45 protein-coding genes (1 of these 45 cut by a window edge) are annotated in these 57,671 nt (G+C 74.5%); 21 read left to right on the forward strand and 24 right to left on the reverse strand.

All coding sequences use genetic code 11. The annotated features are described in order from the left end of the window. A partial coding sequence (locus tag ACIQTO_RS25435; protein WP_402392215.1) for a hypothetical protein occupies positions 1-264 on the reverse strand: 264 nt, incomplete at its 3' end. Between the two features lie 57 nt (positions 265-321). On the opposite strand from ACIQTO_RS25435, the gene ACIQTO_RS25440 reads away from it, so the two are divergent. The 5 genes from ACIQTO_RS25440 (at position 322) to ACIQTO_RS25460 (ending at position 13,194) form a co-directional block, all read left to right on the forward strand. Continuing rightward, a complete protein-coding gene (locus ACIQTO_RS25440) occupies positions 322-5,970 on the forward strand; it encodes a hypothetical protein (RefSeq protein ID WP_402392217.1) in 5,649 nt (1,882 codons plus the stop codon). 105 nt (positions 5,971-6,075) lie between these two features. Then, complete coding sequence (locus ACIQTO_RS25445; protein ID WP_402392220.1) at positions 6,076-7,614, forward strand: hypothetical protein; 1,539 nt, start codon at positions 6,076-6,078, stop codon at positions 7,612-7,614. Positions 7,615-7,744: 130 nt separating this feature from the next. Continuing rightward, positions 7,745-11,119 carry a right-handed parallel beta-helix repeat-containing protein gene (locus ACIQTO_RS25450; RefSeq protein ID WP_402392222.1) on the forward strand — a complete coding sequence of 1,125 codons (3,375 nt, stop codon included), beginning with the start codon at positions 7,745-7,747 and terminating at the stop codon, positions 11,117-11,119. Between the two features lie 68 nt (positions 11,120-11,187). Next, positions 11,188-12,423 carry a S8 family serine peptidase gene (locus tag ACIQTO_RS25455; RefSeq protein ID WP_402392224.1) on the forward strand — a complete coding sequence of 412 codons (1,236 nt, stop codon included), beginning with the start codon at positions 11,188-11,190 and terminating at the stop codon, positions 12,421-12,423. A 156-nt stretch (positions 12,424-12,579) separates the two neighbouring features. Next, a complete protein-coding gene (locus ACIQTO_RS25460) occupies positions 12,580-13,194 on the forward strand; it encodes a sigma-70 family RNA polymerase sigma factor (protein WP_402392226.1) in 615 nt (204 codons plus the stop codon). Between the two features lie 66 nt (positions 13,195-13,260). On the opposite strand, the gene ACIQTO_RS25465 is transcribed toward ACIQTO_RS25460, so the two are convergent. From ACIQTO_RS25465 to ACIQTO_RS25475, 3 genes are all read right to left on the reverse strand, one after another. Further along, entirely contained in the window at positions 13,261-13,530 is a 270-nt protein-coding gene (locus ACIQTO_RS25465; protein ID WP_402392228.1) for a hypothetical protein, read from the reverse strand. 97 nt (positions 13,531-13,627) lie between these two features. Continuing rightward, on the reverse strand, positions 13,628-14,089 hold the full coding sequence (locus ACIQTO_RS25470; protein ID WP_402392230.1) for a ribonuclease domain-containing protein: 462 nt from the start codon (positions 14,087-14,089) through the stop codon (positions 13,628-13,630). Positions 14,090-14,142: 53 nt separating this feature from the next. After that, positions 14,143-14,529, reverse strand: coding sequence for a barstar family protein (locus tag ACIQTO_RS25475; protein WP_402392233.1), 387 nt, complete (start codon positions 14,527-14,529; stop codon positions 14,143-14,145). A gap of 566 nt (positions 14,530-15,095) precedes the next feature. Here ACIQTO_RS25475 and ACIQTO_RS25480 point away from each other — a divergent pair. Then, complete coding sequence (locus ACIQTO_RS25480; RefSeq protein ID WP_402392235.1) at positions 15,096-16,673, forward strand: chitinase; 1,578 nt, start codon at positions 15,096-15,098, stop codon at positions 16,671-16,673. Positions 16,674-16,757: 84 nt separating this feature from the next. On the opposite strand, the gene ACIQTO_RS25485 is transcribed toward ACIQTO_RS25480, so the two are convergent. Then, the gene (locus ACIQTO_RS25485) at positions 16,758-17,252 is read right to left on the reverse strand and encodes an ATP-binding protein (RefSeq protein ID WP_402392237.1); all 495 of its coding nucleotides are present in this window, start codon (positions 17,250-17,252) and stop codon (positions 16,758-16,760) included. A gap of 284 nt (positions 17,253-17,536) precedes the next feature. Then, positions 17,537-19,225 carry a CehA/McbA family metallohydrolase gene (locus tag ACIQTO_RS25490; RefSeq protein WP_402392240.1) on the reverse strand — a complete coding sequence of 563 codons (1,689 nt, stop codon included), beginning with the start codon at positions 19,223-19,225 and terminating at the stop codon, positions 17,537-17,539. Between the two features lie 250 nt (positions 19,226-19,475). Between ACIQTO_RS25490 and hemC the strand changes: the two genes are divergently transcribed. Beyond that, on the forward strand, positions 19,476-20,411 hold the full coding sequence (gene hemC, locus ACIQTO_RS25495; protein WP_402392241.1) for a hydroxymethylbilane synthase: 936 nt from the start codon (positions 19,476-19,478) through the stop codon (positions 20,409-20,411). A 54-nt stretch (positions 20,412-20,465) separates the two neighbouring features. Here hemC and ACIQTO_RS25500 read toward each other — a convergent pair whose 3' ends face one another. Beyond that, positions 20,466-21,323, reverse strand: a complete 858-nt coding sequence (locus ACIQTO_RS25500; protein WP_402392244.1) for an SMP-30/gluconolactonase/LRE family protein — start codon at positions 21,321-21,323, stop codon at positions 20,466-20,468. A 269-nt stretch (positions 21,324-21,592) separates the two neighbouring features. Here ACIQTO_RS25500 and ACIQTO_RS25505 point away from each other — a divergent pair, with 269 nt between their 5' ends. Further along, positions 21,593-22,558, forward strand: coding sequence for a polysaccharide deacetylase family protein (locus tag ACIQTO_RS25505; RefSeq protein ID WP_402392247.1), 966 nt, complete (start codon positions 21,593-21,595; stop codon positions 22,556-22,558). A gap of 348 nt (positions 22,559-22,906) precedes the next feature. Further along, positions 22,907-23,134, forward strand: a complete 228-nt coding sequence (locus ACIQTO_RS25510) for a hypothetical protein (RefSeq protein WP_380574679.1) — start codon at positions 22,907-22,909, stop codon at positions 23,132-23,134. Between the two features lie 148 nt (positions 23,135-23,282). Here ACIQTO_RS25510 and ACIQTO_RS25515 read toward each other — a convergent pair whose 3' ends face one another. From ACIQTO_RS25515 to ACIQTO_RS25550, 8 genes are all read right to left on the reverse strand, one after another. Beyond that, a complete protein-coding gene (locus ACIQTO_RS25515; protein ID WP_402392475.1) occupies positions 23,283-23,948 on the reverse strand; it encodes a 4'-phosphopantetheinyl transferase in 666 nt (221 codons plus the stop codon). A 156-nt stretch (positions 23,949-24,104) separates the two neighbouring features. Continuing rightward, positions 24,105-26,498 carry an arylsulfatase gene (locus tag ACIQTO_RS25520; protein ID WP_402392250.1) on the reverse strand — a complete coding sequence of 798 codons (2,394 nt, stop codon included), beginning with the start codon at positions 26,496-26,498 and terminating at the stop codon, positions 24,105-24,107. Then, entirely contained in the window at positions 26,495-28,096 is a 1,602-nt protein-coding gene (locus ACIQTO_RS25525; protein ID WP_402392253.1) for an ABC transporter ATP-binding protein, read from the reverse strand. The genes ACIQTO_RS25520 and ACIQTO_RS25525 overlap by 4 nt, the downstream gene beginning before the upstream one ends. After that, positions 28,093-28,959: an ABC transporter permease gene (locus tag ACIQTO_RS25530; protein ID WP_402392255.1), complete on the reverse strand. Its 867-nt coding sequence runs from the start codon at positions 28,957-28,959 to the stop codon at positions 28,093-28,095. The genes ACIQTO_RS25525 and ACIQTO_RS25530 overlap by 4 nt, the downstream gene beginning before the upstream one ends. A 3-nt stretch (positions 28,960-28,962) precedes the next feature. Beyond that, positions 28,963-29,907 carry an ABC transporter permease gene (locus ACIQTO_RS25535; protein ID WP_402392257.1) on the reverse strand — a complete coding sequence of 315 codons (945 nt, stop codon included), beginning with the start codon at positions 29,905-29,907 and terminating at the stop codon, positions 28,963-28,965. A 3-nt stretch (positions 29,908-29,910) separates the two neighbouring features. Further along, positions 29,911-31,497: an ABC transporter substrate-binding protein gene (locus ACIQTO_RS25540; RefSeq protein ID WP_402392259.1), complete on the reverse strand. Its 1,587-nt coding sequence runs from the start codon at positions 31,495-31,497 to the stop codon at positions 29,911-29,913. Positions 31,498-31,575: 78 nt separating this feature from the next. Continuing rightward, on the reverse strand, positions 31,576-32,817 hold the full coding sequence (locus ACIQTO_RS25545; protein WP_402392261.1) for an ROK family protein: 1,242 nt from the start codon (positions 32,815-32,817) through the stop codon (positions 31,576-31,578). Between the two features lie 61 nt (positions 32,818-32,878). Beyond that, a complete protein-coding gene (locus ACIQTO_RS25550) occupies positions 32,879-33,835 on the reverse strand; it encodes a TauD/TfdA dioxygenase family protein (protein ID WP_402392264.1) in 957 nt (318 codons plus the stop codon). A 730-nt stretch (positions 33,836-34,565) separates the two neighbouring features. Between ACIQTO_RS25550 and bla the strand changes: the two genes are divergently transcribed. The 6 genes from bla to ACIQTO_RS25580 all read left to right on the forward strand — a co-directional run bounded on the left by bla (position 34,566) and on the right by ACIQTO_RS25580 (position 40,601). After that, positions 34,566-35,522: a class A beta-lactamase gene (gene bla, locus ACIQTO_RS25555; protein ID WP_402392266.1), complete on the forward strand. Its 957-nt coding sequence runs from the start codon at positions 34,566-34,568 to the stop codon at positions 35,520-35,522. Between the two features lie 301 nt (positions 35,523-35,823). Then, the gene (locus ACIQTO_RS25560) at positions 35,824-36,837 is read left to right on the forward strand and encodes a metallophosphoesterase family protein (protein WP_402392269.1); all 1,014 of its coding nucleotides are present in this window, start codon (positions 35,824-35,826) and stop codon (positions 36,835-36,837) included. 264 nt (positions 36,838-37,101) lie between these two features. Continuing rightward, a complete protein-coding gene (locus ACIQTO_RS25565) occupies positions 37,102-37,413 on the forward strand; it encodes a hypothetical protein (protein ID WP_402392271.1) in 312 nt (103 codons plus the stop codon). After that, positions 37,410-39,062 (forward strand): alpha/beta hydrolase, encoded by a 1,653-nt coding sequence (locus tag ACIQTO_RS25570; RefSeq protein ID WP_402392273.1) that lies wholly within the window; start codon positions 37,410-37,412, stop codon positions 39,060-39,062. The genes ACIQTO_RS25565 and ACIQTO_RS25570 overlap by 4 nt, the downstream gene beginning before the upstream one ends. Before the next feature lie 22 nt (positions 39,063-39,084). After that, entirely contained in the window at positions 39,085-39,639 is a 555-nt protein-coding gene (locus ACIQTO_RS25575; protein WP_402392276.1) for a hypothetical protein, read from the forward strand. Between the two features lie 131 nt (positions 39,640-39,770). Further along, positions 39,771-40,601: an SMP-30/gluconolactonase/LRE family protein gene (locus tag ACIQTO_RS25580; protein WP_402392279.1), complete on the forward strand. Its 831-nt coding sequence runs from the start codon at positions 39,771-39,773 to the stop codon at positions 40,599-40,601. Positions 40,602-40,679: 78 nt separating this feature from the next. Here the strand turns inward: ACIQTO_RS25580 and ACIQTO_RS25585 are convergent, their stop codons facing one another. Continuing rightward, positions 40,680-40,931, reverse strand: coding sequence for a hypothetical protein (locus ACIQTO_RS25585; RefSeq protein ID WP_402392282.1), 252 nt, complete (start codon positions 40,929-40,931; stop codon positions 40,680-40,682). Between the two features lie 292 nt (positions 40,932-41,223). Between ACIQTO_RS25585 and ACIQTO_RS25590 the strand changes: the two genes are divergently transcribed. Next, complete coding sequence (locus ACIQTO_RS25590; protein WP_402392285.1) at positions 41,224-41,721, forward strand: cysteine/serine endopeptidase inhibitor; 498 nt, start codon at positions 41,224-41,226, stop codon at positions 41,719-41,721. A gap of 81 nt (positions 41,722-41,802) precedes the next feature. On the opposite strand, the gene ACIQTO_RS25595 is transcribed toward ACIQTO_RS25590, so the two are convergent. Next, on the reverse strand, positions 41,803-42,330 hold the full coding sequence (locus ACIQTO_RS25595) for a hypothetical protein (protein ID WP_402392287.1): 528 nt from the start codon (positions 42,328-42,330) through the stop codon (positions 41,803-41,805). A gap of 210 nt (positions 42,331-42,540) precedes the next feature. Here ACIQTO_RS25595 and ACIQTO_RS25600 point away from each other — a divergent pair, with 210 nt between their 5' ends. From ACIQTO_RS25600 to ACIQTO_RS25615, 4 genes are all read left to right on the forward strand, one after another. Continuing rightward, the gene (locus tag ACIQTO_RS25600) at positions 42,541-43,953 is read left to right on the forward strand and encodes an NAD(P)/FAD-dependent oxidoreductase (RefSeq protein ID WP_402392289.1); all 1,413 of its coding nucleotides are present in this window, start codon (positions 42,541-42,543) and stop codon (positions 43,951-43,953) included. A gap of 136 nt (positions 43,954-44,089) precedes the next feature. Beyond that, positions 44,090-45,046, forward strand: a complete 957-nt coding sequence (locus ACIQTO_RS25605) for a DUF6528 family protein (protein WP_402392291.1) — start codon at positions 44,090-44,092, stop codon at positions 45,044-45,046. Positions 45,047-45,276: 230 nt separating this feature from the next. After that, positions 45,277-45,600 carry a hypothetical protein gene (locus ACIQTO_RS25610; protein ID WP_402392294.1) on the forward strand — a complete coding sequence of 108 codons (324 nt, stop codon included), beginning with the start codon at positions 45,277-45,279 and terminating at the stop codon, positions 45,598-45,600. After that, positions 45,597-46,139: an acyl-CoA thioesterase gene (locus ACIQTO_RS25615; protein ID WP_402392297.1), complete on the forward strand. Its 543-nt coding sequence runs from the start codon at positions 45,597-45,599 to the stop codon at positions 46,137-46,139. The genes ACIQTO_RS25610 and ACIQTO_RS25615 overlap by 4 nt, the downstream gene beginning before the upstream one ends. A 569-nt stretch (positions 46,140-46,708) precedes the next feature. On the opposite strand, the gene manA is transcribed toward ACIQTO_RS25615, so the two are convergent. From manA to ACIQTO_RS25650, 7 genes are all read right to left on the reverse strand, one after another. Beyond that, complete coding sequence (manA, locus tag ACIQTO_RS25620) at positions 46,709-47,995, reverse strand: mannose-6-phosphate isomerase, class I (RefSeq protein WP_402392299.1); 1,287 nt, start codon at positions 47,993-47,995, stop codon at positions 46,709-46,711. A 41-nt stretch (positions 47,996-48,036) separates the two neighbouring features. After that, positions 48,037-48,987 (reverse strand): ROK family protein, encoded by a 951-nt coding sequence (locus tag ACIQTO_RS25625; RefSeq protein ID WP_402392302.1) that lies wholly within the window; start codon positions 48,985-48,987, stop codon positions 48,037-48,039. A 70-nt stretch (positions 48,988-49,057) separates the two neighbouring features. After that, complete coding sequence (locus ACIQTO_RS25630) at positions 49,058-52,108, reverse strand: alpha-mannosidase (RefSeq protein ID WP_402392305.1); 3,051 nt, start codon at positions 52,106-52,108, stop codon at positions 49,058-49,060. A gap of 75 nt (positions 52,109-52,183) precedes the next feature. Then, positions 52,184-53,497 (reverse strand): glycosyl hydrolase, encoded by a 1,314-nt coding sequence (locus ACIQTO_RS25635; RefSeq protein ID WP_402392308.1) that lies wholly within the window; start codon positions 53,495-53,497, stop codon positions 52,184-52,186. A gap of 67 nt (positions 53,498-53,564) precedes the next feature. Then, positions 53,565-54,473, reverse strand: a complete 909-nt coding sequence (locus ACIQTO_RS25640; RefSeq protein WP_402392311.1) for a carbohydrate ABC transporter permease — start codon at positions 54,471-54,473, stop codon at positions 53,565-53,567. A gap of 4 nt (positions 54,474-54,477) precedes the next feature. Beyond that, positions 54,478-55,350 carry a carbohydrate ABC transporter permease gene (locus tag ACIQTO_RS25645; protein ID WP_402392314.1) on the reverse strand — a complete coding sequence of 291 codons (873 nt, stop codon included), beginning with the start codon at positions 55,348-55,350 and terminating at the stop codon, positions 54,478-54,480. A 238-nt stretch (positions 55,351-55,588) separates the two neighbouring features. Further along, the gene (locus ACIQTO_RS25650) at positions 55,589-56,875 is read right to left on the reverse strand and encodes an ABC transporter substrate-binding protein (RefSeq protein WP_402392316.1); all 1,287 of its coding nucleotides are present in this window, start codon (positions 56,873-56,875) and stop codon (positions 55,589-55,591) included. A 132-nt stretch (positions 56,876-57,007) separates the two neighbouring features. On the opposite strand from ACIQTO_RS25650, the gene ACIQTO_RS25655 reads away from it, so the two are divergent. Further along, on the forward strand, positions 57,008-57,671 hold the 5' portion of the coding sequence (locus ACIQTO_RS25655) for a LacI family DNA-binding transcriptional regulator (protein ID WP_402392318.1). Its footprint extends 413 nt past the window's final position; the window shows 664 of its 1,077 coding nt (coding positions 1-664); it begins with the start codon at positions 57,008-57,010; its stop codon lies beyond the right edge, outside the window.

The following is a 57,671-nucleotide window of genomic DNA, read 5'->3' on the forward strand; positions in this document are numbered from 1 at the left end:
GCGGAGGAGGAGGCTCGGCGTCAGCAGGAGCAGCGGGATCGTGAGGCTGAGGAGGAGGCTCGGCGTCAGCAGGAGCAGCGGGATCGTGAGGCCGAGGAGGAGGCTCGGCGTCAGCAGGAGCAGCGGGATCGTGAGGCTGAGGAGGAGGCTCGGCGTCAGCAGGAGCAGCGGGATCGTGAGGCCGAGGAAGAGGCTCGGCGCCAGCAGGAACAGGAGGCGGAAGCGGCCCGACAGCAGGCCCAGCTGACCGAGCAGGTCCAGCAACAGTCCGGCCCTGACCCGCAGACGCCCCGGCCACCGGTCCAGGTCAGCCGGGACGGGGTGCTGTCCGCCGCCCACATGGTCACCGGCCTGGGCCTGCGGGACGCCAATCTGGTCGAGGAGATCAGGACCAGGATCGCCGCGGTCGCCCCCGGCGATCCGGAGCAGGTCGCACGGCTCGCGCAGACGCTCGCCGAGACGGTCTTCAGCGCGGCCGGTCTCCGGGCGGAGCTGACCGCGCTCTCCCGGGGCCACGTCATCCACGTGCCGGTGGGAACGGACGCCCGGGACGGCACGATCGCCATCCACGCGCGGGTCGACGGGCTCACCTACGCGCGCCGGGACGAGAAGTTCGAGTACGAGAACGGTGCCGACCGCCAGTCGAACCTGATCACGGAGTCGGGTCGCCGCTGGCGGGCCGGTCTCGGGGTGCAGGCCCAGCAGGGACTGTCCAAGTTCTTCCGGCTCTTCGGGGCGGCCGGCCACCAGTGGGACTGGGTCAGCGGGGACAGCTTGTCGTTGGGCGGGCGGACCTTCTCCCGCGCGAAGACCGCTGAGCCCAGTGCCGTCTTCAACGGGACGCTGCACCTGACGGTGGAGTACCGCCGGCCCTACGGCCCGGCGGCCAGGACGTCGCCGCTGCGGGGCGCGCGTCCGCTGGAGATCCCGCTGGAGGTCGCCATCCCGCTGCGGGAGACGCTGGACGCGAGCGGTGCGCCGTTCGCGCCCTCGGCGGCGGGGACCCACCAGCCGCCCGAGGCGGTGCGCAGGAGCCTGCGACTCGGGGGCTCCCACGTCCTGCTGGACGTCCATGCCCTCGCCCAGCAGCCCGTGTCCGCGCTCCCGCCGGGGCGGGAGACCGCCCCGCCCCGGGCCACGGCGCCGTCGCACGGCGAGGAGGGCATCGAGATGGCGGTCCTCCAGCCCGCCGAGGACAGCGGCGCGGGTGTGGGCGGCAGCGGCTCGACCGCGGTCCGGCCGGCTCCGGCCGGACCGGAGACGACCTCGACCACCGTGGCGCCGTCGAACGACGCCGGCCCGGCCACGCGCCGCGGCCGGCTGCTGGAGGGCGTCCTCGACAAGCTGTCGACGGAGGACCGGGCGAAGCTGGGTGACGAGCACTTCAGGGCATTGTCCGACCGGCTGGTGGCCGAGGTGGACTTCACCCGGCTCCACCAGGAACTGAAGAGCATGATGTCCGGGGATCCGCTCGTCGTCCGGGTGCCCGGTACCGACCTCTGGGCCGAAGTGACGGCCACCGTGCGGGAGATGCGTCATGTCTCCACCACGAAGGCCGACTCCACCGAGTTCAACGTCGGCACCGGTGCCCAGCTGACCACCGTGCAGCAGAAGGTCAGGAGCGGGCTCTGGCACGCCCAGGGCGGAGCGGGCGGTGGTGGCGAGTACGCCGGCATGTCGCTCGCCGGGGGCGGTCGGCGCGGCACCGACGTGGTGCGGATCTCCGGGCACACCCTGGAGACCGGACTGACCACCAAGACCAAGGAGACCGGGGTCGTCTTCGAGGGGATCAGCGACCTCCAGGTCGTCGTCAAGCGGGGCGGCAAGCCCTTCCTGGGGCAGGTCGAGCAGTCGGTGGGGTTCCGGACCGTCATCCCGCAGAGCGAGATCGGCACCGCGCCGCCGGCGGGCGCGGCGAACGCCGGCGGGCACGGCCCGGGGTTCTTCCGGGCGGAGGCGCCGGCGGATCTGACCCTGCCAGACCGGGACCTCGCGGTGGGTGAGACGGTCCGCCGCCCCCTGACGACCGCCTGGTCGGCCGAGAACGGGGGGCTGGACTCGACCGTCGTCGTCCGTGACGTCGTGTCGGTCGCGGAACTGCGGGCGAACCTGGAGGAACAGGGCGCGGGATTCTTCAAGGACCTGTGGCCGGAGATCCGCGAAGAGGTGATGCAGCTGGTCAGCCAGCCGATGGTGGCCTCGCGGCTCACCGCGATGACGCGCGGGGAGGAGTTCGGGCTGGCCTCCTTCGACCGGTCGAAGATGTCGGCCGCGCTGGCGGCCCTGGCGAAGCGGGGGATCGGCATCGCCGTCACGGCCGAGGTGCGGACGATGACGCATCTGCGCGGGAGCGACGGCGCCGAACTCACCCGGCAGAACGAGAGCAGCAGGTTCAGCTCGGAGCGCCGGGTGGCGTCCCGGCACGGCGTCGGCCAGGGGCAGGCGAACGTCGGCCCCGCGGGCCAGGGGGCGGGTCTCGTCACCCCGGGCGGCCAGGAGCGGCTGCGGACCGGGGTCCGGGCCGGCAGCTCGGACAAGGTCTACGGCAACGGGAAGTTCGCGGCCCCGCAGGAGATCTTCGACTCCACCGTGCAGCTCAGCGTGACGCTGACCAGGGGGACGTCGACGGTGTCGGCCACGGCGCCGGTCCGCGCCGAGCTGAGCGTGGACCGCAGGCTGACCGGTGAGCACCAGGTCGAGGCGGAGCGGAGCGCCTCCTTCACGGCGCCCCTGGAGACGCCCGCCCCGGTCGCGCCGACCGCCCCGCGGGTGCCGTACGCCGAGATGAGTGCCTCGGACGTGGTCCACCGGCTGGAAGGGGCGGGCGCCGTCAACACCGCGGTGGCGGCGCACCTGGAGAGGTTCGGCAAGCTGCCCGCCGACGTCGCGCGGATCGTCGCGGAGCGGCTCGGGCCCGCTGCCCTGCAGGCCGAGCTCTCACAGCTCAGCCGGGGCGGCCACGTCACGGTGAAGGTCGCCGGCAAGGCGTGGGAGGCCGAGATCACCGTCTCGGGCCGCCTGCGGGGCGAGGCGACGCCCGTCGAGACGATCGGCAAGTTCGAGTCCGAGGCCGGCAGCCAGAACAAGATCGGTCACGGCGTCTCCCACGACCAGCGGGACCGCTCCCTGTTCGGGGTGGGCGGGACGGGCAAGGCGTCGCCGGTGGACATCACCGCCGGATACGTGCGCCGGGACGACGCGTCGACCGGCTTCTCCCTCGACAGCTCGGGCGGCACGACCAGCCGGGGCAAGGCGACCGAGACGGCCGACGTGCTCGCCACCGACGTCATCTTCGACGTGCGGGTCACCAGTCGGCGGCTCAGCGTCCCGGGCATGCCGAGCCACACCGAACAGCTGCGTGCGGTCGAGGCGCACGCCACCGTGGTCCGGCCCGTGCACGAGCAGCTGTCGGACACCGGTGAGAACCATGCGCGGCCGGTCAGGGTGCCGCAGCGCATCGAGGAGTCCCATGTGCTGGGCTCCGCCGACTACATCACCAATGTCTTCGACCCGGCCCGCAGGGCGCCCGGCGGGGACACCACCAGGGGCTTCGGCGAATCCCTGCTCGGCCGGGCCGCGACCGGCGAGCGGCTCTTCGACGGGAAGACGGCCGCCGAGTGGCTGAACGGGCGCGGCCGGTCCGGCCTCCGCGACAAGCTGCTGGACGTGCTCACGCCGAACACCCTGCACGAGCAGCTGAAGGTGATGATGTCGGGCCGCAAGCTGGTGATCGGCGACGGCGGGGTCACCATCCGGATCGGGGCGTCCCTGGACAGTCTGCGGAACACCGGTGCCAGCAAGACGACCGAGTTCAACACCGGCGCGCAGGTCGAGCACGGCTACACCGCCGCGGACGGGGTGACCGGTGGCGGTGGCGGCACCGGCCACACCGTCACGGCCACGGTCGCGGGCAGTCCCGGTACGTACTTCCTCGGTGGCTCGCTCAGCGGTGGGACCGGTGCCGAGCACCAGGAGCAGCGCAGCAGCCGGACGGGCGCGGGGAACGCGACCAAGGCCAAGATCCCCGGGAGCGTCTTCGGCGGTGAGGCGACCCTGCACTTCATCGTCGAGCGCCGGTCCGCGCTCGGCGGGACGACCTACGGCTACTTCACGCGGAAGGTCGGCATCGAGGCGTTCGTCGACCGGGCGGAGACCCGGCCGGCCCTCCCCGTGACGCAGAACAACGAGGGCAGTGCGGCCGGCCAGGAGCCGGGCGGCCCGCCGCGCCGGCCCGCGCCCGATCCGAACACCTTCTCGGTCGAGGAGATCCGGCGGGAGCGGGACCGGCTGGACCGGGAGCAGCCGGACCGGCCCCGGCGCACCCGCGGGGCCCTCGACACGGCGGACACGGCCGTGCGCCGGCCGCCGGCCGCGCTCTGGGACAGCGGTCTGGCCGATTCGCACGTGGTCCGCGCACTGGGCGGCGCCGAGGGACTGCGGGGCATGGTCGCCGCCGGGAAGTCCTACTTCGGCAAGGGTGACTGGAGCCGGATCAAGGCCGCGGTGGAGCGGATCGTCGATCCGGTCAGTCTCGCCGGGCACCTCAACACCCAGGTCCACCCGGAGGCCGAGCGGCCCGCCCGGCCCGCCGACGGGTCGCCGGAATCCGCCGAGGGGGGCGGGCCGGCCGTGCCGAAGTCGAAGGTGGGGCTCGCCACCTACGCGATCGGCCCGGTCGCGCTGACCGGCGGCGCCGGAGTGGAGGTGCGGCTGACCATCCGGGACCTGGAGTACCAGCGCACCGACACCAACGCCGAGATGAGCCCCTCGGGCGGGGCCGCGGCCGGGGCCGGTGACGTCGGGCAGCGCTCGTTCCAGGCGGGCGGCCGCTTCACGGCCGGTCCCAGCTGGGGCAAGGGCGGCGACTTCGCCGGCCGGCTGACGGGCAACGTCGACCTCGCCTACCAGAGCCGGGGCGAGACCTCGACGGCCTCCGCCGGCCAGGTGCTCGCCAACGCCAAGGTGCCCACCACGATGGCCCGGTACGAGGGTCACGTCGAGGTGGAGGTGACCTTCGTCGACGGGACGAAGGAGCCCCGCACGCAGAAGGCCGTCGTGCCGATCATGGTCGACATCCCCGAGCGGGAGACCACCCCCGTCACCATCCCCGGTGACGGCTACCTGGTCTTCCACGGCGACGCGCCCGACGGCGAGGTCCGGCCGAGGGAGGCGGATCCGCGCCGGCTGGAGCGCATCGCCGAGGCGGCCGGGTGGGACACCACGCGGCCGGCGGACCACGAGGACCTGCTCCGCACGGCGCGGGTCGGCCGGCTGCTCTACGGCGACCGCTTCCTGCGGACCGGCACGGAGCAGGAGATCCAGGACGGCGACGGGCTCTCCGAAGGCCGGATCACGGCCCGGGCCGCGGCCGTGGCCCGGCTGGTCCGGATGGCCGGGGAGGGGAGCGGGGAGCACGCCGTGCTCGACACCGTCCGGACGCTCATGCGCGGTGAGCAGGTGGACGACGCCGGGCGCACGGGCGCGGTCCGGACGGCGGTCGACGCCCTCACCACCCCGGGGGGCGAGCGGGTGCTGACCGCCGAGCAGCTGGACACCCTGCTGTCCCGGCCGGCCGCGGAGAACACCCCGGCGCCGGAGCCGGCCGCGGTCCCGGACCGGAACCGGATCGGTCTCACCGAGGCCGCGCTGAGGGCCGACGGCCGGAGCGGGCTGCCCCGGCAGATCCGGAACCTGCTCGCCACCCTCGGGGAGGAGGACCCCCGGATCGTGCTGGAGGTGACCGGGGACCCGGCCTCGCCCCCGACCGCCGAGTGGGTGCGCCGGACCAGGGCCGATCTGGAGCGGATGCTCCGGGACGAGCTGCGGTCCGTGCCCAGGGCCGTGGACGTGGTCGTCCGCCTCTCCGGCAACACCACCACCGGCGCCGTGTGGGGCTTCCGGGTCGCACCGCCCGAGCCCAGGAACGAGACGGAGGACAGCATCTTCTCGGCACTGATGGGCCGCGGGTGAACCGCCGGGCCCGGCCGGGCCGTAGGTACGGAGTGGAAGCGTCCGTGGCCCTGTCGGCCGGGCGGTTCCGCCGACAGGGACTGCATGCGGAGCCGAGGAGCTGCGGTGGGCACGAGCACAAGTGGAAACGGGGCTCAGGGCGGGGCGGCGAGCATTCAGCTGCCCTCGGTGGCCTGGGAGATGGAGGAGGAGGCCGGCGCGGCCGCCCCCGCCGCGGTCGCGCCACCGGCGGCGGTCGTGCCACCGGCCGCCGTGCTGCCCGCCACCCCGCCGCCGGTCGTGCCGCAGTACGGGCAGGTCGCCGCCGTGCCGACCGGGCCGGTGGCGGCCGCGGCCCCGGTGCCTCCGGCGGCGCCGCCCGCCGCGCCCCCCGCGCCCGGTCCGGTGCTCGCGCCGCTGCCCGACCCCGACCCGGAGCCGGGGTCGGACCCGACCGGCCCCGCGCCGGCCGGGCGCCCGGACCGCTTCAGCCGGGCCCGGCTGAAGCGGCCGGTGCTGGTCGCCGCCGCCACCGCCGGTGTGGTGCTGATGGGCCTGCCGTTCCTGATCACCGACGGCAACCGGGCGGCGAAGGACGGGGCGGGTGACGGCATCGGCCTGAGCCAGGCGGACCTGCCGCTGGCCGAGGGTCCGGAGCTCGGCGACCCCGAGCCCTCCTCGGCGCCCACCGATCCCAACGCTTCCGGCGCGCCGACCACCGATCCGACCCTGGTCCCGGACCAGACCGCGGGCGCCCCGACCGCCCCCGGCGCCGAGGGCACGCCCGAGGGCACCACCGGCACCGGCCCGAACACCGGTGGGGCCCCGAACACCGGCACCACCCCGAACAGCGGCGGGGCTCCGGCCCCCAACACCAACCTGCTCTCCCGGCCCGGCACCGCACCCGCCCCGGGCACCAAGCCGCCGGCCACCGGCGGGACCGGCGGTACCAGCGGCACCGGGGGGACCAGCGGCACCGGCGGCACCGGAGGTACCAGCGGCACCAGCGGCACCGGCGGCACCAGCGGGACCGGCGGTACCGGCGGCGGAACCGGTGGCACCGGCGGCGGCGCGCAGCAGCCGAACCCGCAGCAGCCGAACCCCCAGCAGCCCGCGCCCCCGCCGCCCGTCCCGCCGAAGGCCGCCGCGCCCACCTTCAACGCCGTCGCCGGCACCGGCTGCAGCAACTCCGGCGCGAGCTACGCCCAGTACGGCCAGTGGACCAACGGCACCACCGGCTGGACGACCAACTCGGCCGGGGGCTACTCCGGTTCGGGCTGCAACGGCAAGTACGACTCGGTGCCGATGAGCGGCGACGGCAAGGACAAGGGCAACTCGGTGGTGTGGACCTTCGCCACGGGTCCGGTCACCAGTGGCAGCTGCAAGATCTCCGTCTACGTGCCCAACAGCAGCGACCGCAAGATGGTGGGCGGCAAGCCCACCTACTACACCGTGCAGAACAGCTCCTCGCCCGGCAGCGGCACCATCGGCGAGTTCAAGGTCGACCAGACCGCGACCCGGGGCAGCTGGGTCAGCGGCGGCACCTTCGCGCTGAGCGGCGGCCGGATCGCGGTCATGCTGCACGACCGCGGCATCGACTGGGGCGGCGACGCCGACAAGGCCCACCACGCGGCCGCCGCCGTCCGCGCCGACTGCACCGGCTGACGGGCATCCGGGGCGGCACCGGACCGGTCGGGCCCACCGTCCGACCGGTCCGCGGCATCACCGGACCGGTGCGGCTCGTCGCCGGACCGGTCCACGTCATCGACGGATCAAGCGAAAGGAAGGCCACGCCATGTCGCGCCATGTGCTGACGGTGTGCCCGGAGCAGCGGGACGGCCGGTACCGCACCATCGGTGACGCGCTGGCGGCGGCCCGCAGCGGGGCGGTGATCTCGGTACGCCCCGGCCGGTACGAGGAGAACCTGGTGATCAGCAAGCTGGTCACCATCACCGCCGCGGAGGCCCGGGGCAGCGTCCGGATCACCGCCCGGCGGGGCTGCGTGGTCCAGGTGACCGCCGAGGCGGTGCAGCTGACCGGTCTGATCCTGCAGGGGCAGGACGAGGAGATGCCCGCCATCGACGTGCCGCGCGGGCAGGCCGCCGTCCAGGACTGCGAAGTGGTCGGCAGCTCCTGGACGGCCCTGCTGACCCGCGGGGACGGCACCCTGGCGATGCGCGGGTGCCGCGTCACCAACCCGGCGGGCGCCGGCATCGTCGAGACCTCCAGCGGCACCAGCGTCATCGAGGACTGCGTGATCGAGCACCTCGGCAGCTCCGCGGTGGTGATCGGCGAGCGCGCCAACCCGCTGCTGCGCAACTGCGTGCTGCGTGACGCGCGCGGCAACGGCATCTGCGCCAACGGCGACGCCCGGGGCACCTTCGAGGGCTGCGAGATCTCGGTCACCGACAAGCCCGGGATCGCCCTGGAGGAGCGCAGCACCACCCGGCTGGTGCGCACCACCGTCCGCGACACCACGATCGGCGTCTACATCAGCTCCTCCGCCCAGGTGGTGCTGGAGGACTGCACCGTCACCGCGACCTCCGGCCACGGCATCGCGCTCGCCGCCGGCACCGACCCGCAGCTGCGCCGCTGCCGGTCCTCCCGCACGGCGGGCCACGGCATCCACGTCACGGCCCGCTCGCGCGGCACCTTCGAGGACTGCGAGGTGGACAGCGCGCAGGGCGTCGGCATCTGGGTGGGCGAGTCCTCCGGCCCGACACTGGCCCGCACCGTCGTCCGGGACTGCGGCGCCGACGGGGTGGAACTGACCGGCGACAGCTCCGCCGACTTCGACCGGCTGGAGGTCCGGGACGTGGCCGGCACCGGCGTGCTGATCACCGACGGCGCCAACCCGCGACTGCGCCGGGTCGCCGTCCACCGCGCCAAGGGCGACGGCATGGCCGCGATCCGGGACGGACGCGGCCAGTTGGAGAACTGCGAGGTGCTGGACGCGGGCCGGGTCGGCCTCCGGTTCGCCGACGGCGCGGACACCCGGGTCGGCTCCACCGTGGTGCGCGGCTCCGGGGGCTCCGGGGTGCTGCTCGGCCGGGTCGGCACCGCGACGCTGCGCGACTGCGAGGTGTCCGGATCGGCCGAGGACGGCATCACGGCCGAGGACGGCGCCGAACTGACCTGCACCAGGGTCCGGGTGACCGGCAACCGCCGCCACGGCGTCCGGATCGGGGCCGGCGCGCGGGCCGTGCTGGTCCAGCTGTCGGCGACCGAGAACACCGGCGACGGCGTCCGGGCCGACTCCACCGAGGCGGTCCGGCTGACCGGCTGCACGCTCTCCCGCAACCGGGGCTCCGGCCTGCGCCAGAGCGAGCCGAGCGAGCGGCTCGCCCTGGAGGAGCTGGTCAGCGAGGAGAACGGCCTGCCGGACGCGCACGGCACCGCCACCACCGGATCGGCGCCCGCCCCCCGGGCGGCGCAGCCGGCCGGAGCGGCCGCCGACCCCGGCCACGGACCCGCCGGGGAGCCCGCCGCCGAGAGCGCGCCCGCGCAGCCGGCCGGCGAGGCCGGCCCGCTGGAGGTGCTGGAGTCTCTGGTCGGCCTGGCCGGCGTCAAGGAACAGGTCGCCACCCTGGTCAACCTCAACAAGCTGGCCCGGCGCCGGGAACTCGCCGGCATGCCCGCCCTGCCGATGAGCCGCCACCTGGTCTTCGCCGGGCCGCCCGGTACCGGCAAGACCACCGTCGCCCGGCTCTACGGCAGCATCCTCGCCGAGCTGGGTGTGCTGCGCAGCGGCCACCTGACCGAGGTGGCCCGCGCCGACCTGGTCGCCTCGATCATCGGCGGCACCGCGCTCAAGACCACCGAGGTGTTCCAGTCGGCGCTCGGCGGGGTGCTCTTCCTCGACGAGGCGTACACGCTCTCGGCGGGCTCCGGCGGCAGCGGGCCGGACTTCGGGCGCGAGGCGATCGACACCCTGGTCAAGCTGATGGAGGACCACCGCGAGGACATCGTCGTCATCGTGGCCGGCTACTCCGCCGAGATGACCGACTTCCTGGCCTCCAACCCGGGCCTCGCCTCCCGCTTCAGCCGCACCGTGGAGTTCGCCAACTACGCGGTCGACGAGCTGGTCACCATCGTCGAGCGGGCCGCCGCCGGGCACGGCTACGAGCTGGCCGACGGCGCCCGCGAGGCCCTCACCCTGCTCTTCGAACGGATGCCCAAGGGCGAGGACTTCGGCAACGGCCGGGCGGCCCGCAAGGTGTTCGAGGAGATGGTGGACCGTCAGGCGACCAGGCTCTCGACCCAGCCCGAGATCTCCGACGCGGACCTGGCGCTGCTCGTCCCCGAGGACGTCGCGCCGGTGGAGCCCGCGCAGGCGGCCAGGAAGGACGGCACCGAGCTGCTCGCCGAGCTGCGCGCGATGGTCGGCCTGCCCGCCGCCAAGGAACAGGTCGAGGACCTCGTCAACCTGATCCGCCAGGTCCGCCGGCGCGAGGAGGCCGGGCTGCCCACCGCGACCATCAGTCACCACCTGGTCTTCGCCGGCCCGCCCGGTACCGGCAAGACCACCGTCGCCCGGCTGTACGGGCAGCTCCTCGCCGAGCTGGGCGTGCTGCCGGGCGGCCAGCTGATCGAGACCGCCCGCTCCGACCTGGTCGGCCGCTACGTCGGCCACACGGCGCAGCTCACCAAGGAGGCCTTCGACCGGGCCCGCGGCGGGGTGCTGTTCATCGACGAGGCGTACACGCTGACGCCGCGCCACGGCAACGGCGGCGACTTCGGGCAGGAGGCGGTGGACACCCTGATGAAGCTGATGGAGGACCACCGGGACGAGGTGGTGGTGATCGTCGCCGGCTACGAGGACGAGATGCAGCACTTCCTGTCCTCCAACCCCGGTCTGGCGTCCCGCTTCTCCCGCCAGGTCGACTTCGGCCACTACACCGACGCCGAACTCGTCACCATCGTGGGCCGGCACGCCGACAAGGCCGGCTACACCTGCGCGCCGGAGACCCTGGCGGCCCTGGAGCGGCTGTTCGCGGCCGTCCCCCGGGACCGCACCTTCGGCAACGGGCGCTTCGCCCGGCAGGCCCTGGAGGGCATGATCACCCGCCAGGCGGGCCGGCTCGGCCGGCTCGACTTCGCCGACCTCTCCGAGCTCAGTCTGCTCCTGCCGCAGGACATCGCGGTGGAGCGGATGGGCAGCGCGGTTTGAGGCGGTACCGGGGAACGGCCGGCCCGGCGGGGCCGGCCGTTCCCCGGCGACACCGCCGGGCCGCGCTGGTGGCCGCGCTGGGCGCGGTCGCCCTGCTGACCCCCGCCGTGCCGGCCGCGGCGGACACCCCGGCGCCCTCGTCCTCCGCCACGCCGTCCGCGTCGGCCGAGCTGCCGCCGATGAGCCAGACCCTCTCCGACGTCCGGGAGAGCGGGTGCCGCAAGCCGGTCACCCGGACCACCGACCGGGCCCCCTGGGCCCAGACGTACCTGCGGCCCGAGGCCGCCTGGCCGCGCGGCCGGGGCACCGGGGTGACCGTCGCCGTGCTCGGCTCCGGGGTCGACGCGTCCACGGGCACCGGTTCCGGGGCGCTGGCCGGGCGGCTCCGGCTCGGCCCCCGGGTGCAGGGCCAGGGCGACTCCGGCCAGGACTGCGTGGGCCACGGCACCTTCCTCGCCACCCTGCTGGCCGGCCGGCGTCCGCCCGCCGGCGGACCGGCCGGGATCGCCCCGGAGGCGACGGTGCTGGCCGTCCGGGTGACCGACGACGCCGGGACGACCACGGCGGACCTGCTCGCCCAGGGCATCCGGGCGGCGGCCGACGCCGGTGCCCGGGTGGCCGTGGTCGGATCCGTGGCGCCGGCGCCCAGCCAGGCGCTCGCCGAAGCCGTCGAGTACGCCGGGACGAAGGGCCTGCTGCTGGTCGCCCCGGCCGGACCGGACGGACAGACGGCGAAGGGCACGGTGTACCCGGCCGGCTACCCCGGCGTGCTCGCGGTGGCCTCGATCGGCCCGGGCGGCGCGCCCTCCGGTGACGCGGGGTCGGGCATCTCGGGCGCCGGAGTCACGGCCGCCGCGGGGGGCCGGGTGGACCTCGCCGCGCCCGGCGAGGGCCTCCAGGCGGCCGGGCCCGGCGGCGGTCACTACACCTTCTCGGGGCCGAGCGGAGCCGCCGCCCTGGTCGCCGGAGCGGCGGCGCTGCTGCTCTCCCGGGAGCCCGGGTGGACGCCGGCGCAGGTCGTCGAGCGGCTGAAATCGACCGCCTACCGGCCGGGTTCGGCGCTGCCCGACCCGGCCGTCGGCTGGGGCGCGGTGGACGTGGTGGCCGCCGTGACCGCCCAGCCGCCGGTCACCGGCGCACCCCGGGCCGCCGTCGACCCGGTGACCGTCCCGCCGCGGCCCGACCGGACCGCCGCCACCCGGGCGTCGGCACTGGCCGGGGCGACCGCCGCGCTGGTCGTGGTGGTCGCGCTCGCCGCGGCCGCGCTCCGGGCGGGCCGCCGGCGCTCCCGGACCGCGCCGTAGCGACGGCCGGCCCGCCCGCCAACGCCCCGTCAGGAGCCTCGTTGGAGGAGCGTTGGTCCGGTGTTGGCGGTGGCTGGAAACGTGTGCGGCCAAGGGGGGAGGGGCAGCCGCAGCGGCTTGCCCGACGTACCGACGTTGCGAGGGGCTCAAACCGCCGTGGTGATCGACGCTACCGCTCACGCCGAGGACACCCACCGGGACACCGGGGAAGCCGGGGGATCCCCGGACACCCCCGTCAGTCGCGCGGACCGGCCCACCCTCGACCAGCACACCCTGGCCGAGCTGTACCGCCTGCACGGCGGCTACCTGCTGCGCGCGATGCTCCGCGTCACCAGCGGCGACCGGGGCAAGGCCGAGGACATCGTCCAGGAGACCCTGCTGCGCGCCTGGCAGAACCCGGCGGCCATCCGCCGGGGCCCCGAGTACAGCCGCCCGTGGCTGTTCACCGTGGCCCGCCGGATCGCCATCGACCACTTCCGGATGCAGGCCGCCCGCGCCCAGGAGGTCGCCGACGACGCCCCCGAGGAGCACGCCGGCACCCACGACCCCTACGACGAGGTGCTCGCCGCCCAGGACATGGCGATCGCGCTCGCCGAACTGCAGCCGCACCACCGCGACGTCCTGGTCGAGCTCCACATGCACGGCCGCTCGATGGCCGAGGCCGCCGCCGTCCTCGGCGTCCCGGTCGGCACCGTCAAGTCCCGCAGCTTCTACGCCGTCCGCGCCCTGCGCCCGATCCTCGAAGCCCGCGGCATGGTCTCCGCGACGTAGCCGCCCGCGCCGCGGTCCGACGCCCGTAGGGCCCGCAGGCGCACGCCGCCGCCGGGCCCGTCCGGCTCAGGTGCGGGCCACCCGGTCGCAGTGCGGGCACACCCTGTCGCTCCACTTCGGCGGGTACCACGGTGCGCCGGGCCCGGGTGCCCGGTACGGGTCCCGCCGCATCCGGCTGGTTCCCATGCCGCAGAAGGTCACGTCGCCGGGAGTCCCGGTCGCCTCCGGGGCGTCCGGCGCCGCGTGTACCGCGCGCACGCTCTCGACGTAGTCGGTGGTGTCACCGGTCGCCGAGGTGCGGACGAGTTCTGGTTCGATCAGGACGAGGATGCTCACCGTCCCACTCTGGTCGGCGGGGTTGCCGAGCGCACCTCGGCGGCGCGGGCGGTGTGCGGTGCGCCGCCGCCCGGGGGCCGGGCGGCGGCGCCGTCCGTCAGGAGCAGCCCGAGCCGATCTCGCGGAAGTTGGCGTAGTGGTCCCCGCTGTACCAGACGGTCCGGGTGCCGGGGTCGCGGACGAGGCGCTCGGCGTCGCGGTGGGTGCCGGGGGTGCGCGGGTTGACGTCGTACTCGCGGTAGCGGCCGTCCTTGGGGAGGTCGCCGCTGCGGTTGCCGTAGACGTTGCTGCCACGGATCACCAGGCCGGGGCCGGCCGGGTAGTCCAGCGGGCGATTGGCCTGCGGCCAGTCGAGCCCCCGCCAGATGGCGCACGCCTCCTCGACCTGGGCCGGGAACTCCTCGACGGGCAGCGGGGGTTCGATGACAGCGCGGACCGCCGCGTGGTGCACGGCGGACGGGGCGGGCGCGGCCGCGGCGGGTGAGGCGGCGGGGACGACGACGGAGGCCAGGAGCAGGGTGGTGGCGGCGACGCGCCGCAGACTGCCGAGTGTGGTCATGCCCGGAAGAACGAGGGCGGGACGCCGCCGTCACGCTGCGCCACCCGGATGACTCAGCGCAGTCGCAGGGCCCCGGGGGCGCGTTCCTCGAAGATCTCGACGAGCCAGTCGAACACCGTCGGGCCCTGCCCGGCGCGCGCGGCCCGGAGCTGCTCGGCGACGGCCGGGCGGTTCGAGGGGTGGCAGCGGGCGAGGCGCAGTTCGAGCTGACGCGCCGTCTCCGGGTGGCCGAGGGCGCGCCGGGACGTCCCGTGGTCGCGCCACTCGACGTGGAAGTCCCCGTCGTCGGGGGTGCCGAAGCCGCCGGAGAGGCAGTCGGCGAACGCGTCGAGGTTCCGTCCGAAGTAGCCCCCGGGGCCGTTGACGGCCTGGCCGATCTCGCGCCAGAAGTCTTCGAGGGTGGCGATCCGGGTGCCGTCCAGTACGTAGGTCGTGGTCACGGGGCAGAGCTTAGGTCCGCCCTCGAACTCCCGCCCGCGGGCCCTCCGGGCGGACGACGGGAGCTTGACGACGGACCCTCGGGGTCCGGGGGCGGCACGGTCCGCCGCGGACCGCGCCCCCGCCGCTGCGCTGACCTCGGGAAATCCTCCGCACCGCTGAACCGCGGCGCGGGCCGCGTCCGTTCTCCAGGGTGGCGGTACCGCCACCGGCGCTCGTCCCCCCGTGCGGGCGCCGGTTCAACCGCTTCTGGTCTGTGGTCAACTCCGGTCCTGTCCGGTGGTCCTGACGACCAGTCCGACGGGGAGCACGTGAACCGGGGGGCGCGGCCCGTCCGTAGCTACAGCTGAGAGCCGCGCCCGGCGTACGGCGCGCGGTGTGTCCCGGGCCCACCGGCCCAGGTCTCGCGTCCGGCTCCGGCCATGGAACTCCCGGCTCCCGCGCCCCGGCGGGAGCCGGGCCCCCTGGCGCCCCGGCGGTGCCCTTGTGGGAGGGCGGCCGCCGGGGCGCTCCGCGTGTCGGACGCCGGGCCGGTCCGCCCGTCCGCTCCCAGCCCAGGAGAGTCCCGATGCCCAAACACCGGCTCACTCGCCGCCGACGCATGGCGGCGGCCTCCACCGCCCTCGTCGCCGGTGCCGCGCTCATCCTCATGCAGTACGAGGCCCCCGCCGCCGTCACCGCCGACACCGCGGACCCGATCGGCCTCAACGCCGTCTCCGAGTACCTCGGCTGGGGCGACGCCCCCGACCCGGTCGCCGTCATGAAGGCCACCGGGCTGCGGCAGTTCGCCCTCTCCTTCGTCCTGTCCGGGGGCGGCTGCGACCCGAAGTGGGACGGCAGCCGTGCCCTCACCGGGGGCGGCGACGAGAAGGCGATCAAGAAGATCCGCGCCGCCGGCGGCGAGGTCCTCGCCTCCTTCGGCGGCTGGGACGGCGCCAAGCTCGGCGAGCGCTGCGCCACCGCCGCCGAACTGGCCGCCGCCTACCAGAAGGTGGTCGACGCCTACGGTCTGAAGGCGGTGGACATCGACATCGAGTCGACCGAGCTGAGCACCCCCGAGGTGCGCAAGCGGGTCGTCGACGCGTTGAAGGCGCTGAAGGCCAAGAACCCCGGCCTGCTCGTCTACGTCACCTTCCCGGTCGACCCGACGGGCCCCGACGCCGACGGCGCCGACCTGATCACGCTGGCCGCCAAGGCCGGCCTGGTGGTGGACGGCTGGACGGCCATGCCGTTCGACTTCACCACCCACGACGGCACCATGGCGGCCGCGACCGTCACCGCCGTCACCGGCCTCCAGCGCGCCGTCGCCGCCGCCTACGACTGGGACGACGACAAGGCCTGGCGCCACACCGGCGTCTCGTCCATGAACGGCCGCACCGACCAGCAGGGCGAGCAGCTCACGCCGGCCGACTTCCGCGCCGTCCGCGACTTCGCCGCCACCCGCCACCTGGCCCGGTTCGGCTTCTGGGCGGTCAACCGGGACCGCCCGTGCGCGGGCGGCACCTTCACCACCGCGACGTGCAGCGGCGTCCAGCAGGCCGCGTACGACTTCACCCGGATCGTGGCCGGCTACCACGCGGACTCGGTGCCCGGCGGGGGCGCGCCCTGCCCGAGCCCGTCCGTCGTCACCACCCTGCCCACCGGCCCCGGCCGGACCACCTGGCCGCTGCCGACCCCGACCACCGCCCGGCCGGCCGACGCGGCGCCGTCGGCCGGTGAGCCCAAGCCCTCGCTGCCCGGCATCGCGTCCGGTACCCCGACGCCCGCCCGGACGGCCTGCGTCCCGCCGAGCTCACCGCCGGCCACGGTGCCGCCCACCGCACCGACCACGGCGCCGCCCACCTCGACGACGCCGAGCGCCCCCGCGAGCGCGGGCGCGACCACGGTGTCGAAGCCGCCCACGACGCCGGCCGGCGCGGGCACCACGACGACCGCTCCGCCCACCCCGGGCGCGGTGGACTCGCCCCCCACCCAGGCCGCCGGCGGAGCCCCCGCGCCCGCCGCGCCGGGCGGCGGTTCGCTCGCCTCCACCGGTGCGGGCGGTACGGACATCCTGCTCACCACGACCGGCGCCCTGCTCTTCCTGGGCGGCGCGCTCGGTCTGGTCGGCACCCGCCGCCGCGACCCGGAGCAGCTCGCCGGCTGACCCGGCCGGGCCCGCCGGAGGCGGACGGCACGCGGCCCTCGGCACCCCGGTCCACCGGGGTGCCGAGGGCCGCGCCCGTCGGGGTCACCAGCCGAGCAGGAAGGCCCCCCGGGCCAGGCCGGCGAGCACGGCCCCGGCCGTCGCCGCGGGCTCCGCCCCGGCGTCCACCGTGTGCCGGTCCGGCTCGCCCGGTTCGTCGGCCGGCCGCAGCACCACGTAGTGCAGGGGCGCCCCGGTGGTGCGGCTCTCACGGCGCAGGACGTCCAGCGTCTCCGGCGCGACCGTGGCGTCCAGCACCACCTGGTACCCGCCGGTGGCGAAGGCGAAGGCGGCCTGGATGGCGGCCGCCAGGGCCGTCTCGTTCTGCCGGTGCGCCTGCGGCAGGTGCGCCGCGACGAACCCCTGCCGGACGGCCCGCCGGAAGTCGTCGGCCCGCAGGTGGACGCTCGGGTTCAGCGCGTTCGCCAGCAGGGGGGTGACCCGGCCGCTGCCGGCCCCGGCCGGGTCGGCGACGACGACGACGCCGCCGGCGCCCCGACCGCCCCCGAGCTGCGGCCCACCTACGGTCGTACGGTTCACAGCTGCTGATCCCTTCGCGGGCCGGGGACGGAGGAGGTTCCGGGGGGAGGGGCGGCGGCCGGAACGCACGGGCCGGCCGGAGACGAACGGGCAGCCGGACCCGGGTACGGACAGCCGATCGCCTCGTCCCCACGACTGACTGCTGTCGGAGATCAACCTAGTCCACGCCGGTGCCCCGAGTCCTCCCCCCGTCGATCCCCGGACGGCCGCCCCCGCGGCTCCTCCCGCCGAGCGGCCTGCCGGGCCTCCTGCCGGCCGGCCTGCGGGTCGTTCTGCCGGTCCTCCTACCGGTCCTCGGCCCGCTCCGGCGACCGGAGCACGATCGGGTTGGTCAGGGCCGCCATCGGACCCCACGGGAGGTCCGGCCCCATCGCGTTGCCCCGGCCGGGCGTCCCGTCCGCCCGGGGGTGGCGGACCTCCGCCCGGACGTACCCGGCGAGCGAGGCGGTGGTCCGCCACACCACCGTGCCGGTGCCGTCGGCGGGCAGCGACTCCTGGTGCAGCTGGCCCTCGTCGGTCAGGAACCGGACGGTGCCGCCCGGCACCCCGGACACCGCGATCCGCACGTCGACCGGGGCGTCCGCCGGGACGGTCAGCTGCTCGCCGATGCCCGCCTGCCGGCCCTGCCCGGTGGCGGTGAAGTCCAGCTGGACGGACGCCGATTCGGCCAGCCAGCTGCGGCCGGCCCGGAGGCCGTCGAGGACCGCGTCCCGGGTGAGGTCCTCGGCCCGGACGACGGTGTGCGGGGAGCCGATGACCTGCGGGGCGCTGTGCGCGTCGCTGTTGCCGACGGCCGGCAGCCAGGGCCGCCCCTCGCGCAGCGCGACGGCGAGCTGGGCGTCCCAGGTGTCCAGCGCGGACTCGTCGTCGTACGTCCACGGCCCGTTCCAGACCTCCACCGCGTCCGCGTCCGCGTAGCCGAACTTCCACTGGCAGGCGACGTACGGGCAGTACGGGTGCGCGGGGACCACCAGGCCGCCCTGGCGGCGGACCTGCCGGGCGAAGCGCGGGAACGCCTCGTCCCGGGCGCGGTAGCGCCAGTCGACGAACTGGCCCGGCCGCAGGCCCAGCGCCAGCCAGTGACCGTTGCGGGTGGTGACCTCCTCGCCGAGCACGATCAGCAGGTCGGGACCGGCCAGCGGCCCCCAGACGCCGTGCGAGGAGGTGGTGTTGTGGTCGGTCGAGACGATGAAGTCCAGCCCGGCCGCCCGCGCGCCGGCCGCCACCTCGGCCGGGAGCCGGCGCCCGTCGGAGTGCACGGTGTGCAGGTGGGAGTCGCCCCGGTACCAGGCGCGTCCCCGGCCGCGGGCCCGCTCCGGCGGGTAGGACGGGGTGAACTCCGGTCCGGGCGCGCCGAACCGGAGCGTCACCTCGACGCGGTAGTCGAGCCCCTGCGGTGCCACCTGGTAGGGGCCGAGCACGACGTGCCACCGGCCGGGGCGGATCGGTCCGGGCAGGTAGCCGGGCGTCGCCCGGTCGCGGGCGACGCTGAACTCGGTCCGGAACCCGCCCGACCAGCCCCGGAAGCCGCGCCCGCCGAGTTCGGTGCCGCGCTCGTCGAAGAGCCCGATGTCGCAGGAGTTGCCGGGCGTCCCGGCGGGGACGGTCGGCCTGTCGTAGCCGTAGGAGACGGCGATCTCCCGGACGCCGTCCGGGACGTCGAACGGGAGGAGGACGAAGTCCGGTGCTCCGGTGGGGAGATGGCCGGTGAGGGGGACCGTCCGGTCGGGCGTCGCCTCGGCGGCCCCGGCGGGTGCGGCGGCGGCCAGGCCGAGGGCGGTGACGGCGCCGGTGGCCAGGCCGGACCGGAGCAGGCCGCGCCGGTCGAGCACGGGCCGGCCGGGCCGCGGTGCCTCGCCGGCCGGGTCGGCAATGAGGTCGGCGACGAGGTCGGGAGCGAGGCCGGGAGCGAGGTCGTCGCTGAGGTCGGGGGACGGAGTGTCGGCGGGGGTGTCGGTGTCGCGGTCGGTCATCGGAGCCTCCGGTCTCGGGCGGACACCGGCGGCGGGCGGACACCCGGCCGGTACGCCCGCCTCCCTACCCCCGCCGGTGAACCGCCGGTGAGCCGGACCCCACCGGGGTGGGGCGGGTCGGTGAAGGTGCCCCGGTGCGGGCGGGGAGGCGGGCCGGAGCGCGTGGTTCCCGACTCACTGTCTGTAAAGACACGGGGTCACCCCGCCTACGATGGAACTGACCGGTAGTCAACTGGAGGAGTTGGTCCCCGTGCCCACGTTCCTGGTCGGCTCACGCGCGAGTGCCCTGGCGAGGACCCAGGTGCGCGACTACCTGGCCCCGCTGCGCGGCCGGCACCCGGAGATCACCTTCACCCAGCGGGTGATCCTCGAAGGCGGCGACAAGGACCGGACGTCGCTGCTGTCGAACGTCTCGGCCGTCAGCGGCGGATCGGCCTTCAGCACCGAACAGGAGGCCGCACTGGTCCGGGGTGAGGTGGACGTGGTGGTCCACTCCCTGAAGGACCTGCCGACCGCGAACCCCGAGGGGTTGGTCCTGCTGCCACCGCCGGGGCGGGAGGACGTCCGGGACGCGCTGTGCGGATCGACGCTGGACGGGCTCCCGAAGGGGGCCCGGGTGGGCACCGGCGCGGCGCGCCGCATCGCCCAGCTCCTGGCCGTGCGCCCCGACATCGTCCCGGTGCCGATCCGGGGCAACGTCCCGACCCGCCTGGAGAAGCTCCGGTCCCTGAAGCTGGACGCCGTGGTGCTGGCCGTCGCCGGTCTGAACCGCCTCGGCCGGCAGGACGAGATCGCGGAGGCGCTGCCCCTCGACCTGTTCCCCCCGAGCCCGGGGCAGGGGGCACTGGGCATCCAGGTCCGGGAGGACAACCGGGCGGTCCGGGCGGTGCTGTCGACCGTGGGGGACCTCGCCGTGGACCGCGAGGTCCGCGCCGAGCGGGCCCTGCTGGCTCAGCTGCACGGCGGGTGCAGTGTGCCGGTGGGCGCCAGTGCGACGACGCGGGCCGACGGGACGCTCCGGCTGTACGCCCAGGTCACCTCCCTCGACGGCCGGCGCCAGGTCACGGGATCCGTCACCGGGCCCGCGAGCGAACCGGAGCGGCTGGGAGCGGCGCTGGCCGACGACCTGGTCGACCGGGGCGCGCGGTCCATCCTCGACGCCATCAGGCCCGCCGTCCCGGCCTGACCGGCCGGTGTGGGCTGGGCCCCGCCGGTGCGGGACGGGCCGCGCCGGTGCGGCTCAGCGGAGGTTCCCGGGCACGTCCACGTCGACGGCCAGCAGGCGGCCGGTGCGGGTGTCCTGCGGGGGTGGCCACCGGGCGGCGGTGACGAAGAGGGTCCGGCCGTCCGGGCCGCCGAGGGCGCAGGAGAAGCAGCCGCGGTCGAGTTCGATCCGCCGGAGCACCTCGCCGCCTTCGCGGACCCGGACGCAGCAGCGGCCGGGGACGTCGGCGAACCAGACCGCGCCCTCCGCGTCCAGGCTGATGCCGTCCGGTGCCGACCCGGCCACCTCGGCCCAGACCCGGCGGTCGGTCAGCTCGCCGCCGGGGCCGATGGTGAAGGCGGTGAGCCGGCCGGCGTGCGACTCGGCCACGATGAGCGTCGAACCGTCCGGGGTGACGGCCATGCCGTTGGGGAAGGCGAGGTCGTCGGCCACCCGGCGGACCGCGCCGTCCGGGGTGACCAGGGCGAGCAGGCCCGGTGCGGGGGCCTCGCCGCCCATCAGGTCATAGCCGATCCCGTTGACGTAGGCGTTGCCGCGCCCGTCCACGGCCACCTCGTTCCACGGCCGGTCGGAGAGCGGCCGCAGGTCCGCGTACGGGGTCAGGGCGCCGTCCGCCTCGCGGCGCAGCAGCTGCCGGTCGCCGCCGGCGACGATCAGCAGGCGGCCGTCCGGGGCGGGCAGCCAGTCGATGCAGAACGGGAACGAGGGGACGGCGGCGACGACGGTGGCCCGGTCGTCGCTCCCGACCGTGATCAGCTCCTGCGCACCCCAGTCGCAGAGCCAGAGCCGGCCGTCGTGCCAGCGCGGCGACTCGCCGAGGGCGAGCCCGCTCAGGACGGTGCGGACGGGGTCGGTGGGGTGCGGGTCGGGCATCGGGGCTCCTCGGTCGGCGGGCGCGGCGGGCTCTGTGGCGGGGCGCTACTGGGCTGTCCGGAGTAGGAAGTCGGACCGGCCGACTTCCTGGTCCACCCGTGGTCGGGGGCCCGCGTCCGCCGGGGGGAGTGCCGGGACGGCCGGGGGAGCGGTGGGGCCGTGGGGGCGGGCGGTCGCGGGGGTGTGGAGTTGCGGGTGTCGGCCGATCGGTATTCATAGAAGCAGACGGGCGAGTTGTCTGACGTTATGACGATTGCGGAGGAATGGGCATGGGACTGAGTCGTCGGGCGGTCCTGGTGCTGGCGGCGGGCGGCGCGCTGGCGGGTTGTCAGCCCGTCACCAGGGCCGGGAGCGGTAGCCGGCCGCCCGTGGCCCCGGGGGTCACCGCCACGCCCGCCGCCACCTCCGCCGCGACGTCCTCCGCCACGGAGCCGGCCTCTGCGGCGCCCACCTCCGCGGCGCCCTCCGCGGCGCCTTCGGCCGTCGCCGAGCCGCCCGCCGCGGCGGAGCCCCCGATGCCCGCTCCCGCCGGCGGCCGGGCCGAGGTGGTGGCCCGGTACGGTGACGCGGTGCCCGAGCAGTGGGGCCTCGAAGTCCCCGGGGTGATCACCGGGTTGCCGGACGGGGACGGGGCCACGGCGCTCACCTTCGACGCCTGTGGCGGCCCCGGCGGTTCGGGCTACGACGCGGACCTGATCGACCTCCTCCGGGCGAACGGCGTCCCCGCGACCCTCTTCCTCAACGCCCGCTGGATCGACGCCAACCCCGCCGAGTTCGAGAGCCTCGCCGGTGATCCGTTGTTCGAGATCGCCAACCACGGGACGGCGCACCGCCCGCTCTCGGTCACCGGCCGGTCCGCGTACGGGATCAGGGGGACCCGGGACGTGGGCGAGGTGTACGACGAGATCGCGGGCAACGCGGCCAAGCTGGCCGCCCTGCTCGGGCGGCCGCCGCGCTTCTTCCGCTCCGGCACCGCCCACTACGACGACGTCGCGACCCGGATCGTCACCGGGCTGGGTGAACGCGTGGCCGGCTTCACCGTCAACGGCGACGGGGGTGCCACCCTCGGTGCCGCCCAGGTTCGGAGCGAGGTGGCGGCCGCACCGCCCGGCGCGATCGTGATCGCCCACATGAACCACCCGGGCGGCGGGACGGCTCCCGGGTTCGCGGCGGCCCTGCCTGCCCTGCTGGCCGCCGGCCGCCGTTTCGTCCGCCTCTCCGACACGCCGGTCTGAGCCACCGCCGGGGCCCGCCCAGCTGTGCGATCGGCCCGTGAGGCCGGCCGGATCCGGCTTTGTCAAGGGACTGTCCGAACTCTCCCACCCCGTACCGGAAGCGTTCGGGGGGAGCGGTGACGACCGGCTGCGAAGGGCCCGGCGGGGCGGGACCGGGCAGGGGGAAGGGCGGGAACGGTACCGGAACAGGGCGGGAACGGCGGCCGAACGCGGCGCCCCGGCGGGATCCGACACCCGCTCCCGCCGTCCCCCGCGGGCCGGTGCCGGGCGGCCGGCGGCCCGTTCGGATCGTGGAATTCGGTGCCCTGGTGCGGCCCGGGACCGCGAACTGGGCGCATACTTCCAGGGATGACGAAATCACCTGCGCCGAGACGCCACCTGCCCACCAGTCCCTTCCGAAGCGAGGCTCCACCGCCCCTCAAGCAGTTCGCCGCCGGTGACCGCGTCACCCACGACCAGTACGGTCTGGGCCGCATCATCAGCACCGAGACCGCGGGCCAGGGTGCGGTCCTGGTCGACTTCGGCTCGCACCAGGTGCGAGTCGTTCAGCCCTACGACAAGCTGTTCAAGCTCTGAGCCGGGCCGGCCGCCGGATTCCCAGGCGGCCGATCCGGCCCTTCCGACCGGTCTTCGCGGACCCGGACGTTCCGCGGTGCGTCAGCCCCGGTGCGTCCGCCCCGCGTGCTGTCCCGGTGCGTCCGCCCCGGGTACTGCCCCGCGTGCGTTACCCGCGCGCGCCCGGCAGGACGGTGATCGCGGTGGCGAGCAGACCGTCGCGGACGGCCCACCGCCCGTCGAAGCCGGTGAGGCGGTGCCCCTCCACCACCGGGCCCGGGACCAGCAGGACGGCGTGGAAGGTGCCGTCCGGACGCAGCGTGATGTCGGCTTCCGAGAAGTCCAGGAAGATGCCGGTGAGCGGGAACCAGGCCTTGTAGACGGCCTCCTTGGCGCTGAACAGCAGCCGGTCCCAGGGCAGCCCCGGGTGGTCCGCGAGCAGCTTGGCGGTCCGCTCCCGCTCGCCGGTCAGCGCGATGGTGTCGAGCACCCCCTTCGGCAGGGCCTCGGCCGGTTCGGCGTCGATGCCGATCGAGACGACCTCGCCCGCGCGGGCGACGGCCGCGCCCCGGAAGCCGGCGCAGTGCGTCAGGCTGCCGACCACCCCGTCGGGCCAGCTCGGCGCGCCGCGCAGGCCGGGGACCAGCGGCCGGTACGGGATGCCGAGCCGGCCGAGCGCGAGACGGGCGCAGTGCCGGACGGTGGTGAACTCCCGGCGCCTGGTCTCGACGGCGCGGGCGATGACCGCCTCCTCGGCCGGCTCCAGCCGGGCCTGCGGCGGGTCGTCGTAGGCCGTCTCCACCACGACCGATGCGGGAAGCAGTTCGCCGATCACAGGTCCCCCCTGAATGTGTGGCACGCGTACGACGGTGAGCTTAACCCGGCCGGCCGGCCCGCAGGGGGCCGGCCGGATCGTTGGCCGAAGGCCGCCGCGGTCACCCGGACGGGCCCGCCGGCCGGGCGCCGACCGCCGCGGCCACCCGCGGCGCGGCTACTCGAAGGCCGCCGCGGCCTCGCGCAGCGCGCGGACGACCGTCTCGGCGTCGTACGGTGCCGGGTCGCCCGGCCGGTAGGTGACCGCGCGCAGGCCGCCGGTGTAGCGGAACGAGCGGTGCCGCTCGTACACCGGCCAGGAGACCGGGGACTTCCGGTCCACGCCGACACTGATGCCCTGGAACGGCGCCATGCCGATCAGCTGGTGGACCGGCCCGAGCCGCCCGCCCTCGGTGCCGTCGACCAGCAGCCGGAACTCCCACTTGAGGTCCGCCACCGCGGTGGCCTCGACGGTGACCAGGTGCGCGCCCGCCGTGAGCGCACCGCCGTCGGCCTCGAACAGCTCGCCGTACTGGTTGTAGGCGAACCGCAGCCGGCCGTCCTCGACGTACAGGCTGTAGCCGCCGCCCTGATCGCCGTGAGACACCAGCACGCCCTGGTCCCCGGCGCCGTGGGCGGCCAGCTCGACCTCGACGCGGAAGGAGCGGAAGGAGACCAGCCGGGACGAGCGGTACCGCTCCAGCTCGGGGGTGCCCGCGAGCAGGGTGACCGGTCGCCGTAGCCGTTCGGCCTCCGGGCCGCGCAGGGCGAGCGCGCCGCTGCCGTCGGCCAGCGGGAAGACGCCGTCGCGCCAGGCGGCGGCCTCCCAGGCGGCGGACAACTCCTCGACCAGCTCCGGGTGGTCGGCGGCGACGTCGTGGATCTCGGTCGGGTCGGCGCGCAGGTCGTAGAGCGCCCACTCGCCGTCGTCGTAGGGGGCGCCGAAGCGGTGCAGGGTGACCAGTTTCCAGCCGTCCCGGTAGTAACTGCGGTTGCCGGTCATCTCGCAGTACTGCTCGGGGTGGGTGGAGCCGGCCGCCGGGTCGCGCAGCACGGGCGCGAAGCTGATCCCGTCGAGGGACTGCACCGGCTGCCCGGAGCGCTCCGACGGCCTTTCCACACCGGCGAGTTCGAGCAGGGTGGGTAGGATGTCGGTGACGTACTGGTACTGCGGCCGCACCCCGGTGTCGCCCTCGGCGCGCGGCAGGCCGGCCGGCCAGGAGAGCACGAACGGCACCCGGACGCCGCCCGCGTAGGTCTGGCCCTTGTAGAGGCGGAAGGGCGTGTTGGAGGCCATGCCCCAGCCGCGCGGGTAGTGCACCAGACTGCGCGGGCCGCCGATCAGCTCGATCTCCCGTTCGACGTCCGGGTTCCAGTCGGCGGGCAGGTCCGGGTGGTGGACGAAGCGGCTGAAGTAGCTGCGGGTGCCCTCGGCGCCGCCCTCCCCGGTGCCGCCGTTGTCGGAGGTGAACACGATGATGGTGTTGTCGAGTTCGCCGAGTGCGGCGAGGGTGTCGGTGAGCCGGCCGAGGTTCTGGTCGACGTTGTCGACCATCGCCGCGTACACCTCCATGTAGCGGGCGTACAACTTCTGCCGGACGTCGGTGAGTTCGTCCCAGGGGCCGACGTCGTACCCGGCCTCGCGGTTGCGGTCGGGCAGTTCGGTGCCGGCGGGGAAGTGGCCGGCGGCCAGCTGCCGGGCGAAGCGGGCGGCGCGCAGCTCGTCCCAGCCCTCGTCGTAGCGGCCCCGGTGCCGGGCGACGTCGGCCGGCTTCGCCTGGAGCGGGCCGTGCACCGCGTTGTGCGCGAGGTAGAGGAAGAACGGCTTGTCGGCGTCGTGCGCGCGAAGCGACTTCACCATGGCGATCGCCCGGTCGGTGATGTCGTCCGTGTAGTAGTAGTCGTCCGGGAACTCGTCGATGTCCAGCGGGCTGTTGTCGCGGACGAGTTGGTGCGGGTGGAAGAGGCTGGTCAGGCCTTCGAGGACGCCGTAGTACTGGTCGAAGCCCTTCTGCAGCGGCCAGTTGGCGCGGTTGTCGGCGGCGTTGGAGGCGGAGTCGCGGGTCAGGTGCCACTTGCCGACGGCATAGGTGGCGTAGCCGTTGTCGTGCAGCGTCTCGGCCAGGGTCGGGATGTCCGCCGCCACCTCCATGCCGTAGCCCGGGAAGCCGGGGTCGGCGTTGGCGACGAAGGAGTAGCCGACCCGGTGCGGGTTGAGGCCGGTGAGCAGGGCCGCGCGGGCGGGTGAGCAGAGCGGCATGGTGTGGTAGTTGGCCAGTTTGACGCCGTCCGCCGCGAGCCGGTCCAGGGTGGGCGTGGGGATCTCGGCGCCGAACGGTCCGATGTCGCTGTAGCCCATGTCGTCGATCAGCACGACGACGATGTTGGGCGCTCCCTCGCGCGGGCGGACCGGCTGGGGCCAGGCGGCGGTGGAGGTGGCGAAGGTGCGGCCGACGGTACCGGCGAAGCCCGCGTACGGGTCGCGCCGGCCGGGGGTCGGCGCGGGGTCCTGCGCCGGCCGGTGGCCGGGGCCGGGCGCGGACGCGCGGCCGGGCCCGGGGGTGGTGCTCATACGGTGCTCCTGAGGGTGGGGCCGACGGTGTCCAGGCGCGGTACGGCGGCGAGGAGTTCGGCGGTGTACGGGTGTTCCGGTGCGGTGACGACGCGGTCGGCCGGGCCGGTCTCGACGATCCGGCCGTGGTGCATCACGGCGATCCGGTGGCTGACCTGGCGGACGACGGCGAGGTCGTGGGCGATGAACAGGACGGCGAGGCCGAGTTCGCGCTGGAGCCGGGCGAGCAGCTCGATCACCTGGGCCTGGACCGACACGTCCAGCGCGGAGACCGGTTCGTCGCAGATCAGCACGCTCGGCCGGGGTGCCAACGCGCGGGCGATGCCGATCCGTTGGCGCTGGCCGCCGGAGAAGGCGCGCGGGTGCCGGTCCGCCGACTCGGGCTCCAGGCCGACCTGCTGGAGCAGCTCGGCGACCCGCGCGGCCCGCTCGGCCGCCGTGCCGAGTCCGTGGGCGATCAATGGCTCCTCGATGATCCGGCCGGCCGTCAGCCGCGGGTTGAGCGAGGAGTACGGATCCTGGAAGACCATCTGCAGCTCCCGCCGGGCGGCCCGGCCGCCGTCGCGGCCGAGCTCCTCGCCCCGGAACCGGATGGTGCCCGCCGAGGGCGCGTGCACCTGGACGAGCGCGCGGGCCAGGGTGGACTTCCCGGAGCCGGACTCGCCGACCAGCCCGAGCGTCTCCCCGGGGTGCAGCTTCAGGTCGACGCCGTCCAGGGCGGTGACCGGCCGTCGGCGCGAACCGTAGGTCTTGCGCAACCCGTGGACGGTCAGCAGCGGTTCGGCGCCCGGGAGGCTGTTGGCGGCGGCCTCGGAGGGTGCCTCCAGCCGTGGCACGGCGGCCAGCAGCTGCTTGGTGTACGGGTGTCGGGGTGCGGCGAGCACCTCGCCGGTGGCGCCCCGCTCGACCACCCGGCCGTCGCGCATCACCAGGATCCGGCGGCAGGTCCGGGCGATCACGCCGAGGTCGTGGCTGATCACCACCAGGGCGGTGCCGGTCTCCCGGTTGATCCGGGCGAGCAGGTGGAGGATCTGCTGCTGGACGGTCGGGTCGAGCGCGGTGGTCGGCTCGTCGGCGACCAGCACCTCGGCGCGGTTGGCCAGGGCGAGCGCGATCATGACGCGCTGGCGCTGGCCGCCGGAGAACTGGTGCGGATGGTCGCCCAGCCGGCCGGCGGCGCCGGGGATGCCGACCAGGTCGAGCAACTCGACGGCCCGGGCGGCGCGTTCGGCCCGGCCGGCGCTGCCGTGGGCCCGCAGTGCCTCGTCGAGCTGCTTGCCGATGGTGAGGACCGGGTTGAGCGAGGACATCGGATCCTGGAAGATCATCGCGATCCGCCGCCCGCGCAGGCCACGCAGCGCGGCCTCGGGCAGCGCGGCGAGGTCCTGGCCGTCCAGCTCGACCGAGCCGGCGGTGATCCGCCCGCCGGCCGGCAGCATGCGCAGCAGGGCCAGCGCGGTGGTCGACTTCCCGGAGCCGGACTCGCCGACCAGGCCGAGCGTGTCGCCGGCCGACAGCTCGAAGCCGACGCCGTCGACGGCCTTGACGGCATCGAACTCGACGGTCAGGTCCCGTACCCGGAGGACTGGGCGGCTCATCGGCGGATCCCCTTGTTCAGGGCCTCGGCGATCAGCGTGAAGCCGAGCACCAGCGCGGTGGTCGCGGCGAGCGGTGCGGCCGCGAAGGCGGGGTGGGTGGAGAGGTAGGCGACGGACTGGCTGAGGATGGAGCCGAGGGTGGGCTCCGGCGGGCGGACGCCCAGCCCCAGGAAGCTCATCGCGCCCTCGATGAAGACCCCGACGGAGAGGGCGACGGCGGTCTGCACGATCAGCGGGTCGGCGGCGTTGGGGACGACGTGGCGCAGCAGCACCCGCGGTCGCGACGCCCCGCCGACCCGGGCGGCCAGCGCGTACTCACGCTCCCGCTGGACCAGGATGCCGGCCCGCAACTGCCGCCCGAAGCCGGGTATCTCGGCGAGGGCGATGACGATCAGCACCGGCCAGCGGCCGGGGCCCAGTACGGCGGTCACGGCGAGCGCCAGGATGATCCCGGGGAAGGCGAGCAGCAGGTCGAAGGCGCGCTGGACGGTGACGTCCGCCCAGCGGGAGGAGGCCGCGAGCAGGGCGAGGGAGCAGCCGAGCAGGGCGCCGGCCGGAACGGCGCTGAAGGTGATCGCGAGATCGGTGCCGATGCCGTGCAGCACCCGGCTGAAGAGGTCGCGGCCCAGGTCGTCGGTGCCGAAGGGGTGGTCGGCGCTGGGGCCGGCGAGGGCGAGGGCGCTCTGCGCGTCGGGGTCGAGGTCGGTCAGCAGCGGCGCGAACAGGCCGGCCAGCGCGACCGTGCCGACCAGGGCCAGGCCGGTGAGGCCGCGCCCGGTGAGCAGGCCGGCCAGATAGCGGTTGCGGCGGGCGCGGGCGGTGCCGGCGGCGCGTCGCGGCGCCTCGGTGGTCAGGGCGGTCATCGGTCACTCCCAGCGGATCCGGGGGTCCAGCCACGCGTACACCAGGTCGGTGAGCAGCTGGACGGCGACATGGACGGCGACGATCAGCAGCAGGAGGTCCTGCACGACCGGGTAGTCGCGGCGGATCACCCCCTGTTCGATCAGCTGGCCGAGGCCCGGCCAGGCGAAGATCCGTTCCACCAGCACGGCCCCGGCGATGAGTTGGCCGATCTGCAGGCCGAGTACGGTGATCGCGGAGGGCAGTGCGTTGGGCAGCGCGTGCTGCCAGACGATCCGCCGGCGGGACACGCCGAGCGCGGTGGCGGTGCGGACGTAGTCCTCGGCGAGGGCGCGTTCCAGGCCGTCCTGGAGGTAGCGGGCGAGGACGGCGGCGCTCGGCAGGGCCAGGCAGACGGCCGGCAGCAGCAGGTACTGCACGGCCAGGTCGGGCTGGTCGAGCAGGGACTCGTGGCCGCCGGCGGGCAGCAGTCCCAGGGTGACCGCGAAGAGCAGCACCAGCAGGACGCCGGTGACGAACGGCGGTACCGCCAGGACGGTGGTGGTGAAGGCGCGCACGGCCGCGGCGACCGGCCGGCGCCGGGTGGTGGCGCCGAGCACCCCGAGCGGCACGGCGATCACGATCACCAGCAGCAGGGCGCCGAGGGTGAGTTGGGCGGTGGCGCCGAGGCCGTTGCCGATCAGGTCGGAGATCTGGCCGCCGATCGCGTAGCTGGGCCCGAGGTTTCCGGTGAGCAGGTCGCCGAGCCAGCCGACGTACTGCGTGAGCACCGGTTGGTCGAGGCCGAGCCGGTCGCGGATGGCGGCGACGGCCTCCGGCCCGGCGTCCGGCCCGGCCAGCGAGGTGGCCGGGTCGCCGGGGATCAGCCGCAGGATGAGGAAGACCAGGAAGGAGGCGAGGACGAGGACGAGCAGCCCCGAGGGGAGCCGCTTGAGCAGGAAGGAGCGCATCGGTCAGGCCGTCAGGTAGGCGTCGTCGAGGATGAGGTAGCCGAACTTGTTGAGGTCGGTGCCCACGGCCTTGCTGCCGGCCACCTCCACCAGACCGCCGATCGCGAGGTCGATCACGAACTCCTCGTCCAGCAGCACGTCGGTGATCCGCTGGTAGAGCGCCTTGGCCTCGGGGCTCTCGCTGTCCGGGCGGTGCCAGGCCTGCTGGACGACCTCGGTGTAGGCGGGCGAGCTGAAGCGCGAGCTGTTCTTCGCCTCGTTGAACGGATAGGCGCTGACCGCGAGGGTGGCGGGCTGGAGCTGGGCGAAGCCGTGGCTGAGCGTCCAGAGGGCCGGCATGGACTGCGCGATGAGCTGCTTCTGCATGGTGGGGGAGTCGGTGGGCTGGAGCACCGTCTCGATGCCGACCTGCTTGAGGTCGTACTGCAGGATCTGGGCGATCGCGGTGTTGCCCGGGTCGTTGGAGTGCGCGAACGGCAGGGTGATGGTGTCGATCCCGGCCTCCTTGAGCAGCGCCCGGGCCCGGTCGGGGTTGTGGGTGTAGCGGGTGGCGTTGGCCTCGCTGTACGCGGGTGAGGACTTGGGCCAGGGCGCGGCCGAGACGGTGCCGTACCCGCCGAGCGCCTGCTGCACCAGCCGGTCGCGGTCCACTGCCCAGGCGATGGCCTGACGGACCCGCTTGTCGCTCACGTGCTCGGCGGTGAGGTTGGCGCCGATGTAGTAGGCGCCGGAGCCGGTGTCGTACTGCTTGATCCGGAACAGCGGGTCGCCCTTGAGGGTGGCCACGTCCTTGCCGCGGATGCCGTAGGAGAGGTGGGTCTGGCCGGTCCTGAGCGAGGAGAGCAGGGACTCGGCCTGCGGGACGATCCGGATCTCGACCCCGTCCAGGTAGGGGCGGCCCGGGTTCCAGTACGCGGCGTTGCGGGCGAAGGTGATCGAGCTGCCGGGCTTGCGCTCGGTGAAGGTGAACGGGCCGGTGCCGATCAGCTTCGTCCCGGCGACGGCGTCCTCCACGCTGGCCGCGTCCGGGATGATCATGAACTCGAAGAGGTCGAAGAGGTTGCTGACGGGGTGGGCGAGGACCAGGGTCAGCTCGAAGTCGCCGTTCTTGCGGAAGTCGGTGACGGCGGCGGCGGTGGACCGCAGCTGGGCCGAACGGGCTGGATTCTGCAGGTTCTTGACGGCGAACACCACGTCGTCGGCGGTGAACCTGCGGCCGCTGTGGAAGAGCACGTCCTCGCGCAGCTTCAGCGTGACGCTGGTGCCGTCCGCGCCGACCTGCCAGGAGGTGGCCAGCTCGGGCTGCGGCCGCAGCTTGTCGTCGTAGCGGGTCAGGGTGTTGAAGACCAGCCGCTGCACGAGGGTGTTGGCGCTCTGGGCGAAGAGCAGACTCGGGGTGAAATCGATGCCGGTGCCCACGGTGAGGACGCCGCCGCGACGCGGGGTCGCCGAGCCGCTCGCGGCGGACGACGCGCTGTCCGCGGCCGAGCGGCAGGCCGCCAGCGCCAGCAGACCGGCGCCGGCGAGGCCCCCGCGCAGCAGGGCGCGCCGGGAGGGGCCGGACGGGGGGAGGGAGGTGAACGCGGTCATGGCGGGTCCTTCGGGAGGGCGGGCCGGCGGGCGGGCGGTCGGCGTGGGGAAAGGATCGGGAGGGGGCCGGGTGGGCGGCTACCGCAGCAGCCCCCGGCCGGTCGGCGGCGTGCGGGCGGCCGCCGCGGTGGCCTGGAACGGCCGGGCGTAGAGCTCGCCCAGCACCGCGGCCCCGGCGGCCACGGCCAGTGCGTCCGGGCCGCGGCGCTGGGCGATCACCAGGCTCGCGTCCCGCCGCAGGTGCGAGCGGCGGGCGAATTCGGCGCGCACCACGTCCAGATAGGCCGGGTCGAGCAGGGTGAAGGTCTCGGTCAGCACCACCAGGTCGGGGTTGACCACGTCCGCCAGCAGCGCCAGCGCGCGGCCGATCACCTCGGACCGCCGGCGGACCAGCCGGTCGGCGCGCGGATCACCGGCCCGCACCGCGGCGGTCAGCTCGGCCCGGTCCGGTCGTTCGGTGACCCCGGCGGCGGCCGCCGCCTCGAACAGTGTGGTGTCCGAGGCGGCCGCCGCCAGACAGCCCAGCCGGCCGCAGTGGCAGAGCGCGTCGCTGTCGGGGACGGGCAGGTGCGCGACATCCCCGGTGGCCGCGGCGGGCCCGAGGTGGACCACGCCGGCCACCGCGAGCGCCGCGTCCACCACATGGCCGACGAAGAGCTGGACCATGCTGCGGCGCGCCGCCGGGTGGCCGAACAGGATCTCCGCCTGGGTGAGTGCCCGGGCGTGGTTGTCCACCTGGACGGGCAGTCCACTCGCCCGGGCCAGCAGCTCGCCCAGCGGCATGTCGCGCCACCCCAACGGGTCGTGACGGACCGTCATGCCGCGCTCCGGGTCCACCGTGCCACCGGTGACCGCGCCGAGCGCGAGCACCCGGCGGCCGCCGGGTACGGTGGCGAGCAGGCGGGGGAGCCGCTCCAGCAGTGGCTTGAGCACCGCGTGGCCGGTACGGCCCCGGTTGCTCAACTCCTGCCGGTACAGGACGTTCCCGCGCAGATCCAGCAGCGCGAAGGTGGTGTACGGCACCCCGATGTGCAGCCCGGCGACGGCGAGCCGGTCGGTGTCGATGTCGACCGGCTGCTGCGGCCGGCCCACCGACCCCGCCCCGCCACCGGTCAACTCCGGCCGCTCGCACAGCAGTCCGAGCCGAAGGAGGTCCACCACCTGCCGGGACACCGCGGAGGCGCTGAGGCCGGTGAGCGCGGCGACCCGGCTGCGGGCGACCGGCCCGTGGTCGAGCACGGTCCGCAGGACGGCGGCGGCGTTGACGTCCCGCCGTTCGTCCCCGGTCCGCGGGGCGGGGCGCGGGAGCGTGTCCGACATCGGCCGGCCTTTCGCGAGTGGTGGGGTCGAGAGGGTGGTGCGGGCGGGGCGTCGGCGGTGGTCAGTGCTGGAGGGCGGCCTCCAGCTCCGCGGCCGGCACCAGCCCGGCCACCTTCGGCGGCTCGGTCGGCTCCAGCAGCCGGCTCGCCGTGCCGTCCACGCCCACCGGCAGGTCGCCGTCCAGGGTGATCCGGCGCACCAGGCGCGGCTCGTCGCCGTAGTCGTTGACGGCGTAGTGCTGGGTCGCCCGGTTGTCCCAGATCGCCACGTCGCCGACCTGCCAGTCCCAGCGCACGGTGTTCTCCAGCCGCTCCACGTACCGCTGGAACAGCTCGATCAGGGCCCGGCTGTCGGCCCCCGACACACCCTGGATGCGCTGCGCGAACGCGCCGAGCAGCAGGGTCTTCTCACCGGTCACCGGGTGGACCCGGACCACCGGGTGCTCGGTCTTGAAGGCGGTCGAGACGAACACCTGCCGGAAGAGCTTGGCGACCTCGACGTCGTCGGCCAGTTCGGGCCGCAGGGCCAGGCTCGCCGCGTAGTCGTAGTCGTTGGTGTGGACCGCGCGCAGGCTCTCGGCCAGCACCTTCAGCGGCTCCGGGAGGTCCTGGTAGGCGGCGACGGTGTTCGCCCACACCGTGCTGCCACCGGCCGGCGGCAGCTCCAGCGAGCGGAGGATGGACGCCTTCGGGTAGGACGGGACGAAGGTGACGTCGGTGTGCCAGTTGTTGGCGCGCACCCCCTTGGTGGCGTCCAGTTCGAAGATGTACCGGCCGTCGGCGCCGGGCACCGTCGGGTGGCCGACCGGGTGGCCCAACAGGCGGGCGAACGCCTCGTGTTCGGCGTCGTCCAGGTGCTCCTGGCCACGGAAGAAGAGCACCTTGTACCGGTACAGCGCGGCCTCGACGGCGGCGACGGTCTCGGCGGACAGGTCGCCGCCGAGGCGGACGTCGTGGACGATCGCACCGATCCGGCCGGCGGCCGGGGTGATACGGAGGTCGGTGAGGGCAGCGGTCATGGCGGATCCTCGGCTTTCAGGGGGCACGGGAAGGGAGAGGGGCGGGCGGGGCACGGGGAGGTGCGGCCGCCGGGCACGCGGGTTCGCGGCAGGGCGGCGGTGGTACGGCGGTGGTACGGCGCGACCCGGCGCGGGGTACGCGGGGTGGGTCGGGCGCGGGGTACGCGGGGTGGGTCGGGAGACGGCTCGGCCGGGAGCGCACGGCGGTGGACGTGCGGGTACGGCGCGGCCGTGCGACCGGGCTGGTCCGGCCGACCGGATCAGCGGGTGAGCGCTCCGCGACAACAGCGGCGGAGAGCGGCGCCGAGGCGCGGACAGGCAGGGCTCTGGACGTGGCGAACGGTGGTCATCGGCCCTCCTTCCGGTGTGCTGCGACTGGGCTCGGCGCTCATCGTGCTGAAGTCCGAGGCCCGCTGTCAATCACCGTTCTGCCTGCTGGGAACGGGTGTTGCGGCACTGTGAAGCACCCGTTGCGGCCGGTGTCCGGCCGATGACCGGCGCGCGACCCGACCGTATTCGACCTTGTCGCGGGCGTGTCGGAGTTATTAACTCTCGGAGCGAAAGAAACCCCGCGCGGCGGCCCGGGGCCGGCGGCCTCCCGGGGGACCCGGGTGGCCGGCGCGCCGTCAGCCCCGGCGACGGCCGGCCCGGTCCGCCGGCGCATCGGTGACAGAGCCGGTGGGACGGGGGCGAACCGATCGGGCCGTCGAGGCGTCCCGATCCTCGAAGGATGGTTGCCGAACAAGAGGAGGAAACGATCGTGGAGACCTTCGCAGGGCGCCCGGGCCGTCGCGCGGTACTGGCCCTCGGCGCCGGGACGGCACTGGCCGCCGCCGTGTCCACGGGTGGGCCGGCCCGCGCCGCGGGCAGCGCGTCGGCGCGGCCGGACCAGGTCGTCCGGGCGCTCGCCGACCTGGAGCGGGAGCACGGCGCCCGGCTGGGGGTGTTCGCGCGCAACACGGTCACCGGCCGGACCGTGCTCCACCGCGCCGACGAGCTGTTCCCGATCTGTTCCGCGCACAAGACGATCACCGCCGCCGCGGTGCTGAGGGACCTCGACCGGAACGGCGAGTTCCTCGCCCGGCGGATCCGGTACACCGGGAAGGACGTCACGGACGCGGGCTACGCCCCGATCACCGGCACGCCCGAACACCTCGCGCAGGGCATGACCGTCGCCGAGCTGTGCGCCGCCGCCATCGACCACAGCGACAACGCCGCCGACAACCTGCTGCTCCGTGAGCTCGGCGGTCCCACGGCGATCACCCGCTTCTGCCGGTCCATCGGAGACCGGGTGACGCGGCTCGACCGGTGGGAGCCCGCGCTCAACACCGCCGAACCGGGGCGCGTGACGGACACCACCAGCCCGGCGGCCATCGGGCGGAGCAACCTCGAACTGGTCCTCGGGGACGCGCTCGCCCCCCGGGACCGGCGGCAGTTGACCGCGTGGCTGCTCGGCAACACCACCAGCGCCGCCCGCTTCCGCGCCGGACTCCCCGAGGACTGGACCCTCGCGGACAAGACCGGCACCGGCGACTACGGCACCACCAACGACGTCGGCATCGCCTGGACCCCGGACGGCACGCCCGTGGTCCTGGCCGTGCTGTCCACCAAGCCGGACGCCGACGCCCCGGCGGACGAGCCGCTGGTCGCCGGGGCCGCCGCGCTGCTGGCGGCCGCGCTGGTCTGACATCCCGCGGCGGGGGCCGGCCCCGGGCCGGTCCGGCCGGACGTCGGCTGCCGCGATCCGCGCCGCACGGGAGACCGGGGCCGTCCGGGGCGCTCGGAGCCGTCGGGCGAGCCGGGCGGGCGAGCCGGGCGTACGACGCTTCGGGCGCGCACGACGCTTCGGGCGCCGTTCATGTGCCGGACAGACCGTCTCCGCCGGCGGGTTCAGGGAGATCACCTAGAGATAACGGGTCTGCTCCCAGCAGGCGGTGTCACGCCGGTCCGCCCGGCGTGGCACCGCCGCCCCCCGGAAGGACGTACCCGTGGACCGCAGGACCCTGCTCGGCACCGCCGCCGCCGGAGCGGTGGGCGCGGCGACCGCCACCGCGCTCACCCCGACCCCGGCCGCCGCCCGGCCCGCCGCCCCCGTCACCACCTTCAACGTCATCAGCGACATCCAGGGCGACCTCGCCGACCTGGGCGTGGCGCTGCGCGACATGAAGTCCACCAATCCCGCCTCCGCCGGTCTCGCCGTCGCCGGGGACATCACCCCGCGCGGCTACGACGCCGAGTACGCCGCGGTCCGGGCCGAGTTCGCGAAGGCGAGCCCCCCGGCCACCGTCGCCTGGGCCATCGGCAACCACGAGTTCTACGTGCCCAAGTGGCGCGATCCGGCCACCCTGGACCAGGCCGCCTGGCCCAACGGCGCGACCGAGGACTCGCTCTTCCGCAGCTTCTACACCTTCGCCGGCCGTAGCACCGTCTTCTCCGAGCACATCTTCGGCGGCATCCCGGTGCTGACCCTGGGCACCGAGCGCTACATGCACTACCACGACCCGAAGCTCTGGGACGAGGTGTGGCTCAGTGACACCCAGTTCACCTGGCTCGAACAGCGGCTCGCGCACTGGGCGTCGCGCCGCCGGCCCGTCATGGTGATCACCCATCACCCGCTGCCGAACACCGTCTCCGGCAGCCGCAACAACCTCTACCTGCACGACTACCTCCAGGCCGACCGCCTGCTCGGCATCCTCGGCCGGTACCGCGATGTCTTCGTCTTCTGCGGCCACACCCACTGGGACCTCGGCCTCTCCGACTGGTACGTCCGCCGGGTCGTTCCGGGCACCGCCAACCTCGACGGCTTCTCGGTGGTCAACACCGGCGCCGTGCAGACCGGTTGGACCGACAACGGCCAGGGTGGCGAGACGGCCGTGGCCGGCACCTTCAACCAGGGCCTCCAGGTCGAGGTCCATCACGACCACGTCGTCCTCAAGGCGCGCGACTTCGCGACCCGCACCTGGCTGAAGCAGATCACCGTCCCGCTGGCCACCCCGGTGTAGCCCCCCGCGCCGGCCTGCCGGTGGAGTGGGAGGCCGGCCGGATCGCCCGCCCACACCACCGGCGGACGCCGACCGGCCGGCGGGACCGGCCGCGCGGCGCTCGCGTGCGCAGGAGGTGACGGATCATCAGAGAGTTGTGAAGTCGGCCGCGTTCACCGGGAAGTCGGCGTATCGGATGAGTATTCTTACGCACACGTAGTGCATGCGCGTGGTCGCCGGGGGGCGGCCGGCGCCCATCCGATGTCGACTCCGGGGGGAGACGCAGTGGCAGACGACGTTGCCATCAGTCCGGGAGAGCTGGACGCCTCGGCGAACGTGGCGAGTGTCCTGGCCGAGGAACTCGCCGGTCCGATCCGGACCGCGCTGACCGCGGCCACCACGACGGCGGGCCAACTCGCCGGCTGGTCGGTCGCCGGTGGACTCGGCCACCTGGGGAGCGGCTGGTCCGCCCCGCTCGGCACGCTCCGGCAGCGGCTCACCGACACCGCCGCCAATCTGCACGCCAACGCCGCGGCGCACACCCGCAACGAACAGGCGATCGCCGGCGCGTGGAACCGGGCCGAGGAGGCGAAGTGAGCGGCCTCTACGAACTGTTGACGCGGTTCGACCCGTACGGTCTGCGCGATGCCGCGAAGGGCTGGAAGGCCCTGGCCCACGCCATGGAGAGCACCGGCACCCGGCACCGCGGGCAGGTCAACGGTCCGTTGCACCAGCACTGGAAGGGGACCGACGCCGACGCGGCCTTCCCGTTCATGGCGCGGACCGAACAGCAGATGGACGTCGTGCGGGTCGAGGCGGAGGCCGTCGCTCTCACGCTCAACACGGTCGCCGACCGGATGTACCAGGCGCAGACCAACCTCACCAACGCCGCGCACCGGGCACAGGACGCCGGTCTGACGGTGTCGGCGGAGGGCGCGGTAGGTCTGCCGCCGCAGGCGCCCGAGGAGCGCAACGACCCGGACGCGCAGACGGCGCGCCGCACCCTCGCCGGCCTCAAGGGCGAACTCCAGGGACGGATCGACGCCGCGCTGAAGGACGCGCGACAGGCCAGCGACCAGGGCAACACCGCGCTGGGCCGGCTCGGCGCCGACATCCTCACCACGCGGCGGGCGAGCGGTGCGACGGCCGAGACCCGCACCGACGCGGCCGACGTGATGAAGGACCTCGGGCTGGCCGACGCCTACGTCCCGGACGGCAAGGACCCGAAGGCGAACGCCGAGTGGTGGAACGGCCTGACCCCGGACCAGCGGGAAACCCACCTGGCCCTGAACGCGGCCAGGATCGGAAGCCTGGACGGTTTGCCGGCCGCAGCCAGGGACGAGGCCAACCGGCTGGTCCTGGACCAGAAGCTCGACGCGCTGGAGGCCGGCACCCCCGCCTCGTTCGGTCTCGATCAGACGGCCTACGACAAGCGCAGGGCCGCGCTGGCGGAGATCAAGAAGAAGCTGGGGGAGCGCGCCGACGCCGGGGACGAGGCGCATCAGCTGTTCCTCCTCGGCATCGACCCCGAGGCGTACGGGGGCGACGGTCGGGCGATCGTGGCCAGCGGGAACCCGGACAGGGCCACGCACACCGCGGTGTTCGTGCCGGGGACGAACACCGATTTCACCGGTGTGCCGGGGCAGATCGACCGCGTCCGCCAGTTGCAGCGCTTCGGCATAGGGGCCGCCGACAGCACCGACGAGACGGTGTCGGTGATCTCCTATCTCGGTTATGACACCCCGGAGAGCATCCCCGAGGCGGTGAACCCCCGGCGCGGGATCGACGGCGCCGACGACATGCGGCGCTTCTCCGACGGGCTGCGGGTCGCGCATGGCGAGCCGAAGACGCATCTCACCTATATCGCGCACAGCTACGGAAGCTATGCCGTCGGCGTTGCGGCATCCGGTGGTGACGGACTGCACGCCGACGACATCGTGGCCCTCGGGAGCCCCGGTATGGGTGTCGACCAGGCCAAGCAACTGCACATCGACCCCGACCATGTCTGGATCTCGGAGGCGGAGGACGATCCCACCCGGCTGTTCAGCGGGATGACGCTGGGGCCCGGCCCGCACAACATCGGGTTCGGCGGCCACAACCTCTACACCGACACGTCGGGTCACGGCGGGTACTGGGACGAGACCTCGGAGAGCCTCTACAACCAGGGAAAGATCATCGCGGGGAAGCGGCCGGACGTCGTACCCAAGGAGATCAACATCGGCGGGGTCATCCCCGTCTGGCACTGAGCCGACCCTGGAGAGAGCACTCATGACCTGTTCGTCCACCCGCCGGCCCGCTGCCGGAACCCGGCTGAAGCGCCTGCTGGCCGTGGTGCTGATGGCCGTCACCCTTGGAGCCTGCATGTCCAGCCCCGGTACCGGGAAGAACGACCCCCTGCCCGTCAAGTCCCGTCAGGAGACTCTCGACTGGGCGCGCCAGCTCATGGGACACCTCGCCCAGAAGGCCGATATTCGGATCAACGGCGAGCCGGAGGAGGCCGGCTTCAGTCCTTGTGTCGGCAGGAACGGTGAATCGGCGCCCGACGACCGCTACACCCTCCTGTACTTCGTCCACAGCGACGTTCCCGGTGCCCGGCACAACGATGTCGTTCGGACCGTCCGGGATCTGTTGAAGAACGAGGGCATGGTGATCTCGAGCTACCACGAGACGTCGACCACGCCGCCGAACTCCACCGTCACCGCCCGCCACCCCGAAAGCCGCTACGTCGCCACGGTCTTCAGCACCGGCGACACCCGCATGGCCCTCAGCGTCACCACCCCGTGCCTGCTGCCCCCGTCCGCGTCACCGACCGCGACCCCGTGAGCCGCTGACGGCGGGCGGGTCCTCGTCGATCGGACCGCGGGCCCTGCCCCGGCGACTGCCGTTCCGTCCGGTGGGGTGCGATGCTTCCCGGGAGCCCCGCCGCGTCGAGTGATGCCCCCGAGGAGATGCCCATGCGTGCCGAACCCGTTTCCGACACCCCCTGTCTCACGCTCGGCGAGGGGCCGGTCTGGGACGCGGGGGCCCAGAGTCTCCACTGGATCGGCATCCCGGACCGGCGGGTGCTCACGCTGCACCGGCCGAGCGGCCGGCTCGCGGTGCTCGAACTGGAGGTCACGCCTGGCACGTTGATGCTCGCCGCCGAGGGCCGGCCGGTCCTCGCGACCGAGCGCGGCTTCGAGCTGCTGGACACCGCCACCGGCCGGACGGAGGTGCTCGCCGCCGTCGAGGCCGACCGGCCGGAGCGCCGGATGAACGACGGGAAGCGGGACCCGTACGGCCGGCCGGTGGCCGGGACCATGCAGCGCGCGGAGCCCCGGCAGCCGGGGGCGCTGTACCGGCTGGAGGCCGACGGGTCGGTGCGGGCGATCCTGGACGGCCTGGCCATCCCCAACGGCCTGGCCTGGCCGGAACCGGACCGCCTCTGGCACATCGACACCCCGACCCGGCGGATCGAGCTCTACGAGTACCCCGAGCACGGCCCGGTCGGCCGCCGGATCCGCTCGCTGGACGTGTCCCACCTGCCGGGGATGCCCGACGGCATGACGCTGGACGGGAGCGGGAACCTCTGGGTGGCGTTCTGGGACGGCGGGGCCGTGCACTGCCTCTCGCCGGAGGGGCGCCTGTTGGACACCGTGGAGGTGCCGGTGCCGCGCTCGACCAGCTGCGCCTTCGGCGGGCCGGAGCTGGACACGCTGTACATCACCACCGCCCGCAGTGGGGAACTCCCTTTCTCCGGCGCGCTGTTCGCCGTCACCGTGCCGGGGGTGCGCGGTCGGGCCTGAGGGCCGCGGGTGCCGGGCGGGCGGGCGAGGGTGCCACCCGCCCGGCGGAGTAGCCGGCGCCCGCCTCGGGGCCGCCGGCTACTGCCCGAGCAGGCGGGCGAAGTCCAGTCCGAGGGTGCCGAGTACGGGCAGGGCGCCGAGGTCGGTGACCGCGCCGACCGGGATGCTGTAGCCCTGGTTCACCTCCCGGGGCGCGGGCGCGGCGGCCGCCGAGGCGGTGGTCGCGGCGGCGCCGGTCAGGGCGACGGCGCCGAGCAGCGCGGCACCGAGAGCAGTGCGGAACGGAACGCGGAGCGGGGTACGGGGCGGGGTGCGGGGCGGGGTGCGCAAGGGGGCCTCCGGGGAGTGGGACGCGTGACCTGACAACGCGTCACCCCCGCTCGCGGTCACGCATCGTCCCGCCTTCGGCCGCTTTCGTAAAGCTTCCTCCCTTGTGTTCATGACAACACATCAAAGGTATGGACCTCAGCTCCGAGCCCGGCATACGGTCCTTCCCTGGGTGGGCCGGACGTGCCCGAACTCCACTGCACCGCAGCCGATTCGGCCTGCTCGGGAGCTCCCGCAGGGCCGGCGGCCCGCCCGTACTCGGTCATGCCGTCCGCACCGACAATCGGAGGGAAACATGCGAGTCGCCAAGAACATCAGGATCCTGGCCGGTGCTCCGCTCGCCGCCGCCGCCCTGATCGCGCTGACCGCGGGTTCGGCCAGTGCCGCGATCCCGATCAACAAGCCGATGACCGGCAAGGCGACGTACTACAACGACGCCGGCTACGGTGCCTGCGGCAGCCAGATCAATGCCGGCAGTCAGCTGCTGGTGGCGGTCTCGCACGCCTGGTGGACCAGTGCGAATCCGAACAACGACCCGCTCTGCACGGGCATATCGGTCAAGGTGACCTACCAGGGCAAGACGGTCACCGTCCCGGTCAAGGACAAGTGTCCGTCCTGCGACTCCACCCACATCGACCTCAGCCAGCCGGCGTTCGCCAGGCTCGCCCCGCTGGGGCAGGGTGTGATCAACGGCCTCACCTGGCAGTTCGTCAAGGCGGGCTTCGCGGGGGAGAGCATCCCGCTGTCCGCGCCCGTCGAGGGTTCGACGATCGGGGCGGGCGCGTCCCGCTGACGTGGCGCGGGGGCGGGCCGGCCGTGCGTCGGCCCGCCCTGGTCGGGGTCCGGCGCCGGTGGGGCCCGGGCCTCCCGGCCGTCAGTCGCCGGTGGAGTGTTCCTTCGGGAAGGCCCCCGCGCGGGCGGCTGCCTCCATCGTGGTGGCGAGCGCGGGCGAGTCGTCGGCCGACCGTGTGCCGTCGGCGCCCCGGGCGCTCCACCGCCAGCCGCCCGATGTCGCGTCGGGCAGCAACTCGGCGGCGCCGCCGAACAGTTCGATTCGGCGGCTGCTCGGCGGCGCGGCGGCCGGCCGCTCGACGGCGTCGGGCCATTTGGCGCGGGCACCCTGCCGAGTGAGGCCCCAGGCCGCGCCGAGCCGCTCGTAGGTCGCGCCGTGGGAGGCGGCGGTCCGGGCGGCGATCGCCGTCAGTCGTTCGACCTCCTGGTCGACGACCTTCCAGGTGCCGAGGACGGCCAGGGCCACCTCGGCCGGGTCCGCCGCCCGGCCGCGGTCCACGCGGTAGCCGTTCGCCCGAGCGCGAATGGCCGAGGCGAGGGGATCGAGGGCGTCGAGGAGGATCCGGTCGAGCGCCGTCCGCTCGGTGGCGGTGATGTCGGGTGTCGGCATGACGGTAACTCTAGTTGCCAGAATCAAACTTGGGTAACAGTGGTTGTCGAATGGCATATGCCATTCGACCAGGGCGGATCGGGCCGCCCTCGAACGGCCGCGCTGACACTGTGCACGGCCGGGTGCGCGGTTACTGCCATCGTGTCGGTGGTCCGGGGGGCGTGCGGCGGCATAGCGTCCGGGGAGATCACCGAGCGAAGGCAGGTTCCCGTGGACCGCACCGGCGACGAATCCCCCGCCGTCAACGGCGGCGTCTCCTTCTGGTACGCGCGGACCGGGCTGCCCGAGCCCCGGCCCGCGCTGCCGGGCGACGCCGACGCCGATGTGTGCGTCGTCGGCGGTGGATACACCGGGCTCTGGGCCGCCTACTACCTCAAGAAGGCGGACCCCGGCCTGCGGATCACCCTGCTGGAGCGCCGCTTCTGCGGCTACGGCGCCTCGGGGCGCAACGGCGGGTGGCTCTACAACGGGTTCGCCGGGCGCGCGGCCTTCGCCCGCCGGTACGGGGCCGGGCCGGCCGCCGCGATGCAGCGGGTGATGGACGCGGCGGTCGGCGAGGTGGCCGACACCGTCGCCGCCGAGGGCATCGACGCGGACCTCGTCCGGGGCGGCGTCCTGGAGGTCGCCCGCACCCCGGCCCAGCTGGCCCGGCTGAAGGCCTTCGCCGAGGCCGAGCGCTCCTACGGCGCGGACCGGATCCACCTGCTGACCGCCGCCGAGGCCGGCGAGCGGGTCCGGATCGCCGGCACCCTCGGCGGCACCTGGGCGCCCCACGGCGCGCGGATCCAGCCCGCCAAGCTGGCGCGCGGACTCGCCGCGGTGGTGGCGGGCCTGGGGGTGCGCATCCACGAGCAGACCCCGGTCACCGCCGTCGAACCGGCCACCGCCGGAGCCCGTGCCCGGGCCGTCACCCCGCACGGCACCGTCACGGCCGACCACGTGCTGCGCGCCACCGAGGGCTTCACCGCGGGGCTCCGCGGCGAGCGGCGCACCTGGCTGCCGATGAACTCCGCGATGATCGCCACCGAACCGCTGCCGCCGTCCTTCTGGGCCGAGGCCGGCTGGGACGGCCGGGAGGTCCTCGGCGACTTCGCCCACGCCTACATGTACGCGCAGCGCACCGCGGACGACCGGATCGCCCTCGGCGGCCGCGGTGTCCCCTACCGGTACGGCTCGCGCACCGACGCGGACGGGACCACCCAGCCGGCCACCGTCCGCCAGCTGCGGGAGATCCTCGACAGCTTCTTCCCGGCCGCCGCCGGTGCCCGGATCGACCACGCCTGGGCCGGAGTGCTCGGTGTCCCGCGCGACTGGTGCGCCACGGTGGACCTGGACCGCGCCACCGGCCTCGGCTGGGCCGGCGGCTACGTGGGCAGCGGCGTCACCACCGCCAACCTGGCCGGCCGCACCCTGGGCGACCTCGTCCTCGGCCGCGACACCGAACTCACCCGGCTGCCCTGGGTCGGCCACAAGGTGCGCCGGTGGGAGCCGGAGCCGCTGCGCTGGCTGGGTGTCCACGCCCTCTACGCCGCGTACCACGCCGCCGACCGCCAGGAGGCCACCGGCCGGCCCACCAGTTCGCCCCTCGCCCGGCTGGCGGACGTGATCTCCGGGCGGCACTGAGCCGACGTGCGCGGCCGCTCCCGGGCGGTCCCGGCGGCCGTTCGGGCGTGCCGAGGTGGCAGCGGCGGTCGGCGCGACGCACGGTGGTCCCGGGGTCGGAGACGGCGGAGGGACGGCGCGGGTGCGCAGGTGGCGAGTGGGACTGGTGGGGCTGGCGGTGACCCTGGGGCTCGGTGCGCCCACGGCCTCGGCCGCGCCGGTGCGGCCCGGCTGGGCGGTCGTGGTGGTGGACCAGGAGTCGCGCAGCGTGCTGCTCCTGCAGAGCGCCGAGGAGCTGATGGCCTACCGGAGTCCCGACCGGCTGCCGGTGGTGTGGTCCTGGAGCGCCGACCGCGCGCCGGACCTCGCCGACCTCACGCCGGCGCACAGCTGGTCGATGCCGGACGAGGCGAAGAGCCGGGTGCGCAACGGTGGCCGCTACCTGCTGACCGCCGCCTCCGGCGGGCTGGTGGCGGTCGTCGACACCGCGACCGGCGGTACCTACTGGGCCGCCGACACCGGCGGGGCCAACCCGCACAGCCTGGAGCTGCTGCCGGACGGGAACGTCGCCGTCGCGGCCAGCGCCGGCGGCTGGGTCCGGCTCTACGCCGCCTCGCGGGGGCCGCGCAGCACCGCCCACGCCGCGTACCCGCTCAAGGGCGCGCACGGGGTCCACTGGGACGCGCGCACCCGGCTGCTCTGGGCGGTGGGGGACGACACGCTCACCGCGCTGCGGGTGGGCGGTACCCCGGCCGCACCCGTGCTCACGGCCGTCCGTAGCGTCGCGCTGCCGGATCCGGGCGGGCACGACCTCGCGCCGGTGCTCGCCGCGCCGGGCCGGTTCTGGGTGAGCACCGCCGCGCACCTGTGGCAGTACGACCCGGCCGGCAGCGGCTTCACGCGGGTGCGACTCGGTGACGAGGCGGCGGAGCGGGACGTCAAGAGCGTCGGCGACGAACCCGGCACCGGGCGGCTGCTCACCGCCGCGCCCGATCACGCCGGCCCCTGTACCTGGTGCACCTCGGTCCTCGCGCTCCACCGTCCGGACGGTGTCCGGACGTTGCGCGGCAGCAAGCTGTACAAGGCGCGCTGGTGGGCCAGTTGGAGCGGCTGACCGTCGCTCAGGGTGACCGCCGGGTCGGCATTCGGCTGATGCGGCAGATTTTATGCCCCGACAAACTACTCCAATGGTGGGCAGTTTCCCGTGGGGCAGCGCAAACCTCGGATGCGGTGCCCACGCTGGGATAGCGTCAAGTCCACCGGGGGGTGCGTGAACTGCGTGAGTGCCGCTCCGGTCCGTTCGAACGCATCCGACTAATGCTCTGACTAATTCGGGAGAAACTCGTGGGTAATAGCCTTTCGGAAATCCGGCCGGTCGCCGTCGACGAGCTGCGACTCGCCGTGGACTCCCTCGCGGCGTTCCCCGCCCGGGGCGGGGCCGGCGGCTCCGACGTCCCCGAGCGCCTGGCGGCGGTGGCCGAGCTCTGCCGCGCCGTCGACGGGGTGCTGGACAGCCTGGTCGTCCAGGCCGCCGCGGAGGCCGCCGAGGAGGGCTGGACGGCCGCCCGGATGGCCTCCGAACACGCCGCGTACTACGCCCGCTTGCGACGGGCGCTGCTGCCCGTCGGGGCAGGCGGCCAGGGCGATGCCGGGCTGAAGAAGCCGTGAGCGCGCCGCACTCCAACGCGCACGTCCTGACCTGCCCCACCCGGTGGAGCGACGTGGACGAGAACGGGCACATCAACAACGCCCGGCTGGTCTCCTACGTCCAGGAGGGGATTTACGACCTCTTCTGTCATCACCGGGTCGCCGTCCGGGAATCCCTTTTTCCGTCCGGATTCCTGATCGCGCGGCACGAGATCGATTACCTGGAACAGCTGCACCACCAGCCGGAGCCATTGCTGGTACGGCTGACGGTGGAGCAGCTGGGCCGCAGTTCCGCGCATGTGGTGGTGAATGTCTGCCGCGATCCGCTCACGTATATGCGGGCCCGCACCGTGGTGGTCGCACGGGACCAGGAATCGGGCCGTTCCCGCAAACTCAGCCAGTCCGAGCGGCGCTTTCTCTCCGCGTTCGTCCCGGGCGAGGTCCCGGTCGAGCCGCTGCCCTCGACGCCGTCGCAGCGGGTGCCGGTGAAGGCATCGCGCGGCCCCCTGCCGGGCTCGGCGCACCGCGCCCGCCGACGCTGTCGCACCTCGGCGCGCTGACGGCGGCGATGCCGGCACCGATGACGCTGCCGGCATCCAGCGCAGGACCCACCGGGCCCACCGGACCGACCGGGCCAGCAGAAACCGAAGGGCCGCCGCGGGTGCCGCCGGACCGGTACCGCCCGCCGGGCCCGTCCGTCCCGCAGTGCCCGACCCGTCCCGCGGTGCTCAGGACGGTGCTGATCGTCGTACGGCGGCGGAAGGGGTGGCAGCGGCGGCAATGGCGCCGCCGGCTGCGGCGCGCACCGGACCGGTGTGCGGCCCCGGCGTCGCGCGCCCCGGGCAGGCCGCCCGGGCGGCGACCGCGGGCATCCGGGCGCGCGAGGGCCATCCGGTGGTCACCGGCCCGGGCGAAGCCCGCCGCGCCGCGATGCGCCGCCCCCGGCACAGCCGTCCGGCACAGCCACCGGGTACACCCGTTCGGCTCGGCAGCCCGGTCACACGTCAGGCACACCCGCCGGGCACACCCGTCCGGGTGCGGCCGCGACGGCCGGGCCCAGGGAGCGGAGGTCGGTCCGGGCGGTGGGTGGCCCCGTTCCGGCCGGCCGGCCGCGGCCGTCGACGGGGCCTCAGCCGGTGGTGGCGCGGAACAGCTCCGCTCCGGTGCCGGTCAGCAGCACCGGCTCACCGGACGGCCGCAGATAGGCCGAGCCGCCCGGCGCCAGGTCGAGGGTGTCGCCGGCCGAGCTCCGCAGCCGGGCCCGCCCGGCCGTGCAGAGCAGGATCTGCGGCCCGGCCAGGTCGACCCGGGCGGGTGCGGCGGTGGGCCGCAGCCGGGACAGCCGGAACTCCTCGGCCGGCGAGGGGAACACGTCCTCGATCCCCGCGCCGGCCGCGTCGACGGCCCGCGGGCCGTCCGGCGAGGAGGCGGGCGAGGGGGCGGACGAACCGGCCGGCGACGCGGTGAGCACGGGGGGCTCGCCGGTCCGGAAGGACGTCACCGCCAGCAGCCCGTCCACGTCGATGTGCTTGGCGGTGAGTCCGCAGCGCAGCACGTTGTCCGAGTTGGCCATCAACTCGACGCCCAGGCCGTGCAGATAGGCGTGCGGCACCCCGGCGTCGAGGGCCAGCGCCTGACCGGCCCGGAGCCGGACGTGGTTCAGCAGCAGTGCGGCGACCAGGCCCGGGTCACCGGGGTAGTCCCGGGCGGCCCGCGCGTAGGCGGCGCAGGCGGCCGCGTACGGACCGTCCCCGGCGGCGACCCGCCGCAGGGCCGCGGCGACACCGGCGAGCTCGGCCGGGCCGGGGCGGACGTCCTCCAGGACGTGCCGCAGCATCGCCGGCAGCACCTCCCCGGCGGGCCGGTGGCGCAGCGCGGCGGCCCACGGGGCGAGCAACGGGACGGCCAGCCCGTCCAGCAGATCGGCCGTGGCGGACGCCGGACGGAACCCGCAGAGCGCCTCGAAGTCACCCAGCGCACAGATCAGTTCGGGCTTGTGGTCGCGGTCCTTGAAGGTGCGCTGCGGGGCGTCGCGGGGGATGCCGCGGGCCTCCTCGGCGGCGAAGCCGGCCTCGGCCCGGGCCCGGGAGGGGTGCACCTGGAGCGAGAGCGCCCGCTCGGCGGCCAGCACCTTGAACAGGAAGGGCAGCCGGGGGCCGAACCGCCGTACGGTGTCCGGCCCCAGCTCGCCCTCCGGGTCCTCGGCGATCAGCCGGTCCAGCGGGCGCGGGCCGGCGCCCCCGGCGTCGTCCCGCAGCGAGGGGGCGGACGGGTGGGCGCCCATCCAGAGCTCGGCCTGCGGCTCACCGGTGGCCGGCGTGCCGGTGAGCGCGGGGATGGCGGTGGTGGAGCCCCAGGCGTAGGCGCGGACGGGGTTGGCGAGCGGGGCGAACGGGGGACGGGTGGGTGCGGGCATGCGGGGGTCTCTCGTGTGGGGGCCGGGGGGGCGGACCGGGCCTAACGGCAGATCGCCGCCGCGCCGATCAGGCCCGCGTCGGTGCCGAGTTCGGCGCGGCGGACGTCGAGGCCGCGGACGTAGGGCAGCGCGGCGTACCGGTCGAGATGCCGGGCGAGCGGATCGAACAGCGGGGCGCCGGCGGTGGCGACCCCGCCGCCGATCACCACCCGGTCGAGGTCGACCAGGGCGGCGGTGGCGGCGATTCCGGCGGCCAGCGCCTGGGCGGCCCGGTCGAAGGAGGCGAGGGCGACCGGGTCGCCGGCCAGCGCGGCGGCGGCCACGGCACGTGCCGAGCGGTCCTCGTCCGGGCCCGTCGGCCGCCAGCCCCGGGCCAGGGCCCGCCGGGCGATCGCCGGGCCGGCGGCGATCCCCTCCAGGCAGCCGCGCGATCCGCACGGGCACGGGTCGCCGTCCAGGTCGACGCTGATGTGGCCGAGGTGACCGGCGTTGCCGCTGGGGCCGGGCCGCACCGCGCCGTCCAGGACCAGCCCGGCGCCGACACCGGTGGAGACCACCAGGCAGAGCGCGTTGGCGGCGTCGCGCGCCGCGCCGCGCCAGTGCTCGGCGGCCGCCATCGCGACGCCGTCCCCGGCCAGCGCCACCGGGACGGCGAGCCCGGCCACGGCCGGGTGCGCGGCGACTTCGGCGACCAGCGGGAACGCCCGCCAGCCGGGGATGTTGACCGGGCTGACGGTGCCGTGCCGCAGATCCACCGGCCCGGCGCTGCCGATGCCGACGGCGGTCACCGCGCCCCAGCCGGGCGCGGCGGCGAGCTGGTCGAGCACCCGGTGCACGACGGCCAGCACGGCGGCGCCGGACCGCTCGGCCGGGGTGGGCAGTTGGACCCGGTGGGTGAGCTCCCCGCGCTCGTCGACGAGCGCCCCGGCGATCTTCGTCCCGCCGATGTCGAGGGCGGCGACCAGCGGGCGGACGGACGGGACGGCGGTCATCGCGGCGGCTCCAGAACCAGGGGCGGGGCCCCCTCCCGGGCGGGAGGGGGGCAACGGACAGGGTAGAGCGTCAGCCGGACGCGGCCGTCAGACGCAGCGTGACCAGCTCGAACGGGCGCAGGGCCAGCTCGACGCCGTCACCGCTCACCGCCACCGACCCGCGGGTGCCGTCCCACGGCCGCTCCAGCAGGTCGCAGGGCACCGCCCCGGCCAGCGGGAACGAGGTGGCGAGCCGGCCCCGGGCCCGGCCGCCGTTGGCCTCGTAGACCCGGACGATCACGTCCCCGCTGCCGTCGTCGGCCAGCTTGACGGCGCTGACCACCAGGGCGTCCCGGTCCACCTCCACCAGCGGCCGGACGGCCTCGGCGGTCCCGGTCACCCGCCGCTCGGGCAGGCTGATCAGATAGCCCTCGCGGACGGCGTCGGCGATCCCGGCGCCCGGCACCAGCGCGTGCCGGAACCGGTGCGGGCCCTGGTCGGTCTGCGGGTCGGGGAAGCGCGGCGCGCGCAGCAGCGAGAACCGCACCGTCGTGGTGGTGCCGCCGTCCGCCGCGCGCACCGTCCGGGTGACGTCGTGCCCGTAGGTGGAGGCGGTGACCAGCGCGACGCCCCAGCCCGGCTCCTCCAGGTGGACGAAGCGGTGGTTGCAGGCCTCGAACTTGGCCGCCTCCCAGCTGGTGTTGGTGTGGGTGGGCCGGTACAGGTGGCCGAACTGGGTCTCGGCGGCGTACCGCTCGGTGTGCACGTCCAGCGGGAAGGCCGCCTTGAGGAACTTCTCCGTCTCGTGCCAGTCCACCTCGGTGTCGATGTCCAGCCGCCCGGCGCCCGCGCGCAGGGTCAGCGTCTGGACGACCGTCGACGAGCCGAAGGACCGCGCGACCCGCACGGCGACCGCGTCCGGCGCGTCCAGTGCCACCGTGAGCGCGTCCACCGCGGTCAGGTCGGTGACGGTGTTGCGGTAGAACTGGTCCACGTCCCAGGCGTCCCACATGTTCGGGAAGTCCGGGTGCAGCTGGAGCAGGTTGGCGCGGGCGCCGGGGGCCACCGTCTCGCGCCCGGTGGCGAGGTCCACCACCGAGACCACCAGGCCGTCGCCGTCCACCGTGACGGACAGCAGGCCGTTGCCGAGCACGAACCCGCCCCCGTCGCGGGCGCTGACCGCACAGCCGTCCGCCCGCGCCGCCGAGGCGGGAGCCGCGCCGCCGGCGGGCGCTCCCGAGCGGGTGTGCGGGGCGCCGTTGAACACCAGCTCGCGCCCGCCCGCCGCGTCCCCGGCCAGCGCCTGCTGCGCCCGGCCGATCAGCGTCTCCAGCTCCTCGCCGAGCGCCGCGTACGTCGCCTCGGCCTCGCGGTGGACCCAGGCGATCGAGGAGCCGGGCAGGATGTCGTGGAACTGGTGCAGCAGCACCGTCTTCCAGATCCGGTCCAGTTCCTCGTACGGATAGGCCAGGCCGGTGCGCAGCGCGGCGGTGGCGCACCACAGCTCGGCCTCGCGCAGCAGGTTCTCGCTGCGGCGGTTGCCCTGCTTGGTCTTGGCCTGGCTGGTCAGGGTGGCCCGGTGCAGCTCCAGGTACAGCTCCCCGACCCAGACCGGCGGGTTCGGGTAGTCGGCCTGCGCCTGCTCGAAGAACTCGGCCGGCCGCTCCCAGCGGACCGTGGCGGAACCCTCCAGGTCCCGCAGCCGGGCGGCCTTGGCGATCATCTCGCGGGTGGTGCCGCCGCCGCCGTCGCCCCAGCCGGTCGGGGCGATCGAGTGCCGGGCCACGCCCTTGTCCTTGAAGTTCCGCGCGGCGTGCGCGATCTCCTTGCCCTTCATGGAGCAGTTGTAGGTGTCCACGGGCGGGAAGTGGGTGAAGATCCGGGTCCCGTCGATGCCCTCCCAGAGGAAGGTGTGGTGCGGGAACGTGTTGACCTGGCTCCACGAGATCTTCTGGGTCAGCAGCCACTTGGAGCCCGCGTTGCGGATGATCTGCGGCAGCCCGCCGGTGAACCCGAAGGTGTCCGGCAGCCAGGCCTCCTGGTTCTCGACCCCGAACTCCTCCAGGAAGAACCGCTTGCCGTGCACGAACTGCCGGGCCATCGCCTCCGAGGCCGGCATGTTGGTGTCGGACTCCACCCACATGCCGCCGGCCGGCACGAACCGGCCCTCGGCGACGGCCTTCTTGACCCGCGCGTACACCTCGGGCCGGTGCTCCTTGATCCAGGCGTACTGCTGCGCCTGCGACATGGTGTAGACGAAGTCCGGCTCGTCCTCCAGCAGCGCCGTCATGTTGGCGGTGGTGCGGGCGACCTTGCGGACGGTCTCGCGCAGCGGCCAGAGCCACGCCGAGTCGATGTGCGCGTGGCCGACCGCGCTGATCCGGTGCGCCGAGGGTACGGCGGGCGCGGCCAGCACGGCGGCCAGTTGCTCCCGGGCCGCGGCGGCGGTGCCGTTGACGTCCTGCAGGTCGACCGCGTCCAGGGCCCGCTCGATCGCGCGCAGCACGTCCCAGCGGCGGGCGCCGTCGACCGGCAGCTCCGCCATCAGCTCGCCCAGCACCTCCAGGTCCATGACGAGCTGCCAGACCGTCTCGTCGAAGACCGCGAGGTCCATCCGGGCCAGCTTGTACTGCGGGCGGTCGCCGGCGGTCTCGCGGTCGCCCAGCTCGGTCGGCAGGAAGGGGTGGTAGTCGAGGATCACCGGGTTGGCGGCGGCCTCGACGTGCAGCAGCACCTGCTCGCCGCCGGCCGCGGGGGCGGCGATCCGCACCCACTGGTTCTGCGGGTTGAGGCCCTTCACCGGGCTGCCGTCCGGGCGGTAGACCAGGCCCTCGCACTGGAAGCCGGGCATGTTGGCGTCGAAGCCGAGGTCGATCAGGGCCTCGACGGTCCGCCCGGCCCACGCCTCGGGCACCGTGCCGGTGACGGTGATCCAGCTGGTGCCCCACGGCGCGCCCCAGGCGTCGCCGACGGCGATCGGGGTGCGCGGCGCGGCCAGGCCCTCGGCCACCGGGACGGGCTCGCCGGGAGCCGTCCAGATCGACACCTCCAGCGGGACGGACTCCGGGTAGAGCGCCGGGCGGATGCGCTCCTCCAGGACGCGCTTGAGGCGGGACTCGACCAGGCTGCGGTCATCGTGCATGTCAGCGGGCTCCGTTGCGTGACTGAGGGGGTGACGGGACGGAAAGTCGGGCGGGACGACGGGACGGGTGACCGGTCAGCGTACGTCGTCCGGGTGGACGACCTCGGTGATGCCCCGGGCGGCCAGGTGGGCCCGGTCCCCGGCGCGCTCGGCGAGCACCGCGGTCGGCCGGGCGCCGTCCTCGGCGAGCCGCATGAACGCCTCGAAGACGGCGCCGCCGGGCCCGCAGACCGAGCGCTTGGGTGAGGTGACGTCGTCGCCGGTGGCGACCACCACGGCGGTGGTGCGGGGCCGGGGCGGCTGCCGGCCGGTGCGCAGTTCGGCCACCGCGGCGGCGAGCCGGGCGCCGGCCGGCTTGACCCGGCGGTCGGTGGTGAGCAGACCGAGGCTGTACTCCAGCTCGGGGAAGTCGGCCAGCGAGCGGTCCACGTCGTGCGAGCACCACCAGGTGACGCCCCACAGGTCGGGGCAGTCCAGCACGGCCGCCACGGTGTCGCCGGTGAAGCGGGCGGCGTCCTCGGCGGTGATCAGCGGGGCCGGCGCGCCGACCTCCTGCAGCCAGACCGGGCGGTGCGGGTCGTCCGCCCAGGCCTTGGAGAGCTCGACCAGGTAGGCGGCGTGCTGCGCGGTGGCGGTGGAGTGCGCGCCGTAGCGCTGGGCGGTGCCGTTGAAGACCCAGGAGTGCACGGCGGTCGCGGCGCCGAGCCGGGCCGAGTGCCAGGGGGTGAACGGGTGCTCGTCCAGGTACCAGGCGGCGTCGTAGGAGGCGTGCAGGTTGAGCCGGCCGGGCGCGCCCTCCTCGCAGGCGGCGAGCATCCGGCGCAGCCAGGCGTCGACCTGCTCGGGGGTGGCCCGGTCCGGGTCGGGGTGCGGGTCGCCGGAGAACTGGTTGACCTCGTTGCCGACCGTCATGCCGAGGAAGTTCGGCCGGGCGTGCAGGGCGGCGGCCAGGGTGCGCAGGTAGGCGGCCTGGCCGTCGATCACGTCCGGGTCGGTGAAGAGGTTGCGGCGGTGCCAGGTCTGCGTCCACGACGGCTGGAAGTCGAAGCTGGACAGGTGGCCCTGGAGGCCGTCCACCGCGACGTCCAGACCGCGTTCGCCGGCCGCGTCCACCAGCTCGGTCAGCTGCTCGACGGCGCGCGGGCGGATCAGCGTGCGGTTCGGCTGGAAGACGGGCCAGAGCGGGAAGACCCGGACGTGGTCCAGGCCGAGCGCGGCGATCGAGTCGAGGTCGGCGCGGACGGCGTCGAGGTCGAAGTCGAGCCAGTGGTGGAACCAGCCGGCGCTGGGCGTGTAGTTGACGCCGAAGCGCGGGGCGGCGGGGGCCTGCGGGCGGTCCCGGGGCGGGGCCTGCGTGCTGTCCTGCGGGCGGTCCTGAGCGGCGGTCATGCGCGGTGGGCTTCCTCGGTGGGTGCGGCCGTCGCTGGTCCGGCGACGGGTCGGGCGGACGGTGCGGCTACCCCTTGACGGCTCCCTCCTCGACGCCCCTGAAGAAGAACCGCTGGCAGATGCCGAACACCACGACGATCGGCAGGAACGCGATCATGGTGCCGGCCGCGATCAGCCGGGGGTTGGCGCTGAACGTGCCGTTGAGGTACTGGAGCCCGACGGTGAGCGTGTACTTCTGCGGGTCGTTGAGCACGATCAGCGGCCAGAGGAAGTCGTCCCAGGCGCCGATGAAGGTGAAGATCACGATCACGCTGAGCATGCCGCGGACGTTCGGCAGACCGATGTGCCACAGGCGCTGCCAGACGGTGGCGCCGTCCACCAGGGCGGCCTGGTCGAGTTCGGGCGGGACGGCCGCGAACGCCGTCCGCATCAGCAGCACGTTGAGCATCGCGATCGCGCCGGGCAGGGCGACGCCGGTCAGCGAGTCGGCCAGGCCGAGGCCGCGGACCGTCACGTACTGGGAGACGATGGTGACCTCGCCGGGCAGCACCAGCGTGGCCAGGAAGAGGCCGAAGACCAGCCGGGCGCCGCGGAAGCGCAGTTTGGCCAGCGCGTAGCCGGCCAGCGTGGTGCCGACCACGTTGCCGAAGATCGCGATCGCGGCGACGGTCAGCGAGTTGGCCGCGTACGTCCAGACCGGGATGGTGTCGGCGACCTTGGCGTAGTTGGCGAAGGTCAGGTCCTCGGGGATGAAGCTCGGGCTCCGGGTGTAGACGTCCTCGCCCGGTCCCTTGAGCGAGGTGGAGAGCTGCCAGAGGAAGGGGCCGATCACCAGCAGCAGGACGACCAGCAGGAGCAGGTAGCGCAGCGCGGTCCGGGCGGGGGAGGGGGAGTTGAAGCTCCGGGCGCGGCGGGCCGGGGCCGGGGCCGGCGCGGTCGGCGTGGCGGGCCGGGCGGGGGCGGCGGTGTCGGTCACGGGGTCAGTCCGCCTTCCGGTTGAGGCGCGTCAGGAGCAGCATCGGGCCGAGGGTGATGACGAACAGCAGCAGGCTGAGCGCGGAGGCGTAGCCCAGGTGGCCGGTGAAGCCGCGGCTGTACATCTGGATCAGCATCACCACCGACATGTCCCGGCCGCCGGGGCCGCCGGTGCCGTGGGAGAGCACGTACAGCTCGGAGAAGACGCGCAGCGAGGAGACCGAGATCAGCACCGAGATCAGCATCATGGTGGGCCGCACCCCGGGCAGGGTGACGTGCCAGAACCGGCGGAAGGCGCTCGCGCCGTCGACGGCGGCGGCCTCGTGCAGTTCCCGGCCGACGTTGGCCAGCGCGGACAGGTAGATCACCATGTAGTAGCCGAGGCCCTTCCAGGTGGTCAGGGCGATCGCGCTGAGCAGCAGCAGCCAGCGGTCGGTCAGGAACGCGACCGGGGAGTCGGCCAGCCCGGTCTGTTGGAGCAGGCCGTTGACCAGCCCGCGGTCGTCCAGCACCCAGCCCCAGATCAGCGCCACCACGACGGCGGAGGCGATCACCGGGGTGTAGAAGGCGGTGCGGAAGAAGGTGATGCCGGGCAGCTTGCGCTGGACGAGCAGGGCGAGCAGCAGCGGCAGGAAGGTCAGCAGCGGGAGGCAGACCAGCAGGTAGACGATGCTGTTGAGCAGGGCGTCGGCCAACTGCTCGTCGCTGAAGATGCGTTCGTAGTTGGCCAGGCCGGTGAACCGGCCGCCGCCCAGGGGCTTGGCGTTGGTGAACGAGAGGATCACCGTGTTGATCGTCGGCCAGAGGTTGAAGGCGACCAGCCAGATGATCGCGGGCCCGGCGAGCAGCCAGGGGGTGAACCAACGCCGGTGGGTCATGTGCCGATGCCTTCCTGGGGCGGGGGCGCGCGGGACGGGGGACGGGGGCGGGACTGGGCAGGTCTGGTGGGGGCGCTTCGCGTCGCGTTGCTGCGGGGGAGGCGGGTGCGCGTGGCAGGCGGGTGGCCCCGGGCGGGTGGGCCGGCCCGGCCCCGGCGGGCGGCGGGTCCTGGGGGAGGGCGCCGCCGCGCCGCCGGCACGGGGTGGGTCGGGGGCGGGCCGCCGCCCGGTGGCGGGGTCAGCCCTTGAGCAGTTGGTTGCAGCGCTCGACGGCCGTGTCCAGGGCCTGCTGGGAGGTGGCGTCGCCGCTGATCGCCAGGGCGATCTGCTGCTTGACGACGGTGCTCATCGCGTCGTCGACCTGGACCGGCTGGATGATCTTCGCCTTGGCCAGCGAGGTGAACGCGATCACCTTGGCGTCACCGGCGTTGGTGCCGTCGCTCTTGCTGAAGAACGGGTCGCCGGCGGACGCCTTGGTGGACGGGAAGATGCTGGTCAGCTGGGCGAACCGGGCCTGGTTCTCCGGGCTGGTGACCCAGCGGGCCAGGGCCACCGCCGCGGCCGGGTTCTTGCTGTTCTTCGGGACCGACAGCCCCTGCACGTAGAGCGGCGCGATGCCCATCGCGGGGGAGGAGACGATCTTCGGGGCGAGGGTCGGGTTGTCGGTGGCGAGACTGGTGATGAAGTTGGCGCCACCGGTGGTCCAGGCCGCCGTACCGGCGTTGAGGAGCTTGGAGTTGCCGGCGTAGGTGTCGGTCAGGATGTCCTTCGGCAGCAGGCCCTCCTTGAACGCGGCGCGGTACTTGTCGAGCAGCGCGGCGGCCTCGGGGGTGTTGAAGGTGAAGGACTTGCCGTCGTCGGACATCACCTTGACGCCGGCGCTGGTCAGGTCGCCGAGACCGGGCTTGCGGCTCATCAGGTAGGTCGAGCCGCCGGACTTCTCCTTGAACACCCTGGCCTGGGCGATGAGTTCGTCCAGGGTGGTGGGGAGCTTCGCCGGGTCCAGGCCGTTCTTGGTCAGCAGCTCCGCGTTCCAGTAGTTCACATCGGTGTTGAGGTACCACGGGTAGCCGAAGGTGCCGTCCTGGCCGGTGAAGCGGTAGGCGTCGATGCCGCCGGCGACGTACTCGTCGGCGAGCTTCGGGTCGGCCTTGGCGATGTCCAGCAGCTGGTTCTGCTTGGCCAGCGGCAGCGCGAAGTCCGGGGGGAGGTTGACCACGTCGGGGAGGGAGCCGGCGGCGGCCTGGCTGAGCACCTTGTCGGCGTAGCCGTCGCCGGGCTGGTCGAGCCAGTCGACCTGGACGCCCGGGTACTTCTTCTGGAAGTCGTCGATCACGCTCTGCATGTAGTCGGTGAACTTGGGCTTGAGCGCCCAGGTCTGGAGCGAGACCTTGCCCTTGACGTCACCGGTGGCGGCCGCACTCGCCAGGGTGTCGTCGCTCTTGGTGTCGGAGCCGAGTCCGCAGCCGGTGAGCGCGGCGGTGGAGACCGCCGCCATCGTCAGTGCCGCCCAGATTCTTCGCATGAGGGTCTCCCGGTCCAGGGGGTGGGTGGGGGATTGTGCTGACGTACAGAACCTGACTTACTAAACCGGTCTAGCTGTTGCAGGGACTATGCTCCCGCCTAAACTTGGATGTCAAGAGAGGAGTCCGATTCCGTGGGCAGACCGACCATCGCCGACATCGCGCGCCAGGCCGGGGTCTCGAAGGGCGCGGTGTCCTTCGCGCTCAACGGGCGCCCCGGGGTGAGCGAGGCGACCAGGGCCCGGATCCTCCGGGTCGCCGAGGAGATGAACTGGCGGCCGCACAGCGCCGCCCGCGCCCTGGGCGGCGCCCGGGCCGACGCGGTCGGGCTGGTGATCGCCCGCCCCGCCCGCACCATCGGTGTCGAGCCGTTCTTCAGCCAACTGCTCTCCGGTCTGCAGGCGGTGCTCTCCGCCCACGCGGTCGCGCTGCACCTGATGGTGGTCGAGGACACCGCCGCCGAGATCGAGGTCTACCGGCGCTGGGCCTCCGAGCACCGGGTCGACGGCTTCATCGTGGTCGACCTCCAGGTCCGCGACCCGCGGCTGGAGACGCTGGAGGAACTCGCGCTGCCCGCCGTCGTGCTGGGCGGCCCGGGCAAGGGCGGCGGTCCGCTGCGGATCTGGGCCGACGACCGGGAGGCGATGCTCTCGATCGTCGACTACCTGGCCGCGATCGGGCACCGCAGGATCGCCCACCTGGCCGGCCTGCCGCACTTCCAGCACACCCAGCGCCGGATCCGCGCGCTGCGCGACGCCTCGCGGCGGCTCGATCTGGAGGAGGCGGTCTCGGTGCCGA

The sequence above is a fragment of the Kitasatospora sp. NPDC091207 genome, from assembly GCF_044768625.1.
Taxonomy (GTDB): Bacteria; Actinomycetota; Actinomycetes; order Streptomycetales; family Streptomycetaceae; genus Kitasatospora.

What these genes read in the sequence shown, in the direction of transcription:
- bla (WP_402392266.1), top strand. Translation starts at nt 34,566, where the DNA reads ATGGTTGCCGAACAAGAGGAGGAAACGATCGTGGAGACCTTCGCAGGG.
- ACIQTO_RS25500 (WP_402392244.1), bottom strand. Translation starts at nt 21,323, where the DNA reads ATGCCCGACCCGCACCCCACCGACCCCGTCCGCACCGTCCTGAGCGGG.
- ACIQTO_RS25580 (WP_402392279.1), top strand. Translation starts at nt 39,771, where the DNA reads ATGCGTGCCGAACCCGTTTCCGACACCCCCTGTCTCACGCTCGGCGAG.
- ACIQTO_RS25470 (WP_402392230.1), bottom strand. Translation starts at nt 14,089, where the DNA reads ATGACCACACTCGGCAGTCTGCGGCGCGTCGCCGCCACCACCCTGCTC.
- ACIQTO_RS25575 (WP_402392276.1), top strand. Translation starts at nt 39,085, where the DNA reads ATGACCTGTTCGTCCACCCGCCGGCCCGCTGCCGGAACCCGGCTGAAG.
- ACIQTO_RS25545 (WP_402392261.1), bottom strand. Translation starts at nt 32,817, where the DNA reads ATGTCGGACACGCTCCCGCGCCCCGCCCCGCGGACCGGGGACGAACGG.
- ACIQTO_RS25550 (WP_402392264.1), bottom strand. Translation starts at nt 33,835, where the DNA reads ATGACCGCTGCCCTCACCGACCTCCGTATCACCCCGGCCGCCGGCCGG.
- ACIQTO_RS25505 (WP_402392247.1), top strand. Translation starts at nt 21,593, where the DNA reads ATGGGACTGAGTCGTCGGGCGGTCCTGGTGCTGGCGGCGGGCGGCGCG.
- ACIQTO_RS25450 (WP_402392222.1), top strand. Translation starts at nt 7,745, where the DNA reads ATGTCGCGCCATGTGCTGACGGTGTGCCCGGAGCAGCGGGACGGCCGG.
- ACIQTO_RS25595 (WP_402392287.1), bottom strand. Translation starts at nt 42,330, where the DNA reads ATGCCGACACCCGACATCACCGCCACCGAGCGGACGGCGCTCGACCGG.
- ACIQTO_RS25530 (WP_402392255.1), bottom strand. Translation starts at nt 28,959, where the DNA reads ATGACCGCCCTGACCACCGAGGCGCCGCGACGCGCCGCCGGCACCGCC.
- ACIQTO_RS25490 (WP_402392240.1), bottom strand. Translation starts at nt 19,225, where the DNA reads ATGACCGACCGCGACACCGACACCCCCGCCGACACTCCGTCCCCCGAC.
- ACIQTO_RS25630 (WP_402392305.1), bottom strand. Translation starts at nt 52,108, where the DNA reads ATGCACGATGACCGCAGCCTGGTCGAGTCCCGCCTCAAGCGCGTCCTG.
- ACIQTO_RS25540 (WP_402392259.1), bottom strand. Translation starts at nt 31,497, where the DNA reads ATGACCGCGTTCACCTCCCTCCCCCCGTCCGGCCCCTCCCGGCGCGCC.
- ACIQTO_RS25650 (WP_402392316.1), bottom strand. Translation starts at nt 56,875, where the DNA reads ATGCGAAGAATCTGGGCGGCACTGACGATGGCGGCGGTCTCCACCGCC.
- ACIQTO_RS25535 (WP_402392257.1), bottom strand. Translation starts at nt 29,907, where the DNA reads ATGCGCTCCTTCCTGCTCAAGCGGCTCCCCTCGGGGCTGCTCGTCCTC.
- ACIQTO_RS25480 (WP_402392235.1), top strand. Translation starts at nt 15,096, where the DNA reads ATGCCCAAACACCGGCTCACTCGCCGCCGACGCATGGCGGCGGCCTCC.
- ACIQTO_RS25625 (WP_402392302.1), bottom strand. Translation starts at nt 48,987, where the DNA reads ATGACCGCCGTCCCGTCCGTCCGCCCGCTGGTCGCCGCCCTCGACATC.
- manA (WP_402392299.1), bottom strand. Translation starts at nt 47,995, where the DNA reads ATGCCCGCACCCACCCGTCCCCCGTTCGCCCCGCTCGCCAACCCCGTC.
- ACIQTO_RS25510 (WP_380574679.1), top strand. Translation starts at nt 22,907, where the DNA reads ATGACGAAATCACCTGCGCCGAGACGCCACCTGCCCACCAGTCCCTTC.
- ACIQTO_RS25635 (WP_402392308.1), bottom strand. Translation starts at nt 53,497, where the DNA reads ATGACCGCCGCTCAGGACCGCCCGCAGGACAGCACGCAGGCCCCGCCC.
- ACIQTO_RS25520 (WP_402392250.1), bottom strand. Translation starts at nt 26,498, where the DNA reads ATGAGCACCACCCCCGGGCCCGGCCGCGCGTCCGCGCCCGGCCCCGGC.
- ACIQTO_RS25645 (WP_402392314.1), bottom strand. Translation starts at nt 55,350, where the DNA reads ATGACCCACCGGCGTTGGTTCACCCCCTGGCTGCTCGCCGGGCCCGCG.
- ACIQTO_RS25590 (WP_402392285.1), top strand. Translation starts at nt 41,224, where the DNA reads ATGCGAGTCGCCAAGAACATCAGGATCCTGGCCGGTGCTCCGCTCGCC.
- ACIQTO_RS25525 (WP_402392253.1), bottom strand. Translation starts at nt 28,096, where the DNA reads ATGAGCCGCCCAGTCCTCCGGGTACGGGACCTGACCGTCGAGTTCGAT.